At 69.9% G+C, this 56,790-nt stretch carries 49 protein-coding genes (2 of these 49 running past the window's edge); 27 read left to right on the top strand and 22 right to left on the bottom strand.

Annotated elements, in window-relative coordinates; genetic code table 11:
* Both KGD87_RS03090 and KGD87_RS03085 read left to right on the top strand, forming a co-directional pair.
* Window positions 1-257: the 3' portion of an AHH domain-containing protein gene (locus tag KGD87_RS03090; RefSeq protein WP_284666065.1), read on the top strand. 1,099 nt of this gene lie to the left of the window's left edge; only the last 257 of its 1,356 coding nucleotides appear in the window; its start codon lies beyond the left edge, outside the window; its stop codon occupies window positions 255-257.
* Window positions 258-272: 15 nt separating this feature from the next.
* Window positions 273-842: a hypothetical protein gene (locus tag KGD87_RS03085; protein WP_284666064.1), complete on the top strand. Its 570-nt coding sequence runs from the start codon at window positions 273-275 to the stop codon at window positions 840-842.
* An 82-nt stretch (window positions 843-924) separates the two neighbouring features.
* On the opposite strand, the gene KGD87_RS03080 is transcribed toward KGD87_RS03085, so the two are convergent.
* Both KGD87_RS03080 and KGD87_RS03075 read right to left on the bottom strand, forming a co-directional pair.
* Window positions 925-2,046: a hypothetical protein gene (locus KGD87_RS03080; protein ID WP_284666063.1), complete on the bottom strand. Its 1,122-nt coding sequence runs from the start codon at window positions 2,044-2,046 to the stop codon at window positions 925-927.
* A gap of 93 nt (window positions 2,047-2,139) precedes the next feature.
* Complete coding sequence (locus KGD87_RS03075; RefSeq protein WP_284668762.1) at window positions 2,140-3,318, bottom strand: DUF6068 family protein; 1,179 nt, start codon at window positions 3,316-3,318, stop codon at window positions 2,140-2,142.
* A 432-nt stretch (window positions 3,319-3,750) separates the two neighbouring features.
* On the opposite strand from KGD87_RS03075, the gene prtB reads away from it, so the two are divergent.
* Both prtB and KGD87_RS03065 read left to right on the top strand, forming a co-directional pair.
* Window positions 3,751-4,548, top strand: a complete 798-nt coding sequence (prtB, locus tag KGD87_RS03070; RefSeq protein ID WP_284666062.1) for a M57 family metalloprotease PrtB — start codon at window positions 3,751-3,753, stop codon at window positions 4,546-4,548.
* A gap of 3 nt (window positions 4,549-4,551) precedes the next feature.
* The gene (locus KGD87_RS03065) at window positions 4,552-5,379 is read left to right on the top strand and encodes a trypsin-like serine peptidase (RefSeq protein WP_284666061.1); all 828 of its coding nucleotides are present in this window, start codon (window positions 4,552-4,554) and stop codon (window positions 5,377-5,379) included.
* Between the two features lie 13 nt (window positions 5,380-5,392).
* Here KGD87_RS03065 and KGD87_RS03060 read toward each other — a convergent pair whose 3' ends face one another.
* The 4 genes from KGD87_RS03060 to hppD form a co-directional block, all read right to left on the bottom strand.
* Window positions 5,393-6,166 carry an endonuclease/exonuclease/phosphatase family protein gene (locus KGD87_RS03060; RefSeq protein WP_284666060.1) on the bottom strand — a complete coding sequence of 258 codons (774 nt, stop codon included), beginning with the start codon at window positions 6,164-6,166 and terminating at the stop codon, window positions 5,393-5,395.
* A 143-nt stretch (window positions 6,167-6,309) separates the two neighbouring features.
* Window positions 6,310-6,690 (bottom strand): Rieske (2Fe-2S) protein, encoded by a 381-nt coding sequence (locus tag KGD87_RS03055; protein ID WP_284666059.1) that lies wholly within the window; start codon window positions 6,688-6,690, stop codon window positions 6,310-6,312.
* 7 nt (window positions 6,691-6,697) lie between these two features.
* Entirely contained in the window at window positions 6,698-8,035 is a 1,338-nt protein-coding gene (gene hmgA, locus KGD87_RS03050; protein ID WP_284666058.1) for a homogentisate 1,2-dioxygenase, read from the bottom strand.
* A 30-nt stretch (window positions 8,036-8,065) separates the two neighbouring features.
* Complete coding sequence (gene hppD / locus KGD87_RS03045; protein ID WP_284666057.1) at window positions 8,066-9,130, bottom strand: 4-hydroxyphenylpyruvate dioxygenase; 1,065 nt, start codon at window positions 9,128-9,130, stop codon at window positions 8,066-8,068.
* A 498-nt stretch (window positions 9,131-9,628) separates the two neighbouring features.
* On the opposite strand from hppD, the gene KGD87_RS03040 reads away from it, so the two are divergent.
* The 3 genes from KGD87_RS03040 (at window position 9,629) to KGD87_RS03030 (ending at window position 14,202) form a co-directional block, all read left to right on the top strand.
* On the top strand, window positions 9,629-12,529 hold the full coding sequence (locus tag KGD87_RS03040) for an ATP-binding protein (RefSeq protein ID WP_284666056.1): 2,901 nt from the start codon (window positions 9,629-9,631) through the stop codon (window positions 12,527-12,529).
* Window positions 12,530-12,649: 120 nt separating this feature from the next.
* Complete coding sequence (locus tag KGD87_RS03035; protein ID WP_284666055.1) at window positions 12,650-13,330, top strand: hypothetical protein; 681 nt, start codon at window positions 12,650-12,652, stop codon at window positions 13,328-13,330.
* Between the two features lie 107 nt (window positions 13,331-13,437).
* Entirely contained in the window at window positions 13,438-14,202 is a 765-nt protein-coding gene (locus tag KGD87_RS03030) for a hypothetical protein (protein WP_284666054.1), read from the top strand.
* Between the two features lie 27 nt (window positions 14,203-14,229).
* Here the strand turns inward: KGD87_RS03030 and KGD87_RS03025 are convergent, their stop codons facing one another.
* Window positions 14,230-14,976, bottom strand: coding sequence for a pyridoxal-phosphate dependent enzyme (locus tag KGD87_RS03025; protein ID WP_284666053.1), 747 nt, complete (start codon window positions 14,974-14,976; stop codon window positions 14,230-14,232).
* 185 nt (window positions 14,977-15,161) lie between these two features.
* On the opposite strand from KGD87_RS03025, the gene KGD87_RS03020 reads away from it, so the two are divergent.
* From KGD87_RS03020 to KGD87_RS03010, 3 genes are all read left to right on the top strand, one after another.
* Complete coding sequence (locus KGD87_RS03020; RefSeq protein WP_284666052.1) at window positions 15,162-16,991, top strand: sensor histidine kinase; 1,830 nt, start codon at window positions 15,162-15,164, stop codon at window positions 16,989-16,991.
* Window positions 16,988-17,704 carry a response regulator transcription factor gene (locus KGD87_RS03015; RefSeq protein WP_284666051.1) on the top strand — a complete coding sequence of 239 codons (717 nt, stop codon included), beginning with the start codon at window positions 16,988-16,990 and terminating at the stop codon, window positions 17,702-17,704. The genes KGD87_RS03020 and KGD87_RS03015 overlap by 4 nt, the downstream gene beginning before the upstream one ends.
* A gap of 166 nt (window positions 17,705-17,870) precedes the next feature.
* A complete protein-coding gene (locus KGD87_RS03010) occupies window positions 17,871-18,623 on the top strand; it encodes an energy transducer TonB (RefSeq protein ID WP_284666050.1) in 753 nt (250 codons plus the stop codon).
* 6 nt (window positions 18,624-18,629) lie between these two features.
* On the opposite strand, the gene KGD87_RS03005 is transcribed toward KGD87_RS03010, so the two are convergent.
* Window positions 18,630-19,748, bottom strand: a complete 1,119-nt coding sequence (locus tag KGD87_RS03005; protein ID WP_284666049.1) for a tetratricopeptide repeat protein — start codon at window positions 19,746-19,748, stop codon at window positions 18,630-18,632.
* A gap of 261 nt (window positions 19,749-20,009) precedes the next feature.
* Between KGD87_RS03005 and KGD87_RS03000 the strand changes: the two genes are divergently transcribed.
* Window positions 20,010-21,497, top strand: coding sequence for a phytoene desaturase family protein (locus KGD87_RS03000; protein ID WP_284666048.1), 1,488 nt, complete (start codon window positions 20,010-20,012; stop codon window positions 21,495-21,497).
* Window positions 21,498-21,509: 12 nt separating this feature from the next.
* Here KGD87_RS03000 and KGD87_RS02995 read toward each other — a convergent pair whose 3' ends face one another.
* The 7 genes from KGD87_RS02995 to KGD87_RS02965 all read right to left on the bottom strand — a co-directional run bounded on the left by KGD87_RS02995 (window position 21,510) and on the right by KGD87_RS02965 (window position 28,975).
* Complete coding sequence (locus KGD87_RS02995) at window positions 21,510-22,664, bottom strand: hypothetical protein (RefSeq protein WP_284666047.1); 1,155 nt, start codon at window positions 22,662-22,664, stop codon at window positions 21,510-21,512.
* Window positions 22,661-24,226 carry a hybrid sensor histidine kinase/response regulator gene (locus tag KGD87_RS02990; RefSeq protein WP_284666046.1) on the bottom strand — a complete coding sequence of 522 codons (1,566 nt, stop codon included), beginning with the start codon at window positions 24,224-24,226 and terminating at the stop codon, window positions 22,661-22,663. The genes KGD87_RS02995 and KGD87_RS02990 overlap by 4 nt, the downstream gene beginning before the upstream one ends.
* A gap of 88 nt (window positions 24,227-24,314) precedes the next feature.
* On the bottom strand, window positions 24,315-25,277 hold the full coding sequence (locus KGD87_RS02985) for a TIGR02757 family protein (RefSeq protein ID WP_502887999.1): 963 nt from the start codon (window positions 25,275-25,277) through the stop codon (window positions 24,315-24,317).
* Window positions 25,278-25,359: 82 nt separating this feature from the next.
* Window positions 25,360-25,716, bottom strand: a complete 357-nt coding sequence (locus KGD87_RS02980; protein WP_284666045.1) for a GatB/YqeY domain-containing protein — start codon at window positions 25,714-25,716, stop codon at window positions 25,360-25,362.
* Window positions 25,717-25,823: 107 nt separating this feature from the next.
* A complete protein-coding gene (locus KGD87_RS02975; RefSeq protein ID WP_284666044.1) occupies window positions 25,824-27,866 on the bottom strand; it encodes a M20/M25/M40 family metallo-hydrolase in 2,043 nt (680 codons plus the stop codon).
* A gap of 165 nt (window positions 27,867-28,031) precedes the next feature.
* The gene (locus KGD87_RS02970; RefSeq protein WP_284668760.1) at window positions 28,032-28,499 is read right to left on the bottom strand and encodes a MogA/MoaB family molybdenum cofactor biosynthesis protein; all 468 of its coding nucleotides are present in this window, start codon (window positions 28,497-28,499) and stop codon (window positions 28,032-28,034) included.
* Window positions 28,500-28,657: 158 nt separating this feature from the next.
* A complete protein-coding gene (locus KGD87_RS02965; protein ID WP_163778573.1) occupies window positions 28,658-28,975 on the bottom strand; it encodes a Rieske (2Fe-2S) protein in 318 nt (105 codons plus the stop codon).
* A gap of 78 nt (window positions 28,976-29,053) precedes the next feature.
* Here KGD87_RS02965 and polX point away from each other — a divergent pair, with 78 nt between their 5' ends.
* The 4 genes from polX (at window position 29,054) to KGD87_RS02945 (ending at window position 34,556) form a co-directional block, all read left to right on the top strand.
* Window positions 29,054-30,799 carry a DNA polymerase/3'-5' exonuclease PolX gene (gene polX, locus KGD87_RS02960; protein WP_284668759.1) on the top strand — a complete coding sequence of 582 codons (1,746 nt, stop codon included), beginning with the start codon at window positions 29,054-29,056 and terminating at the stop codon, window positions 30,797-30,799.
* A gap of 19 nt (window positions 30,800-30,818) precedes the next feature.
* The gene (locus KGD87_RS02955; RefSeq protein WP_284666043.1) at window positions 30,819-31,439 is read left to right on the top strand and encodes an MXAN_2756 family trypsin-like serine endoprotease; all 621 of its coding nucleotides are present in this window, start codon (window positions 30,819-30,821) and stop codon (window positions 31,437-31,439) included.
* Complete coding sequence (gene mrtX / locus KGD87_RS02950) at window positions 31,436-32,155, top strand: myxosortase MrtX (RefSeq protein ID WP_284666042.1); 720 nt, start codon at window positions 31,436-31,438, stop codon at window positions 32,153-32,155. Before KGD87_RS02955 ends, mrtX begins: the two co-directional genes overlap by 4 nt.
* Window positions 32,156-32,381: 226 nt before the next feature.
* Window positions 32,382-34,556, top strand: coding sequence for a M4 family metallopeptidase (locus KGD87_RS02945; protein ID WP_284666041.1), 2,175 nt, complete (start codon window positions 32,382-32,384; stop codon window positions 34,554-34,556).
* A 46-nt stretch (window positions 34,557-34,602) separates the two neighbouring features.
* Here the strand turns inward: KGD87_RS02945 and KGD87_RS36850 are convergent, their stop codons facing one another.
* The 4 genes from KGD87_RS36850 to KGD87_RS02925 all read right to left on the bottom strand — a co-directional run bounded on the left by KGD87_RS36850 (window position 34,603) and on the right by KGD87_RS02925 (window position 38,617).
* Window positions 34,603-34,791 carry a DUF1330 domain-containing protein gene (locus KGD87_RS36850; RefSeq protein WP_350101303.1) on the bottom strand — a complete coding sequence of 63 codons (189 nt, stop codon included), beginning with the start codon at window positions 34,789-34,791 and terminating at the stop codon, window positions 34,603-34,605.
* 47 nt (window positions 34,792-34,838) lie between these two features.
* Window positions 34,839-36,737 (bottom strand): GYF domain-containing protein, encoded by a 1,899-nt coding sequence (locus tag KGD87_RS02935; protein ID WP_284666039.1) that lies wholly within the window; start codon window positions 36,735-36,737, stop codon window positions 34,839-34,841.
* A gap of 241 nt (window positions 36,738-36,978) precedes the next feature.
* Window positions 36,979-37,641, bottom strand: coding sequence for an ATP-binding protein (locus KGD87_RS02930; protein ID WP_284666038.1), 663 nt, complete (start codon window positions 37,639-37,641; stop codon window positions 36,979-36,981).
* A 142-nt stretch (window positions 37,642-37,783) separates the two neighbouring features.
* On the bottom strand, window positions 37,784-38,617 hold the full coding sequence (locus tag KGD87_RS02925; protein ID WP_284666037.1) for a class II glutamine amidotransferase: 834 nt from the start codon (window positions 38,615-38,617) through the stop codon (window positions 37,784-37,786).
* Between the two features lie 205 nt (window positions 38,618-38,822).
* Between KGD87_RS02925 and dnaK the strand changes: the two genes are divergently transcribed.
* From dnaK to KGD87_RS02910, 3 genes are all read left to right on the top strand, one after another.
* The gene (gene dnaK / locus KGD87_RS02920) at window positions 38,823-40,430 is read left to right on the top strand and encodes a molecular chaperone DnaK (protein ID WP_284666036.1); all 1,608 of its coding nucleotides are present in this window, start codon (window positions 38,823-38,825) and stop codon (window positions 40,428-40,430) included.
* 1,749 nt (window positions 40,431-42,179) lie between these two features.
* Window positions 42,180-42,836 carry a J domain-containing protein gene (locus KGD87_RS02915; protein ID WP_284666035.1) on the top strand — a complete coding sequence of 219 codons (657 nt, stop codon included), beginning with the start codon at window positions 42,180-42,182 and terminating at the stop codon, window positions 42,834-42,836.
* 14 nt (window positions 42,837-42,850) lie between these two features.
* Window positions 42,851-43,606: a CvpA family protein gene (locus tag KGD87_RS02910; RefSeq protein WP_284666034.1), complete on the top strand. Its 756-nt coding sequence runs from the start codon at window positions 42,851-42,853 to the stop codon at window positions 43,604-43,606.
* A 1-nt stretch (window position 43,607) separates the two neighbouring features.
* On the opposite strand, the gene clpX is transcribed toward KGD87_RS02910, so the two are convergent.
* Window positions 43,608-44,678, bottom strand: coding sequence for an ATP-dependent Clp protease ATP-binding subunit ClpX (gene clpX / locus KGD87_RS02905; RefSeq protein ID WP_284666033.1), 1,071 nt, complete (start codon window positions 44,676-44,678; stop codon window positions 43,608-43,610).
* A 240-nt stretch (window positions 44,679-44,918) separates the two neighbouring features.
* Here clpX and speA point away from each other — a divergent pair, with 240 nt between their 5' ends.
* Complete coding sequence (gene speA / locus KGD87_RS02900; protein WP_284666032.1) at window positions 44,919-46,940, top strand: biosynthetic arginine decarboxylase; 2,022 nt, start codon at window positions 44,919-44,921, stop codon at window positions 46,938-46,940.
* A 74-nt stretch (window positions 46,941-47,014) separates the two neighbouring features.
* Here speA and KGD87_RS02895 read toward each other — a convergent pair whose 3' ends face one another.
* Window positions 47,015-47,542, bottom strand: a complete 528-nt coding sequence (locus KGD87_RS02895; RefSeq protein ID WP_284666031.1) for a hypothetical protein — start codon at window positions 47,540-47,542, stop codon at window positions 47,015-47,017.
* A 587-nt stretch (window positions 47,543-48,129) separates the two neighbouring features.
* On the opposite strand from KGD87_RS02895, the gene asnB reads away from it, so the two are divergent.
* From asnB to KGD87_RS02875, 4 genes are read left to right on the top strand one after another with little or no spacing between them, the layout of a single operon-like run.
* A complete protein-coding gene (gene asnB, locus KGD87_RS02890; RefSeq protein ID WP_284666030.1) occupies window positions 48,130-50,082 on the top strand; it encodes an asparagine synthase (glutamine-hydrolyzing) in 1,953 nt (650 codons plus the stop codon).
* On the top strand, window positions 50,079-51,203 hold the full coding sequence (locus KGD87_RS02885; protein WP_284666029.1) for an FAD-dependent monooxygenase: 1,125 nt from the start codon (window positions 50,079-50,081) through the stop codon (window positions 51,201-51,203). Before asnB ends, KGD87_RS02885 begins: the two co-directional genes overlap by 4 nt.
* A gap of 10 nt (window positions 51,204-51,213) precedes the next feature.
* The gene (locus tag KGD87_RS02880) at window positions 51,214-52,290 is read left to right on the top strand and encodes an acyl-CoA dehydrogenase family protein (RefSeq protein ID WP_284666028.1); all 1,077 of its coding nucleotides are present in this window, start codon (window positions 51,214-51,216) and stop codon (window positions 52,288-52,290) included.
* 12 nt (window positions 52,291-52,302) lie between these two features.
* The gene (locus KGD87_RS02875; RefSeq protein WP_284666027.1) at window positions 52,303-52,761 is read left to right on the top strand and encodes a PaaI family thioesterase; all 459 of its coding nucleotides are present in this window, start codon (window positions 52,303-52,305) and stop codon (window positions 52,759-52,761) included.
* Window positions 52,762-52,780: 19 nt separating this feature from the next.
* On the opposite strand, the gene KGD87_RS02870 is transcribed toward KGD87_RS02875, so the two are convergent.
* A complete protein-coding gene (locus KGD87_RS02870) occupies window positions 52,781-53,704 on the bottom strand; it encodes a LysR family transcriptional regulator (RefSeq protein ID WP_284666026.1) in 924 nt (307 codons plus the stop codon).
* A 75-nt stretch (window positions 53,705-53,779) separates the two neighbouring features.
* On the opposite strand from KGD87_RS02870, the gene KGD87_RS02865 reads away from it, so the two are divergent.
* From KGD87_RS02865 to KGD87_RS02850, 4 genes are all read left to right on the top strand, one after another.
* Window positions 53,780-54,400: a luciferase domain-containing protein gene (locus KGD87_RS02865; RefSeq protein ID WP_284666025.1), complete on the top strand. Its 621-nt coding sequence runs from the start codon at window positions 53,780-53,782 to the stop codon at window positions 54,398-54,400.
* Between the two features lie 28 nt (window positions 54,401-54,428).
* Window positions 54,429-55,304 (top strand): NAD-dependent epimerase/dehydratase family protein, encoded by an 876-nt coding sequence (locus KGD87_RS02860; RefSeq protein WP_284666024.1) that lies wholly within the window; start codon window positions 54,429-54,431, stop codon window positions 55,302-55,304.
* Between the two features lie 95 nt (window positions 55,305-55,399).
* Window positions 55,400-56,590: a hydroxymethylglutaryl-CoA synthase gene (locus KGD87_RS02855; RefSeq protein ID WP_284666023.1), complete on the top strand. Its 1,191-nt coding sequence runs from the start codon at window positions 55,400-55,402 to the stop codon at window positions 56,588-56,590.
* 36 nt (window positions 56,591-56,626) lie between these two features.
* Window positions 56,627-56,790, top strand: the 5' portion of a protein-coding gene (locus KGD87_RS02850) for a YceI family protein (RefSeq protein ID WP_284666022.1). Its footprint extends 457 nt past the window's final position; 164 of the gene's 621 nt are visible here — the first part of the coding sequence; its start codon is at window positions 56,627-56,629; its stop codon lies off the right edge, out of view.

The following is a 56,790-nucleotide window of genomic DNA, read 5'->3' as shown; positions in this document are numbered from 1 at the left end:
CACGGTTTCAGAGGCTCTTCGATAAGGCGGGCATGACCCTGAACGACCCGGTCAACATCGTCAACGTCAAGGGCCACAAAGGCCCTCACCCGCAGGAGTACCACGAGAAGATTTTTGAGCGGCTGGTTGATGCAACGCGCACATGCCGCAGTATTCAGCAGTGCCGCGTAGCACTCACCGCAGAACTCAAAAGGTTGTCGCGGCGAATCTCTACACCCGGAAGCGAACTCAACAACCTGGTGACCCGGGCCCAATGACGCCCGGGCATTCAAATGCCAACGCGATACTTCAAGCTGTCCGATGACATGGCCGTAAAGGGACGTTGGCTGCTTGGCGCTCCTACTGACTCAAGAGACATCGAGGTAGAAGAGTGGTGGGTGTTTACGGATGGGGCGCCAGTTTCAAATCAGGGACCATTGAAACTCCCGGTTGATGTTCCTGGCAGGGCCCTGGATTTCTCACTTGCGGCGTTCGGGACGCCGGTCATCCACGTTCGGGTGGCCTCACTCTTGGAGCAGATGGCGCCTTCTGACGTACAGATTCTTCCTGTTGAGATTCAGGGGCAGCCGGATCAGTTCTGCATCCTGGTGGCAACAAAGCTCATTCGCTGCATTGACGATGCCGCATGCAGAGAGGTGGAGCGCTGGATGCCGGAGGACGAACGGCCGGAGAAAGTCGGCCAGTACCGGGATGTTTCCGGGTTGCGGATTGACCCCTTGCAGGTGGGTGAGGCGAAGGTGTTTCGGACTTGGGGGTGGTCCATCGCCCTGATTGTTTCTGAGGAAATCAAAGCAGCCTTGGAACACATAGGGGCCACCGGAACGAAGTTCACGGAGGTTTAGAAGCGCGCAGGTGACTGGACCACCGCCTACGCGCTCGGGAGTTCGTGGTGTGGGCCTGAAATGACGATGGAGGCGCTCAGCTTCACTCAATCGTGGAGTTCGTCACGACGATGGGCGTGTCGTCGTGGTTCGAAATCTGCGGATGCGTCGGGTACCACGACCCACCCGTGTTGTTCCGAATCACCGAGCGGTCGATGCGGATGTCCCCCGAGTGGTCATTGCTCACGAAGAAGATGGCGCTGCCGTGCGCATTGACCTCGTTGTGCTCAATCCGGGTGCCGCAGAGTGACAGCGTCATCGTGTTGCCATCATTGTAGATGGCCCCGCCACTGCCCCCGCCCGGCGTCCCCGGCCGCGAGGGATTGGCGCCATTGCCGACGGCCCGGTTATGAGAGAACAGGCTGTTGAGGACGGTCCACGACACGCCAATGCTGCTGATGCCACCGCCGTTGGAGCAGGCGCCGCCGTAACCCGCCTTGCCACCGAAGGTCGTGTTCACCACGTACACCGGCTGGTTCCGGTGCTGGCTGAACACCCGCAGCGCGGCGCCGCCCACGTCCGGCCCCACATCCGCGCAGGCGTTGTTGAAGAACCGGGAGTTGATGACCTTCACGCGCCCGCCGCGAACCCAGACGGCGCCGCCGCCGTCGAACTCGGTCTCCGCCTTGGAGCTGGCGTCCACGAACGTCAGGTTCTGCAACGTCAGCCGGGGGTGGTCCTGGTCCTGGCAGTGCGCCGTCGTCCACACCTGGTCCGCGTCGCAGGTGTTCATGTACAGGATGCGGTGCCGCCCCGCCCCGCTGAGCGTCACCAGCCCCTTGCCGTCAATGACAATCTCCGGCCCCGTGTCGTTGAAGATTTTCGCCGTCCGCTCCAGGGTGATGGTGACGGGCTCGGGACCACAGTCGAAGGTGATGACCCCACCCCGCGCCACCGCCTGGAGGAACGCGTCACTGGTGCAGCTCGCCGGGCTTCCCGTGCCGATGACGGTGGTGGGCCGGGAGACGTCCGCGAGGCCAGCCTCCGCCGGGATGGCGCACGTGGCCTCCGGATTCTGATTCCCGGCGGGTGGCCCCTCCTTGGGATTCGTCAGGGGGTTGGGCGTGTCCACGCCACCGTCATCCTCCGAGCACCCCAGCCCACCGGCGAAGGAAAGTCCAAGCAGCACGAGCGCGGGCAGCCGACGAAATCTCTCAAGGTGCATGAGGCCTCCAGTCCGCCCCCAGTGTAGCGCCCCATTCCGCCGGCCTGCCCGGCTCGCTCGGAAGAGGGCCTCTGCCTGAAGCCTACCCAGCCGTCACGGCTGCCCGCCGAGCCACGAACCCCATTGGACGAGCCGGCTGCCGCCCGCGGACTCACGCTGGCCCCCCGCCTCCACGCGCTCGGTGGCGCTGTCGAGCGACTGGAAGCGCGCTTCATACGGCACGCCCGCGAGCCCCGGCGCCCAGGGGTCCGCCGCATAGGTCTCCGTATAGACGTGCCGCGTGCCCTCGTCGTCGTCCGTGCGCTGCTCCGTCAGCGTGGGCACGCTCCGGTCTCCCACGGTGAAGGTGCCACCGGCACCCGCCTTGGCCGCGCCGGGAGGCCACTCCCCTGACACCAGCGCATCCCAGGGGAGGCCCATCACCAGCTCCTCCAGGGCCTCTGGCTCCGCCTTGGAGAAGTCGGAGCAGGGGTCGCTCCCGGTGCCCACGGGCCCCTCCGAGCGAAGGACAGAACCGCGCTCGGCGGTGAAGCACACGCGCAGCACCTCCTGCGTGGGCGCCATGTTCACCCTCCGGTCGTAATACGCGCCGGGCCCCAGCGGCCGCTCCAAGGAGGGGGCGGGAGCGCTGGCCTCGGCGGAGCCCTCCTGGAACTCCCGCAGCGACAGCTTGACGCCCCCCGGCGTCCGGAACCCGGCCGACTCGGTGCTCGCCTCCAGCAGGCCGCGCGTCAGGTAGAGCAACGTCGAATCATTGGCATACACGCGCGTGCGCAGCGGACCATCCACGGGACGCTGATCGCTGACATAGCGGGTGGCCTCCCAGTCCCGGCCGGAGAAGGAAGGACGCTCCGCCGTCACCTGCCCTGGACGCGGCACGTCAACCGGGCGCGTCACGTCCGAGCGCACCGGAACCACCAGGTCCCTCGCCAGCCGCGTCTGAGACAACGGATTGCCCGCCGCGTCCGTGAAGGCCACCCGCACGTAGACCCAGGGCTGCTGGACGGACACGACCTCCAGCGTCAACTGGCCATCGAGCGTGCGCGCGGCGTCAGCCTCACCGGGTGTGGGGCCCTGCGTCGCGGAGAAGGCATAGGTGACGCGGTCGCCCACGCGGGCGCGCTTCCAGGCCTCCGCGGCCTGCTGAGAAGTGGAGTTCTCACGCTGGGCGTCCACCGGCGAGGGATTGCTCGACATCGTGCTCCCACAGCCAGGGAGGAACGCTAGGACCGCGCCCAGCAGCGCGGCAACAGGACAGGTGACGTGGCGCATTGGCATACGCGACTGGATACACCGCCAGTGCATTCACGCGCACCTCTCGTCGGACGCGTGTGTCCCTCCCTGCCCGATTACAGGGTTGTAGTTTGTTTTCACCTGTGTCAGATCAGGCCTGGGGTGTCTTTGCCCCATGGGGCAGGTGACCGATAACCAGACATCACTGTGTGGTTTTGGAACGCTTGGCCGTTTCCGAGGAATCCACCGTCGTCTCGCGGGCTTGCGGCGGCCGACGTCAACTCTGTTTACGTACCCGTGACTTGGGCCTGGAGCGCATGGACTCCACGCTAGTCAACGATTTCTCGTTTCTCACCCTGCGGGACTCGTTGGCCCATCAATTGCTCAAGGGCCGGGGCGCGTCTCACCGCGGCTGGTGGATACCAGGCGGATGGCGCGACCCCCCGTAGTCAAATGGACGAGGAATCTCCGATGCCCATGTTCCAGAAGATGTTCAAGGGAGCTGCTGTTCTCGCGGTGACCGGTAGCATGATGCTGACGGGCTGCGGCACCGACATGCAGGCCGGTGAGCAGAACGAGCAGGATGAGATCATCGCCAACCTGGTCGAGGCCGGCTTCCCGGCGGACGACATCCTGCTGTCCGACGGCCAGGTGTACGTGGGCCGCGACGCGCACGTGACGCTCGAGGCGTCCCGCGAGATGCTCCAGTCGGACCTGACGACGCAGGAGCAGTACCGCACGACGAACCTCGTCAGCTCGTCCATCTCCGTCATCTGCATCGTCCCGAACTCCGCGTACGCGGCCAACTCCACGTTGATGTCCGGCCTTGACCGGGCGATCGCCAACTACAACGCGCTGGGCCTGTCGTTCCGGATGCAGCGCGGCGGCAGCGGCTGCAGCGCGACCATCTCCGCGCGCACCACGTCCGGCGCTGGCGGCTCGGCGGGCTTCCCCTCCGGCGGCCGTCCCTACGGCATCATCAACATCGGCACCGGCACGGCCAGCTACGGCGTGGCCGTGGTCGAGCACGTCGTGACGCACGAGCTGGGCCACGCCGTGGGCCTGCGCCACTCTGACTACTACAACCGCAGCATCAGCTGCGGTGGCTCGGCCACCAACGAGGGCACCGCGGGCGTGGGCGCCATCCACATCCCCGGCACGCCGACCACTGCCACCCGCGGCGGCTCGCTCATGAACTCCTGCTTCAGCTCGTCCGAGACGGGTAACTTCAAGAGCTCCGACGTCACGGCGCTCCAGTACCTGTACTAAGTCATGGCGCGACACCCCACAGACTTCCGCATGACGCTGTGGGGTTCGCTCCTCGCTGGGACCGTCTTCCTGGGCTTCACCGCCTGCGGAGGACGGTCCGAGCCTGTCGAGCCCGCGGTCTGTGAGCCGCCCTCCAGTCCGGAGGTTCGTGCTTTCGCGCAGTGCGGTCCGACGCTCGACTTCACCCCCATCAACAGCTACGTGGGCGAATTCGCTGACGTCATCCAGGACCGGGAAGACGCCGTCGTGCTCATCGACGGGCGCTGCACCGGAACGCTGATTCAAGCGAGCGCGGGCGCCGTGGTGCTCACCGCGGGCCACTGTGTCAGGCTCGGGGACATCCCGCTGATTGTCTTCAACTTCGAGGACGACGCGGACGGCGACCCTTTGATTACGGAAGGCACCGTCATCGAGCAGTCGATAGCGCCGGACTATGCGCTCATCCAGCTCGATGTCCTTCCGGATATCCCCCCCATCCCGCTGACGACCCAGGCCACCGAGCGGCTGGCCATCATCCAGCACCCCCGCGGACGCCCCAAGGTCATCGCCGAGGGCGATTACCTCGATTCGTGCAACGGGCTCGTCTTCTACGGCGACCTGGACACCCTGGTCAGCAGCTCCGGCGCAGGCGTCCTCAACCGGCGAGGGCACCTGGTGGGCGTCCATACCGACGGCGACTGTGAAGTCAGCGGCCGGGGCTCCAACCGGGGCTGGACCGTGGAGTCGATTGTCGAAGCCTCCGCCTATCTGCAGCCCGAGGACCTCGACGCGCCGGCCACGGCCACGCGCACCCCAGGGGCGGATGCCCCCCACGCGCGACTCGCGCCCTGAGTGCCGGGCCCCGCTACGGCGCCGGAACGGTGATGTTCATCTTCACCGGACGGTGCTTGTTGTCACCAGTCTGGGGCAGGAATTCGAGGCCCTGGGTGCCGATAGCCTGCGACACGTAGAAGCCGTCGATGCGCAGGCCGGAGTCCGGGCCGCGCGGCTTCAAGCCCGTGCGCGCGCCAATCTCGTTCGGGTCGCTGTCGACCACCTTGTTCCAATCCGCGCCCAGGACGAGCAGCCGATCACTGCGGTTCGCGAACGCCACCACGCTGTCCGCCATCCTGGCGTAGGGGCTCCCCAGGCCCGTCTGACAGCGGTCGGGTGGCATGTGCAGCGACGCGACCCGAATCCAGCGGTTGTTGTGCAGTTGCACGTCTACCCGGGCAATCCACCGCGTCATGATGCCGCCCCCCGGGCAGGCGCTGGCGTCCACCCCCTTCACCAGTTGCAGCTCGCCGATGCTCTTCACCGCGGACTTGCGGATGATGACCGCGCTCCCCTGCCGGTCCTCCGACGAGGTGTCCTGACGAACCGCCCAGCCGTCTCCGAGGATGTCGCGCATCCGCACGTACTTCGCCTCCTGCACGAACACGATGTCGGCCTCGGGACCAATGGTGTTCCAATCCCTGCGAGCCGCCTCGGCACGGTGGAAGTCCAGGTTGGCCGTCACGACACGCAGCTGCGCCACCGCCAACGACTGCGGCGCGGCCTGCTCGACGCGGGCCCAGGCCGCTCCGGACGCCACCATCACCGCGAGAACCACCCCTGTCAGGGCTGCCAGTCGCTTCATCCTTACACCCGTACCTTTCAAGAACGGCGTCACCACGACGCCGCCACAGGCTCGGGCACCAGGACCAGCAAATCAAGACTTATAGGCTTAAGCCCAAAAACGTCATGCGACGGACGTGCAGCCGAACGCTTGCCCGCGGCGGCTCAGCCGGTGACGACCATGCCGTCGCGCACCGTCACCGGCCACGGGGTGAGCCGGCCACCCGAGCACGGCCCGCCCACGCACAGCCCGTCCTCCACCTGGAACAGGGCCCCGTGCCAGGCACAGACGATGAGTTCCTTGTCTGGCGTCAGGTAGCGATCCAACTCGCGCGCGAGCGGCAGGCCCGCATGGGGACACCGGTCCACGTAGCCGTGGACCGCGTCACCCTTGCGCACCAGGAAGCCGTGGAAGAAGGCGTCCCCCATCTGGAGGACGAGGTTGCGCGCCCCGGGGTCCTCCAGGGCGCTCACCGGGAGCAGCTTCACGTTGGCAGGCGTCGTCCAGACGCGCTTGCGCCCGGCCGTCCCCTCCCCCGTGCTCACGCGGCCCTCAAGGCAGCTTCGCCTTCTGGAAGCCCGCCCAGCACGCGTCGTAGTCCTGCTGAAGCGCCGGCGACTCCATGGCGAGGCGCGTGGGCCGGAGGACCCAGCGCGACTCGAACATGAAGGCCAGCGTGTCCTTGATTTTGTGAGGCTTCAGGTCCGCCTGGACGGCCTGCTCGTAGCTGGTCCGGTCCGGGCCGTGGCCGCTCATGCAGTTGTGCAGCGAGCCGCCGCCCGGGGCGAAGCCGCCCGCCTTCGCGTCGTAGACGCCGTGCACCAGCCCCATGAACTCGCTCATCACGTTGCGGTGGAACCAGGGCGGCCGGAAGGTGTGCTCGGCCACCATCCACCGCGGCGGGAAGATGACGAAGTCGCAGTTGGCCGTGCCCGGCACCTCGCTGGGTGACGTGAGGACCGTGAAGATGGACGGGTCCGGATGGTCGAAGCTCACCGTGTTGAGGGTGTTGAAGCGAGCCAGGTCGTACTTGTACGGCGCCAGGTTGCCGTGCCACGCCACCACGTCCAGCGGCGAGTGCGCATACCGGGCCGACCACAGCCGCCCCTGAAACTTCTGCACCACCTCCGTGGGCCGGTCCACGTCCTCGAAGGCCGCCACCGGCGTCAGGAAGTCGCGCGGGTTGGCCAGACCGTTGGCGCCAATGGGCCCCAGGTCCGGCAGGCGGAAGAACGCGCCGTGGTTCTCACAGACGTAGCCCGCGGCCTGGCCTTCCGGCAGCTCCGCGCGGAAGCGCACCCCGCGCGGCACCACCGCGATTTCGCCCGGCGCCACGTCCAGCACGCCCAGCTCCGTCACCAGCCGCAGCCGCCCCGCCTGCGGGACGATGAGCAGCTCGCCGTCCGCGTCGAAGAACACCCGGTCCACCATGGAGCGGTTGGCCGCGTACAGGTGGATGCTGATGCCCGCGCCCGACGCCGCGTCCCCGTTGCCCGCGTAGGTGACGAGCCCGTCCACGAAGTCGGTGGGCTGGGCCGGCGGGGGCTGCGGACTCCACCGCAGGCGGTTGGGCGAAGCGGGCACCTCGTCGAAGGGCCCGCTGCGCAGCAGCCCCTGCGCCAGCGGTTGGAACGCCGGGTGGCTGGCGCTGGGCCGGAGGCGGTACAGCCAGGAGCGCCGGTTCTCCCGGCGCGGGGCCGTGAAGGCCGAGCCCGACAGCTGCTCGGCATAGAGGCCGAACGGCGCCCGCTGGGGCGAATTCTGTCCCTCCGGCAGTGCGCCAGGCACCGCCTCGGTGGCGAACTCGTTGCCGAAGCCAGACAGATAGGCGCCGGGAGCCGTCTTGAGGACGCTCCCCGGCGACTCCTCGGGGGAAGGCTGGGTGGTCACCGGATTCTCCTCGCGAGCGCGGCGCGCGGCCTAGTCGACCTTGATGACGCCGCGGCGAATCTGGTCCAGCTCGATGGACTCGAAGAGCGCCTGGAAGTTGCCGTTCCCGAAGCCCTCGTTGCCCTTGCGCTGGATGATTTCGAAGAAGATGGGCCCGAAGAGGTTCTCGGTGAAGATCTGGAGCAGCAGGCCCTCTTCCTCACTGCCGTCGATGAGGATGCGGTTCTTCCGCATCCGCGCCAGGTCCTCGCCGTGGTTGGGGACGCGCTTGTCGACCAGGTCGTAGTAGGTGTCCAGCGTGTCCTGCAGCGCCACGCCGCGCGCGCGCAGCCGCTCCACGGTGCCGTAGATGTCCGGCGTGGTGAGCGCCAGGTGCTGGATGCCCTCGCCCTTGTACTGGCGGATGAACTCTTCAATCTGCGACTTGTCGTCCTGGCTCTCGTTGAGCGGAATCCGGATGGCCTGGTCCGGGGCGATCATCGCCTGGCTGAACAGGCCCGTGGCCTGGCCCTTGATGTCGAAGTACTTCTGCTCGGTGAAGCCGAAGATGCGGTTGTAGAAGGATGACCAGGTGCGCATCTGCCCGCGGCGCACGTTGTGCGTCAGGTGGTCCAGCGTCTCCAGGCCCACGCTGTTCTTCGCCTCGGCCTCCTCGGCGCCGGGAATCTCCTGCCAGGTGTCATAGAGCGACCCCTTCGCCCCGTGGCGGTCCACCAGATACAGCAGGCTGCCACCGATGCCCTCGATGACATAGGAGCCCTCGCCCAGCGAGCCCCGCTCCGGGTCCGCCGCCTTGGCGCCGCGCTCCAGGGCCATCTCGTAGGCGGTGCGCGCGTTCGCCACGCGGAAGGCCATGCCGCTGGCGGACGGGCCGTGCTCCGCGCGGAACTCAGCGGCCTGCCCGGCGGGCTCGCGGTTGACGAGCAGGTTGATGCCGCCCTGCTTGTAGCGGACCAGCTCCTTGGACGGGTGCTTGGAGTACGCGGTGAACCCCAGCCGCTCGAAGAGGCGCTCCATCACCTCGGGCTGGGGGCTGGTGAACTCCACGAACTCGAAGCCGTTCAGCCCAAGAGGGTTCTCTGCCGTATCCGCCATGACGCCGCCTCCGTGCGTTGCTGGGGCGCGGGCCTCCACGGCCCGCGCGAATCGCCGAAACGCCCCGTACTCGTGAGCGCCTCCACCAGCGAAAGTAGGAATGGCCTCCTTGCATAAAAAGTACAAAGTCCAGTCAGAGACTGTCAGGGGATTGCACAACACCTTGCGTCGTGAATCCACCATCAACTTGCCCTGGGGACGGATGGCGGCCGGACGGCGGAGGGCTGTTCACGGCACGACGCTGGGCGTGGTTCAAGCGCCTGCTCCCCCGCTTCGTCGCGATTCGGCCGGACGCACCCGGCCAGGACGCGGCAGGCTGCGTAGTTAAATAACGCATCCGCCCCGCACCTCACCGACCGCGTGAAACAACTCACTTCCCAGACTGAACTCCCTGGCCCTGGTGGCGAACTGGGGGAGCTGCTGCGCTCGCATGATTGGAGCCGCACCCCACTTGGCGCCTACGCGTCGTGGCCCCGCCCGCTGAAGTCGTTCGTCGCCATGATTCTGGAGATGCCGGCCCCCGCCATCATCTTCTGGGGGGACGAGCTCATCCAGGTCTACAACGACGGCTACGCGGTCATCATGGGCCCGCGCCACCCCCGTTACCTGGGCGCCACCTACCGCGAGTGCTGGCCCGACACCTATCCCGTCATCTCGCCCTGGATGCGCAAGCTCCTGGAGACGGGCGAAGTGACGCAGGTGGCGAAGACCTACTTCATGCTCACCCGCTACGGGTTCAATGAAGAGGCCTACTTCACCTTCGACTTCAGCCCCCTGCGGGACGATGCGGGCGCCATCGCGGGCATCCTCCAGGTTGTCTTCGAGGTCACCGACGTCGTGCTCAGCGAGCGCCGGCTGGACACGCTTCGCGCGCTGGCGCCCCGGGTGACCGGGCCTTCCGAGAGCGCCACCACCGATGCCATCCGGGCCCTGGCGGACAACCCCAAGGACATCCCCTTCGCGCTCATCTACCACTGGGACGAGGACGAGCAGCGGCTGGGGCTGACGGCGTCCACGGGGCTCGACGGGCTGGCGCGGCACGAGCACGCCGTCATGGACCTGGGACGAATCACGGAGGCCACGAAGCAGGCCGTGGCGGCGAACGTCCCGGTCCTCCTGGAGTCGGTGCCGTCCATCCTGGGCGCCCGCCAGTTCGGCCCCTGGCCCGAGCCGACGGAGAAGGCGCTGGTGCTGCCCCTGCGCCGCACCCACACGGACAGCCTGCGGGGCGTGCTCGTCCTGGGCATCAGCCCCCGGCTGCGCTTCGACGACACCTATCGCCAGTTCTTAGAGGACGTGGCGCGCGAGGTGGTCACCCACCTGGCCGTGGAGCAGGAGAAGCGCGCCGAGCGCGAGGCTTTCGCGCACGCCCAGCAGGCCCGGGCCCAGGCCGAAGCGGAGGTGGTCCGGCGGGCCCAGGCGGAGACCGCGCTCCGGGCCAGTGAGGAGCGCCTGCGGATGGCGTTGGCCGCCGGCCAGTTGGGCGTCGTGGAGTTGCAGTACGAGCGCGGCGTGCTGACGTGGGACGAGCGTGCCCTTCAGCACCTGGGCCTCCCCTCCGGCAAGTCGCCGACGCTGGCGGAGGCCGCGGCCCGGATTCACCCCGACGACGTGGACCGCGCGCGGCGCACGATTGAACAGGCGCTGCAGCCGGGCGCGGGGGCGATTCGCCTGGAGTGCCGCGTGCGGGGCTGGGATGGCGTGCAGCGCTTCCTGCTGGCCATGGTGAAGACGCACTTCGACGTCCAGGGGCAGCCTGACCGCGTCGTCGGCGCCCTGCAGGACGTGACGGAGCAGCGGAGCGCCGAACAGGAGCGTGAGCGGCTGGCCACCATCGTCGAACAGTCCCCTGACTTCATCGGCGTGGGAGACCTGTCCGGCCAGGCGGTGTGGGTGAACGATGTGGGGCGGCGCCTGCTGGGCCTGAAGCCCGATGAAGACATCACCCGGTACCAGCTGCGGGACTTCTTCCTGGCCGAAGACCAGCCCTACGTCGACCAGCACATCGCGCCCGCCGTCCTCAAGGGCGGCCGGTGGGAGGGGGAGTTCCGCTTCCGGCACTTCCCGACGGGCGAGCCCATCGCGGCGCAGTACCACACCTTCGCCCTGGTGGAGCACGACACCCAGCGGCAGCTGGGCATCGCCACCGTCAGCCGCGACATCCGCGCGCAGAAGCGGCTGGAGGCGGAGCGGGAGCGGCTGCTCGCCCGGGAGCGCGTGGCGCGCGAGGAGGCGGAGGAGGCCAACCGGCTCAAGGACGAGTTCCTCGCCACCGTCTCCCACGAGCTGCGCACGCCGCTCACGGCGGTGCTCGGCTGGGTGCAGATGCTGAGGACCGGCACGCTGCCGCCGGATAAGCGAGAGCGGGCGCTGGCCACCGTGGAGCGCAATGCCCGCGCCCAGGGGCAGCTCGTCGAGGACCTGCTCGACGTGAGCCGCATCATGACGGGCAAGCTGAAGCTGGAGGTTTCGTCCGTCGACGTGAGCCAGGTCGTGGAGGCCGCGCTCGAGTCCCTGCGGCCCGCCGCCGAAGCGAAGGGCATCCGCGTCCAGGCCGCGCTCGACTCGAGCGGCACCATCATGGGCGACGTGAGCCGCCTGCAGCAGGTGGTGTGGAACCTCTTGTCCAACGCGGTGAAGTTCACCCCCAAGGGAGGCCGCGTCCAGGTGCTGGTGGAGCGGCGGAACTCCTCGGTGGAAATCTCGGTGGCCGACACGGGCCAGGGCATCTCCCCGCGGTTCCTGCCGCACGTGTTCGAGCGCTTCCGGCAGGCCGACGGCAGCACCACGCGCAAGGCCGGGGGGCTCGGGCTGGGACTGGCCATCGTCCGGCACCTGGTGGAGCTGCACGGCGGCACCGTGATGGCCACCAGCGAGGGCGAGGGCCAGGGGGCCACCTTCATCGTCAGCCTGCCGCAGGCCGTGGCGCTGAGGCGGGAGGTGCGGGTGCCGCCCACCCTCCGCGGCCCGTTGCAGGAGCAGGACATCCCCTGCCCGCCCCAGTTCGCGGGCCTGCGGGTGCTCGTGGTGGACGACGAGGAGGACACGCGCGAGCTGCTTCGCAGCATCATCGAGACGTGTGGCGGCATCGTCACCACGGCCAGCTCGTCGGAGGAGGCGCTGGCCGAGCTCCGCGAGGCGTCCTTCGACGTGCTCGTCTCCGACGTCGGCATGCCCGAGGAGGACGGGTACCGCTTCATCGCCCGCGTCCGGGCCCTGCCCGCGGCACAGGGCGGGGGCATCCCCGCGGTGGCCCTCACGGCCTACACCCGCATGAAGGACCGGACGCGCGCGCTGCTCGCGGGCTTCACCACCCATGTGCCCAAGCCCATTGAGCCGGTGGAGCTGATGGCCGTCATCGCCTCCATGGCCACCCGAGGCCCACCACGACGGGCCTGACCTGGCCTACCCCACGAGTCTTCTATTCATGGGGCGGCCAGCCCGGCTGGCCGCCCCGGAAATGTCAGACCCTTCCGGTAGTCTGCCTTCATTCCCGAAGCCGGAAAGGAAGGCCGAACCATGACCGTCACCCGTGAGAGTCCGCGCGTCTCCATCAACAAGCTGGGCCAGTACCTCACCGCGACGCCGTCACTGCGAAAGCGCATCATCCAGGGCCAGAAGCACCCGGTGGACTCGCGGTACCTGCGCTACCCCCCCGCCGCCCAGGCCATCATTGAGTTCCTGTGCGGAGGCCGGGACGAGGTCATCCTCCGCTACCACCAGCGGCGGCTCCTCAACGCCCAGCCGGAATCCGACTACGACGCGCACCGGCTGGCCCTGTGCGCGGAGGCGCTCCAGCGGTGCCTGGTGTCCGCGGGGGGGCTGAGCACCCAGGCGATTGCCAGTCCCGTGGACGCGGACCTGCCGCCGCTGGCGCTGGCGGGCGTGGACATCAGCGTGCGCCCGGACGTGCTGCTGCGCAGCGTGGATGCCCAGGGGCTGATGCGCTCCGGGCTGCTGAAGCTCTACTTCTCCAAGCACACGCCGCTGGACGAGCGCTCCGGGCAGTACATCGCCACGGTGCTCCAGCGGTACGCCGAGGAGCGGCTGGAGCAGCGCGGCCCGGTGGACCCGCGACTGGTGGGCGTGTTCGACGTCTTCGCCGGCCGGCTCTTCCAGGCGCCCAGGGCCCAGCAGCGCCGGATGAACGACGTCCGGGTGGCGTGTGAGGAAATCGCCGCCCGGTGGGACGTCCACTGACGCGGTGGGGGGCCTGTTCCTGGGGAATGGGGAGCGAGCAGGCGGGCGGACAGGGCTGGACAGCACCTGATATGGAATAAGCCGTCCCAGCCTCCGTCGGAGTAGACGTGAACAAGCTCGCCAGCATTGCCGCCCTCTTCCTTGCCGCCACGGCGCTCGTGGTGGCCCTCTGGAGTCCACGTGAGACGGTGCAGGCTCCGGCCCCGTCCCCTCCGCCGGAGCTGCCCACCAGCGTCGCCGCGGACGTCATCAGCCTGGAGCGCCGGTTGAAGGCCCTGGAGGACACGTCCATCAGCCTGTCCCGCCGGCTGATGGAGGTGGAGCGGCGCCCCACGCTGACGGCGGATGGGAAGGTGGTGGCCTCGCCGCCGCCCGCGGCGCTCGCGGCGGAGGTGGAGCAACTGCGCGCCGAGGTGCAAGGCATGGTCGCCGGCGAAGCGCTGAACTCCGAGGGCGGCCGCGACTACCTCAAGGACGCGGTGCGCAACGTCCAGGACGAGATGCGCGACGAGCAGCGCGCCCAGCGCCAGCAGCAGTGGCAGCAGGCGCAAATCCAGCAGCAGGCGCAGCAGCAGGAGCGCGTGCGCAAGTTCGTCACCGACGCGCGGCTGAACTACACCCAGGAGCAGACGCTGACGCGCCGAATGGAGGCCGAGGCCACCACGCGCCAGGCGCTCATGGAGGAGGTCCGCGCCGGCACGAAGTCCATGCGCGACATGCGCCAGGCGCTGCGCACGGAGAGCCAGCAGACCGACCAGGAGATGAACGCCCTCCTCGACGAGTCCCAGCGCGCCCAGTACCAGACGCTGCGTCGCGATGACCGCCGCGTGGGAGGCCCCCCGGGTGGTCAGCGCGGAGGCCAGGGCCGCTGAAGCGCCGCGCCGTGGCGACGGCCCCTGTCATCCGAACGGGGGCCTCGCGTTGTGGGAGATGACGAGCACCTCCTCCGGGCGCCGCTCCGAGCGCGCCCAGGCCAGCAGCGCGGCGAGCGGGTCCGCCGCCTTCGCCTCCGCCGTCTCCAGGGGCACATCCTCGCGGTAGGGATAGAAGAGGTCCTTGGAGCCCAGGCTCTGCTCGGCCCAGCGCCGCCAGCCGGGCATCGTCCTGCCGGACGCGGGTTGCAGGCCCACCACCTCATAGCCCGCGGCGGAGAAGGGCCGGTACAGCCCCGCGACGGTGGCGCCCGTGCCGAAGCCACACACCACGCAGCGCACGGCGGGATACACGTCCCGGACGATGTCGAGCAGCCGCGTGGTCCACGACTCCACGCTCTCCACCAGCGAGCCATTGGCGAGCTGCCGGGGCCAGAACCAGCCCTGGCGCTCGTAGTCCAGCGCCAGCTCCCAGGCCTGGGTGAAGCCGTGCACGGTGCGCACCTCCCCACCGAAGCCGTTGGCGCGCAGGTACGCGGTGCCCAGGGTGTCCGTGAGGGCCACCACCGGCAGCCCGCGCTCGCGGCCCAGCGCGTCCAGCGCCAGCGCCGACGACGCCCCCGACAGCTCCACCAGTCCCTTCGTCTCCGCGGGCGCGGACTCGAGGTGATGAGAGAATGTCAGGTACTTCAGACTGCCCGCCGGAAGCGCTCCACCCCAGAGCACCACCGGCCCCCCCGGCCAGGGCCGTGACAAGGGAAACACGACGCGCATGCGTGAACCTCCGTCCCCAACCTCCCCGGAGGAGACGTCCCACGCCAGCGGCGCGGCGCGGGGCTGTCCGGACGTGGACCCGAAGTCGGCCCGCTCACCTGCCCAGGACACTCGCCCCTGCCAGGAGGCTGAAGTGAAAAGCCTCTGCGGGAAGGCGGCTGTGCGATAGTCAGCGGCGGCTCCACATGCTGCGCCGGCTCCTTCCTACGCTCGTCGCCCTGGGTTGTGGCCTCCTGGCCCTTGGCTGGGGGCTGGTCAGCCTCCAGCGCATCTTCAGCCAGGAGCGTGATGACGCCCACGCGCAGCTTCGCTCGCGCCGGGACGCGCTGGCCCACGCGGCCGAAGAGGCCCTGCGCCAGAACCTGGCGAAGCGGCTCGACGAGCGCATCCCCACCCTCCACGCCGCCGTGGGAGACCCGCTCGAGCCCGGCGAGGGCTACTACATCAACTTCCGCGGCTACCAGTTCCTGCCGCGCCTCACCATCCCCATGCCGGGCACCGGGACGCCCGCGAAGGACGTGCACGCCCTGCTGGGCGCGCGGCTGAAGGACGGCGCGCCCTCCAGGGAATGGGAGCCGCGCCTCACGCGGCTGCGCGCGGTGGAGGCGGCGCTGGCGGCCCAGGACGCGCGGGGCGCGGCGACCCGCGTGGAGGAACTGCTGCGCTACCACGCGGCGAACCGGCTGACTCCCGAGCAGGAGCTGCCCTTCCTGCTGCTGGTGGTGGAGCGGCTCCAGCGCGGCGCCGCCACCACGCCGCTGGTGCGGGCCCTGCTGCGCGAGGGACTCCCGGAGGACCTGGGCGGCTTCGCCCGGGCGTCGGGGCTTCAGCGGGACGTGCTGCGCGAGCGTTCACGCTTCACGCAGGCGGACTTCGACTTCCTCCATGCGCGCATCGTCCGGGTGAGCGCCGCGCTGGGCGAGCCCACGGGCGACTTCCTGGCCCGGGCGGGCGAAGCGGGCGCGGGCATGCTGGTGATTCCCGAGGCGCTCGACGAGCCCACCCTCCTGGGCGAGTCCTGGTACGTGGCGCTGCGCGGCGAGGCGGTGTACGGCGTCGCGGTGGACCTGGAGGCGATGCTCCAGCCCATCACCCAGGACCTGCAGGCGCGCGGCCTCTTCGACGCGACGGGGCGCCTGCGGCTGCGCGCGGGCGGCGCCGTCCTCCCCCTGAGCACGCTGAAGCTGGCGGTGGACATGCCGCAGTGGGCGCGGCAGGAGGCGGACATCGACGCGCGCTACGGCCTGAAGACGCTGCTGGTGGCCGTGTGCGGGGGGCTCGCGGTGGCCATCTTCGCGCTCGCGGTGGTGGCCCAGCAGCGCAAGTACCGCTTCCTGGAGCTCAAGAGCGACTTCGTGGCCACCGTCTCCCATGAGCTGCGCACGCCCCTGGCCTCCATCCGCCTGCTGGGCGAGACGCTGGAGCGGAAGCTGGCGCAGGCGCCGGAGGTGCGTGACTACCCGGCGCGCATCGTCCAGGCCGCGGATGGGCTGCACTTCCTGGTGGAGAACATCCTGTCGTTCAACCGCATCGACAAGGGCCGCTGGACGCTGCGGACCTCGCGCGTGCGGTTGGAGGAGCTCCTCCAACCGTTGCGCGACGACCTGGCCAGCGCCACCCACGTCCCCGTCCACATCACCTCCGATTTGGAAGGCGTGGAGCTGGAAGCGGACCCGGGCCTGCTGCGGATGCTGCTCTCCAACCTGGGCCGCAACGCGTGCGCCTACAACCGCAGGAGCCCCGTCGAAATCTCCATCCGCGCGCAGAGGATTCCCGGCTACGGCTGCACGGTGCTCTTCCAGGACAACGGCGTCGGCATCCCCGAGTCCGAGTGGGAGAATGCCTTCCTGGACTTCTACCGGCTGACGGTGCCCGGGACGGAGGTCCATGGCAGCGGGCTGGGCCTTGCCCTGTGCCGCAAAATCATGAAGCTGCACCGGGGCGACATCCAGGTGGCCTCCTCGGGGCCCGACGGAACCACCTTCGCGCTGATATTCAACGAGCCGGCTCGATGAACACCGCCACCTCCTCCCCGCCCTCGCGTCCCGCCATCCTCATCGTCGAGGACGACGCCCACCTGCGCGTCGGTCTCCGGGACAACCTGCTGGACGAGGGCTACCTCGTCGCCGAGGCCCCCAGCACCCGCGACGCGGAGCGGCTGCTGCAAGAGCGTGCGTTCGACCTGCTCATCCTGGACGTCATGTTGCCCGGCGAGGACGGCTACAGCTTCTGCCGCCGGCTGCGGACGCAGGGCAACAAGAGCATGGTGCTGATGCTCACCGCGCGCTCGCTGGAGGACGACATCCTCAAGGGCTTCGAGGTGGGCGCGCAGGACTACCTCACCAAGCCCTACCGGCTGCGAGAGCTGCTGGCCCGGGTGCGCGCCCTGGTGCGCCGCTCCGGCACGGCGCCGCCGGAGCAGTTGGGCTTCAGCGGCTTCACCCTGGACCTGGGCCGGCGGCAGGTGTCTCGCGCGGACGGTTCGGTGGTGGAGCTGACGCGCACGGAGTTCGACCTGCTGGCCTTCCTGCTGCGGCACCGGGACAGGGCCCTGCCGCGAGGCGAAATCCTGGACGCCGTCTGGGGCCGCGACGTGGTGGTGGACCCACGCACGGTGGACAACTTCGTCTCCAGCCTGAAGAAGAAGCTGGGGTGGACGAGCACCTCCGGCTTCTCCATCCACACCATCCGGGGCGTGGGCTACCGCATGGAGGTCGCTTCGTCATGACACAACCATGACGAAGCGATGGCCGACCCACCGCCATTCGAAGACGCCGACTCCGTAGGTTGACTCTTGCGTGGACAGGGCGCTCCGCAACCACCCGTCCCCGTCGGTGCCGTCCGTCTCGCACGGCCGTCACCGGGAGCGCCTGACGCCGAGGGAGGCATCCGGAATGTTCAAGTCGGTCATCGAACGGCAGCGGGCTGGACGTCTTGGCACGGGCGTGTGGGTGTCCATCGCCCTGCACGCGGCCCTGTTCGGGGCGGTGCTCTTCATCTCCGCGAGGTCGCCAGGGCCAAGCGCGCCTCCGGAGCCGACGGAGCTGGTGCTCCGCGTGGCGCAGCCCCCGCGCGTGGCGAAAGGCTCCCCCGCCCCCGCGCAGCCGAAGGCCGCCGTCGCGCCGCGCCCACGCAACCGGGACCGCGTGCCCGCGCGGGTGCCGCCGCCGGTGGTGGACGCGCCGCCCAAGCCGGTGGAAGCGGTGGCGAGCACCGACACCAGCACCGCGACGGACGAGCTGGCGAACCCGGGGGAAGGCGAGCGGGGTGGACACCCGGAGGGCTACGAGGACAGCGACGTGATTGGCGTGCCGTATGTGCCCGGCTTGAGCCCCGGGCAGGAGAGCACGGGCACCGACATCCTCCCCTTCGGAGCGAGCATGACACTGCCCAGGCTGATGGGCGGCCCGGGCATCGAATACACGCACCAGGCCATCGCCGCCCGCGTGGAGGGCACCCTGATCGCCAAGTGCGTCATCACGGTGCGCGGCGACGTGAAGGACTGCCGCATCCTCAAGGGCCTGCCGCACATGAATGAGTCCGTGCTCGAGGCGCTCCACGCCCGCCGCTACACCCCGGTGCAGTACCAGGGCCGGACGGTGAGCGTGTCCTACGTGTTCACCCTGCGGCTCAAGCTGCCCCGGTAGGGCGGCTCAGCCCTCGTGGCCGCCCGCCGGCACCAGGACGTGCGTCAGGACGTACTTCTTGAGGCGCTGGCGGAGCGCATCCTCCAGGGTGAGCGCGATTTGAGGGTGGACGCGCGCGCCCACCTCGAACAACACCGCCTCCAGCAGCAGCCCCTCCTGGGCGATGGCGAAGAGGCGGTCCAGCGTGGGGTCCGAGGCGTCCGTCTTGCCCTCCGCCTTCTGGCTCTCATGGACCGCCAGCGCCGAGGCCAGGCACTCCATCTCCTCCACGGAGGTGAACTGCTCCTCGGTGGAGCCCGTCATCCGCGCCCGGTGTGACGGCTCGCCCAGCCACAGGGCCTTGCAGTTGGCGAACGCCAGCCAGGACGGGTCGTGGTTGGGGTCGAACTGGATGGAGACGCCCTCCGCGTCGCGCTCGGCGTACCCGCGCGGAACAATGGTGTCACCGCGGATGACCAGGCCCAGGTGCGCGTTGGTGCGGAAGAACTGGCGGATGACGGGGTAGCGCGGGCTCAGCGAAAGACACTGCGCCCAGGCATCCAGCGCCTCCTCGAAGCGCCCCAGCTTCGCCAGGGCATTGCCCTGGAAGAACCAGGCACGGTGGTCATAGGGGTTGAGGGTGGTGGCGCGGCCGTAGTGCGCAAGCGCGGTGGCCGCGTCCCCGGCGAAGTAGTCCGCGTCACCCCGGAAGACCCACGCCACGTAGCACTCGGGGCACAGCTCGGTGGCCTGGGCGTACAGCTTCGCGGCCTCGGCGTAGCGCTTCGCCTGGAAGTGGGGCTCGGCCTCATCGAGCAGGGCCTTCAGCCCGACGGGGGTGGGCCACTCGCGAATGGTGCGGCGGCCGTCCTCCACCACCACCTGGGGGACGTCAATCAGGGCCACGCGCTGCGGCCATAGCTGGTCCCCCCACCCGCCCGGAGGTGAGTCCTTGCCGTCGACCCGGTAGGCGACCTTGGAGTCCTCCAGCACCTTCACGATTTCGGAGGGCGAGAGGTAGCGCGGCGTCTCGTCCTCCGCCTGGGACGTCTCGGCGGCATCGGGGGGCGCTGCTGGGACGGGCTTCGGCGCGGACGCGCAACCCAGCACGAAGGAACAGCCGAGGACGATGAAGAATGGACGCACGCGCGAGGGCCCCTTCGAAGGATGCGAGGACAACGGCCACCAGTCTACGCCCGGGAGTTCCTCCATCCGGAGCCTCGAAACACATCGACACATCCCGAGCCCCCTCGCCTGGGAGATGTCCACCGCCAGGCAAGCATTCCGAAAGTGGCCTGAAAGGGCTCGCGAGGCCGGCGCGCCTTCGTTAGCGCCGTGGTTCCGGGCGGCGAGGGCACGGTCTTCCCGGCCGTCCTCCAAGCCGCCCCGGGCTTCGGGGCAGGGACGATGCCGAGCACCTGGTACGACGCGGTGGTGGTGGGCGCGGGGTTTGGCGGACTGGCCACCGCGCTGGAGCTGTCGCGGCGAGGCGCTCGCGTGGCGCTGTGCGAGTCGCTGAACTACCCCGGCGGCTGCGCCAGCACCTTCCAGCGGGGCGGCCATGCCTTCGAAGCAGGGGCCACGCTGTTCTCGGGCTTCGAGCCGCACCAGCTCTTCGGCCGGTGGATTCGGGAGCTCGCCCTGCCCGTCGCGGTGGAGTGGTTGGACCCCGTGGTGGAGCTGCGGACCTCCACCTCGCGGCTTGCCGTATACCGGGACCGCGAGCGCTTCATCGAAACCCTGTGCGCCCTGCCCCATGCCCCCGCGCCCGCGGTGCGGCGCCTCTTCGCGCTCCAGACGCAGGTGGCCGGCGCCCTGTGGCCGCTCTTCGACGACCCGACGCTGCTGCCCCCGTTGGACGTGCGCGCCCTGCTGCGCCACGCGGGCCGGGCGCACCAGTATCCCCCGCTGCTGCGGTGGCTGGGACGCCCCCTGGGCGCGGTGCTGGAGCACCTGGGGCTGACGGCGTTCGCGCCGCTGCGCACGTACCTGGACGCGCTCTGCCAGATTACCGTCCAGTGCAGCGCGGCCGAGGCGGAGGCCCCCTTCGCCCTGGCCGCCATGGACTACTACTGGCGCGGCACGGGCCACGTCCGGGGCGGCATCGGACAGCTCGCGCGGGCCCTGGCGGGCGCGGTGGAGGCCCAGGGAGGCACCGTCCTGCTGGCCAACCGGGTGAAGGCCGTGACGCCGGTCGCCGGAGGGTGGAGCGTGAGCGCGCGCCGAGGCGAGCTGCGGACACGCCACGTGGTGGCCAACGTGCTGCCGCGAAGCTTGAGCCGGCTGCTGGACGTCCCCCTGGAGACGCTGCCCCGCCTGGACAGCCTGTCCCGACGCGTCGAGTCCGGCTGGGGCGCGGCGATGCGATACCTGGTGGTGCGCGCGCCCGACGGCGCGGATGGCCAGGCCCATCATCTGGAGCTGGTGGAGGACCCGGCCGCGCCGTTCATTGAAGGCAACCACCTGTTCATGTCCATCAGCGGTGAGGCCGACACGGGCCGGGCGCCACCGGGCCACCGCACCGTGACGGTGTCCACCCATGTGCCACTGACGACGCTCTCCGGGCTCCCCGCGGACGCACAGCGCGGCTACACGGAGGGCATCCAGGCGCGGATGGACCAGGGACTGCGACGGCTCGCGCCGGAGTGGCTGGAGGGCCAGACGCACGTGATGACGGCCTCCCCCCGCACGTACCAGCGCTTCACGCAGCGAGACTCGGGCGCGGTGGGCGGCGTGCCCCGGCGCGCGGGCCTGGAGAACTACCGGCACCTGGGCCCCCTCCACGTCCAGGAGGGACTGTGGCTGGTGGGGGACTCGGTGTTCCCCGGCCAGAGCACCCTGGCCACCGCGGTGGGCGGCGTGCGCACCGCAGCGAGCATCACCTCGCGAAGCTGAGGCAAGCCCCGCTCAGGCGTCGAGCAGGTCCGCCCAGAAGCGCACCAGCCGCCACACGTCCATCAGCGCCCGCGGCCCATCCATCTCCGCATGGGTGATGAGCGGCGTGGCCAGCGCGTGGACCTCGGTGTGGGGGCTCAGGGCCGCGGCCAGCCGGCGGGACTCGATGGCGGGAATCACCGTGTCCCCCGCGCCGTGCAGCAGGAAGACGGGCGCGGTGGGCGGCGGCGAGCGCTCCGGTGACAGCGCCGGGTCCGCGGCGAAGGCCTTCACGAAGGGCAGCAAGCGGGGGCCCAGCGCCGCCACGTCGCGCGTATTCACATGGCCCATCAACGTGGCCGCGGGCTCCGGCAGCTCCGCCTGGAGCTCGCGCGCCTGAGCGAACGTCTTCGCCGCGAGGCGGCCATCCACCATGGCCTGATGCGAGGCGCGAAGGAAGGTCCGGATGCCCGCGCGCAGGGGCTCCACCTGCTCGGCCGGCACCAGCTCCTCCGCCACGTTGAGCAGGATGATGACCACGCCATAGTCATGCGGGGCCAGGTGACTTCCATCCGGCAGCTCGCCCGAGCACAGGAAGGTGAGCACGCGCGGCAAGTCCCCATGCCCGCCGAAGGAGAGCGTGGCCGCCACCCTGTCTTTCAAGGCGGGCCGCCCCGCCGCCACCACCGACAGGCCGCCGGAGAAGCTGATGCCGAACAGGTTCACCTTGCCGTCGGGCGCCAGGTCCGCTCGCGACGCGGCCCACACGGCGGCGTCTTCGATGATGTCCGTCAGGCGCGGCGTGATTTCGTAGCGCAGCAGGTCCGGCGGCTCCGGGGTGAGCACCGCCTGGCCGCCCATGGCCAGGTCCTCCGCCAGCGTCACCAGCCGAGGCTCGTCGATGCCATCCGCGTGGACGCCCGAGGTCAGCACCACGGTGCGCCCACGCTGCGTCACCGGCCGGTACAGCCGGGCACGCACCGGGCCGTGACGCGTGGGCACCCGCACGTCACTCACATCGAAGGGCACGGTGCGCCAGTCCGCGAGCGCCGTCTCCACGCGGCCCTGCATGCCCGCCGCGCGCACCACCAGCGACAGGCCCCGCAGCCACCCCGGCACCACGAGCAAGCCCGCGGCCAGCAGCGCCACCAGCGCCGCTGCCAGACTCCGCCGCACCGCCCGGCTCATTGAAAGAGGTGCTCCACGAAGGTGCACAGGCGCTCGCGCTCGAAGGGCTTCTCCAGCAGCCCGCGGGTGCGGCGGCCCACGAACTCACGTGCCTGCGCGGTGAAGGCGCCCCCCGTCATCAGCCCGGTGCGCAGCGCGAGGTCTGGCGCCAGCCGCTCCAGCTCCACCACGAAGTCCAGCCCGCTCATGCCCGGCATCATCACGTCGCACAGGATGGCATCGAACCGCTCCCCCATGGAAAGCAAGCGCAGGGCCTCGCGCGCGTCCTGGACGACGTGAATCTCATACACGTCACGCACCAGCCGGCTCACCGAGTTGCCCACGGAGGGCTCGTCATCGATGAGCAGCAGCCGCCGGCGGATGCGAGCGGCCACAGGCTCCAGAGGCGGCGCTGGCTCCGCGCCCTCCGTCTGGCCCGCGGCCTGCGTGGGCAGGACGATGCGGAAGGTGCTGCCCCAGCTGGGCGCGCTGGAGACCTCGATGCGTCCGCCCATGGCCTGCACCAGCGTGAGGCTGATGGACAGCCCCAGCCCCGTGCCCTCTCCGACGGGACGGGTGGAGAAGAACGGGTCGAAGATGCGGCGTTGCACGTCCGGCGCCATGCCGTGCCCGTTGTCGGAGACCTCCAGTTCCACGTGCCGGCTGCTGCTGGCGCGCAGGGACACCCGCACCCGGTTCTCCTCGGGCGCACGGTCCGGCAGCGCCTGGAGCGCGTTCAACAGCAGGTTCACGACAATCTGGGTGAGGCGCGCTTCGTTGCCATGAACGGGCAGCACCGGCTCCAACGTGCATGTCAGCCGGGCGACCAACCCCATCTGGTTGCGGAGCAGCCGCAGCGCGCCGTCCACCACGTGCACCATGTCCACCGGGCCGTGCAGCTCTTCATCCGCGCGTGAGAAGGTGCGCAGGTCGCGGACAATCGCGCTGACGCGGCCAGCGCCTTCCTGGGCCTCCGCCACCACCTCACGCAGCTCCATGAGCTGATCGTGAGACAGCTCAGGCTGGGAGAGCAGCTCGCGCAGGTACGAGAGGTTGGAGCTGACGTAGGACAGGGGGTTGTTGATTTCGTGCGCGACGCCCGCGGCGAGCGTGCCAATCGACGCCATCCGGTCCGCCAGCACCCACTGCGACTCCAGCCGCGCGCGGTCCGTGACCTCGTGGAGGCTCGGCGTGGGCGTGGCGTCCCCCTCCGACAGCGCCAACAGGCGCCGGCGCAGACTCGCGAGCCGCACGCCCCAGTGTGTCCCGGGCGCGGGCAGACACTCATCCGCGCCGGCTTCGGCCAGCGCGTCGGCTTCCACGGGCGCGCGGTTCGTGAGCACGACCAGGTGCGTGCGGGGCACCCCGCGCAGGGCATTCAACCGCTGACAGCTCGTGCACAGCTCCGACAAGAGGCCGCCGTCGTCCCACAGGACGATGAGTCCTTCGGAGATGGCCACGGGCAGGGTCCCCACCAGGGGCACACGCAAAATCTGGCAGTTCCGTCCCGCGTCGGACTCGAGAATCCCTCGCTCGACCTCCTCCGACACCTCGGGAGGTAATGCCACCAGCGTCACAAACACGGCGTCAATCCTCCGGCCCCATGAGCCCCGGGTTCCGCGCGCGGGAGCCGGAGCCACGCGCCCATTGCAGCGCCCGCGCGCTCCACGGTCAACGTCGTCGCGTCGCCGACAGTCCTCTGCCCTTCCGAGCGGTGGTTCCCGGGACCCGGCGGGTCGCCGTCGCCACCACCTGTGGCCCCACGGCGCACGCCTGCAGCAGCGGGCAGCGGCCGCAATTCTCCGCCACGGGTTGGGCGGGGCAGGCCCCACTCATGCCGTAGTGACACAGGGCGAAGTCGTAGCGGACGGGGTCGGCCGGGTCCAACACGCGCAACGCGGCTGTCACCTCCTCCGCCGTGCGCCACGTCAAATCACTGCGGCGGGTCAATCCCAGGTGCCGCGAGATGCGACCCAGGTGGGTGTCCAAGGGAATCAGGAGCGCGGAAGGTGGCACGCGCTTCCAGATGCCGAAGTCCACGGTGTCCGGCCCCCGCACCATCCACCGGAGGTAGAGGTTGAGCCGCTTGGCCGCCCCCCCGCCCAGCGGCGAGGGCAGCAGGTGATTCAACCCGCGCTCCGGCCCCAGGGCCTTTCGCAAGGCGTCCATGGGAATGGCGCGCAGGCCCGTCGTGAAGTGGTCCAACGCGCCGTGCAGGGTGTCACGCGTCTGGAGTCCCTGGAGGAACAGCGCCTCCAGGCTGCCCAGCTCTCGCAGCACGCGGCCCATGCCCAGCAGGAGCACCGCCACGTCCGTGCCCACGTTGAAGCGGTACACGAAGCCTTCAAGCAGCGCCCGCGCCCCCGCCACGTCGAGCGCCGCGGCGAAGGCGGCGGGGGACGGCCCCATGCGGCGCAGCAGCGCGTCCACCTTGGGACGGAACAGGTCCGCGCGGCCGTATGCCAACCCGGCCGCCAGCAGCGCGCTGACCTCGATGTCTCGCGCGTCCTGGTAGCGATGAGGGAACTCCACCGGATCGAACGCGATGCGGGCCCGCGCGTCGGTGGACGTCAGCACGGCTTCCAGCCGGGGCCGGAGGTGCTCGGCGGCTCGCGGGGAGAGCCCGGTGGCCAAGGCGGTGCGGCTCCTCGAGCGCGGTGTCACGACAGGGACTCCCTCATGGTGCAGGAACGGCGGGCCGCCGCCCTGTCTTCCCTCAAAGCGCCAGCAGCACGTCCAGCTGCGCCTTCACGGCGCTCGCCTCGTCATGCTTCCCGAGTTTCTCGTAGAGGGCCACCGCGTCCCGCCGCTCTTGAAGCTCGCGGTCGACGACGGCCTGCACGGCCTCCGGCGTCAGCGCCAGCCGGGGCACTTCCCCACTCCCCAGCCCACCCGCGCTTCCGGCGAACCCGCCACCCACGGCGGTGGGCGCCACGCGCAGGTCCGGTGCTTCCGCGTTGTCGATGGCCGCGAGCGTCTCGCGCAGCACCGCCGCCGCCTGGGTGCTCCGCGCGCGCATGGCATCCTTCAATGCGGCGCGCAGAGCCGCCTTCCACTCATCCACGGTTCGCATGCGCGCACCCTATCGACGCGCGTGGGGCGACTCAAGGCGCGCGCTCCGTCAGAGGTCTCCAGGCCCAGGCAAGCGGCGCGGCCTGGAGACCCGACGCACCGGGAGCGTTACCGCAGCAACGCCGACGGCTGCACGGCGAAGATGAGGTCGTCGTGGTCGTTGTAGTTGCCCTCCATGCAAGGCGTCGTGCTTCCGCGATTGCGGAAGACCGCTCGCACGGCCTGGGCGGCGCTGCCCTCCGGCAGCGTGTAGGTGGCGGACAGCGTGTGGAGGCCCTTGGACGGAACGGGCAGCGTGGTGACGTGCTGCCAGGCGGGGTTGTTGGCGTCGGCCGCGAAGAACAGGTCCAGCTTGTCGTTGAGCTTGTTGTAGGCAAAGACGGTTGCATCGACGCGGACCAACTTGCCCGGCGCGAACTCCGTCCCGTCCAGCGTGGACACCACGATGCGCTCGTTCGACTGGTCCACCAGGTGCGTGCCCGACAAGCCGTCCCTGCAGGAGTTCTTGATGGTGTTCGGCGCGTTCACCTCGGGCCCGACGAAGCCGCCGCGCCCGTTGAGCAGCGTGCCGGAATCACACGCGTTGGAGGCCGAGGCGCACCGCGGCGCCCTCAGGATTGGGTCGAACCCAGCCGCGCTGGTCGCGTTGCTCACCGTCACGGTCACCGCGCTGCTGGTCGCCGCGACGCCCACGAGGTCAACCGCCCGCGCCGTCACGGCGTGGCTGCCGTTGGGCACCGCGGCCGTGTCCCAGTCGAACGCGTACGGCGCCGTGGTGTCCGTCGCCTTCAGTTCGCCATCCACGAAGAACTCCACGCGGTTCACGCCGGAAGCATCCGTGGCCGAAGCCGTGACAGTCGTAACTCCAGACACCGTGCTGCCGGCGGCAGGAGCGGTGATGGCGACCTCCGGCGGCGTCTCGTCGATGACCACCCCACCCTTGGCCAGCTCCGCCACGTATGCGGCGGCCAGCTTCGCGAACTTGAGCGCGTGACGGGCATCGCCACCGCTGTTGTGGAGCGTGTCATTGACGGTGTGGATATACGGGTTGGACGCGCTCAGCGGCGCCTCGAAGGGCATCGAGGCCGCGAAGCCCGCGCTCGTCCATGACGCATGGTCCGAGCACGCGTAGCCACACATCGTCGTGGTCCATTCGAGTTCGGGCTGATACGTGTCGATGAGGTTGGTGACGAACGTGTTCTGCGCCGCGTTCGTCCGGTCGCTCACCAAGGCCACGTCGATGTTCGACCGCAGGTTGTAGTTCGTCATGTCGAGCTGGAGCACGCCCACCACGTCGATGTCGTCCGCTGCGTACCGGGTGGCGATCGCCGAGGAGCCGCGCAGGCCCACTTCCTCGGCCGCGTAGGCCATGAACTTCACGGTGCGCTCCGGGCGGTAGTTCTGGAGCATGGCCACGCGAATCACCTCGGTGAGCGTGGCGATGCCCGAGGCATCGTCGTCCGCGCCGGGCGCCGTGCTGCCGTTGCTGGTGGAGTCCAGGTGGCCACCGAGCACGACGACCTCTTCCGACAGGGTGGTGCCGGTAATCGTCAAGATGACGGAGGGCTGCGCCCAAGAGGCGTGGTTGAAGAACTCGACGGTGACGTCGGAGCGCGTCGCCGGAACCAGCGACTCCCAGTACCCCTTCAGCCAGTTGGCTGACGTCACGCCCGTCGTCGACGTGTAGTAGCGCGTCGCGTAGCTGGACAGGTGGTCGATGACCCCTCGGATGGCCAGCTCCTGAACCCCCGCTTGCAACGCGTTGACCGTCGACGCGTTGTCGAGGCTGTACGTGACGGCCGTGGCCTTGGCGGCCTTCGCCGCGGCTGACGGGTCCAGGGCGGCGAGCGCGGCCGCTTCGGTGTCGTGGTAGATGAAGCCACCACAGCGGTTGAGCTTCTCATGCATCATCCGCGAGATGAGGTTGAGCTGGGACTCACGCACGCGCAGCGCGGTGACGTCCTCCTTCTGACCGCTCAATGCGGGCGCCGCGTGCCCAGCGCTGGCGAAGGCGGCGTTGACGTGTTCGAGGGCATCGGAGCCGAGGGTGATCCACACCTCGGGGTCGGAAGCCTGCGACGGGGGCGCCTTCGCGAACGCCGAGACACTACAGAGCACCAGGAGGACTGAAGCGAGGCGCTTCATGTTCATACGTTTCTCCACTGCCAGGCGGGGACGTGCGGTTGAGATGGCAGGGAGAGAAATCCCCGCCTTCACCGTCAACTTACACTCCCGGCGAAAACAGGGGACATTGCTCGTGACGAAACACGCCGGCCCCGGCCATTCTCATGGCTTGAGACAAGCGCGGTGTGGACGCTAACGCGACAGCTCACGCACCGCGTGGCCCAGCTCGGGGAGGATGAGCGCCTCCAGCGCGAGCCGCACGGCCTTGGGCGAGCCCGGCAGCGCGAAGAGAATCATGCCCTGGCAGGTGCCCGCCGTGGCGCGGGACATCATCGCCGCGCTCCCCACCTGACGGTAGGACAGCATCCGGAAGAGCTCGCCGAACCCTGGCAGCTCCTTCTCGAACAGCGGACGCAGCGTCTCCACCGTGCAGTCGCGCTGGCCAATGCCGGTGCCTCCGGTGAACAGCACGGCCCGGGCCCCCGCCTGGCGCGCGGTTTCCAGCGCGCCGCGAATGGCCTCCGGGTCATCCTTCACCACGACGGTGCCCGCAATGCCGTGGCCCGCCGCCTCCAGGCCCTCGCGCAGGACCCGGCCACTTTCATCGCGCGCCGCGTCGCGGCTGTCCGAACACGTCACGATGAAGGTGCTGACATGCACCGGCGCTCGCGCCTTGTGCTCCTCCGCCGGGCCGTGGTCGTGGCCGTGCGGGGAGTGGTGATGGTGGTCGTGGTGATGATGCGCGTGGTCACCGTGGTCGTGGTCGTGGTCGTGGTCGTCGTGCGCCATGGCGGGAACTCCGGAGTGCGGGAGGGACTTCAGGGCGTGTCGGGCCAATCGATGACGAGCGCGCCGTCTTCGACCGTGACCTGGACCGTCGGCTGGTCGTCACAGACCCCCGGCGAGGTCGCGTTGTGCCCGGTGTCCATGTCGAAACCGACCTCATGGCACGGGCAGACGACCAGGTTGTCCTCGATGCGACCGCCGGACAGCAGACACCCGGCGTGGTTGCACCAATCATCCAGGCCCTTGTAGCGCCCGTGGATCTTCGCGATACACACGTTGCGCTTGCCGACCTCGTAGCCCCGCATTTCCCTCTCGGCGAAGTCCGCCGGTCCCAGCTTGATCTTCGTCATCGCGGCCCCTTTTCCCACAACACGGGATTGGCTGCACTCCCGATGCCCGGGCATTACCTTCTCCCCGTGACTCCCGACGTGACCATCCCCACTGCTGTCGACAAGGCCACCGTCGCCCAGGTCCTCCGTGACATTTCCCTCCTGCTCCAGCTCCAGGGCGAGAGCGGGTTCCGCGTCCGCGCCTATGACATGGCGGCGGACCGCGTCGCCGGGCTTCCCCAGGAGCTGGGCCCGCTGGTCGCGGAGGGCCGACTGGAGAGCCTCCCAGGCATCGGCGCCGCGCTCGCCGAGAAGATCACCGAGCTGGTGACCACCGGACGGCTCGGCTACCTGGAGGAGCTGCGGGCGCAGTTTCCTTCCGGGCTGCTGGAGCTGACGCAGTTGCCGGACGTGGGGCCGAAGAAGGTGGCCACGCTCTGGCGTGAGCTCCAGGTGAGCAGCGTCGAAGCGCTGGAGCGGGCCTGCCGTGAGGGCCGCGTGCGGCAGCTGCGCGGCTTCGGCGCGAAGAGCGAAGCGAAGATGCTGGAAGGCATCTCCGTGTACCGGCGCGCGCGAGGCGAGCGCAAGCTGCTGGGCGAGGTGCTGCCGGTGGCCACCGCGCTGCTGGAGCGGGTGAAGGCCGCGCCAGGTGTGGTGCGCGCCAGCCTGGGCGGCAGCGTGCGCCGGCAGGCGGAGACCGTGGCGGACGTGGACATCATCGCCTCCGCGCCGGAGGCCGGCCCCGTCCTGGATGCCCTGGCGAACGCGCCGGGCGTGGCCGCGGTGCTGGGCAAGGGCGAAAGCAAGTGCTCCGTGCGGCTGGAGGCCGGTGACCTCCAGGTGGACCTGCGCGTGCTGCCCGACGAGGACTTCGCCACCGCGCTGCACCACTTCACCGGCTCGAAGGCGCACCACATCCGCCTGCGCAGCCTGGGGCAGGAGCGCGGCCTCAAGATTTCCGAATGGGGCGTCCACCGCGAGGACGGCACCAAGGTGCCCGTGACGGAGGAGTCCGGGCTCTACGCCCTGCTGGACATGCAGTACGTCCCCCCCGAGCTGCGCGAGGACACCGGTGAGGTGGAGGCCGCACGCGCAGGCCAGCTCCCCAAGGACCTGCTCACGCTGGAGGACGTCCAGGGCGCGGTCCACGCGCACAGCACCTGGTCCGACGGGCGCAACAGCCTGGAGGAGATGGCGCTCGCGGCGCGGGCGCTGGGCCTGCGGTACCTGACCATCACCGAGCACAGCGAGGCGGCCATCTACGCGGGTGGCCTGAAGGTGGATGACCTCAAGCGCCAGTGGGAGGAGATCGACCGCGTCAACGCGGCCGTCTCCGGCGTGCGGCTGCTCAAGGGCATCGAGGTCGACATCATGGAGTCCGGCGCGCTCGACTATGCCGACAGCGTGCTGGAGCAGCTCGAGGTCGTCATCGGCTCCATCCACGTCCGGCACAGCATGGACGAGGACCAGATGACGCGCCGGCTGCTGGCCGCGCTGGACAACCCCTGCCTCCAGATTCTGGGGCACCCCACCGGCCGGCTCATCAACAGCCGGGAGCCCTACCCCGTCCGCATGGACGCGCTCCTGGAGCGGGCCGCCGAGCGTGGCGTGGCGGTGGAGGTCAACGGCAAGCCCGCGCGCCTGGACATCAAGGCCGAATATGTCCGGCAGGCCGTGAAGCGGGGCGTCCGCCTGGTGGTGAGCTGCGACGCGCACCAGAAGGAGGACCTGAAGAACCTGGCCTTCGCGGTGGCCACCGCGCGCCGGGGCTGGGCCCGGAAGGGGGACGTGCTCAACACGCTCTCAGCGGACCGCTTCGTCACCGCGCTGCGCGAGCGCCGGTGATAGGCTGCGGCACCCGCCGATGTCCCGCCTGCCGCCGCTGCTCCTCCTCTGTCTCCTCCCCTTCGCCGCCGCCGCCGCGGAGGCCGACAGGCCCTCGCGCGCCGACCTCCAGCGGGTGCTGGAGCGGCACGGGCGCTCGGTGGTGCACGTCAAGGGTCCTCGGAACGCGGGGCCCGGCGTCTTCGTGGGGGCGGCGGGTCAGGTCCTCACCTCCGTCACTCCCGTGGGGAGCAGCTTCACCGGCCTGAATGCCACCACGGTGGAGCACGACGGAAGGACGCTGCCCGCCCGCGTGGTGATGGCCAGCCAGGACCTCCAGGTGGCGGTGCTCGCCGCCCCGGATGGCACCTACCCGGCGGCGCCCGTGAAGCTGCTTCGGGACGGCGACAGCCTCGACGGCCGCTGGCTGGTGGGCGTCCTCCCCGCCAGGAAGGGCCAGCCCACGCGCCCCGTGCCGGCGCGAGCCCGGGCGGCCCAGGCCCCCTTCTATGACGTCCCCCTGGCCCTGCCCGCGGGCAGCCCCGTCTTCGACGCGGAGGGGCGGCTGGTGGCCGTGGTGGTGAAGAAGCACCGCCGCGGCTGCCGGGTGCTTCCGCTGAGCGCGGTGAAGGTGGAGCTGGCGTCGGTGGACATGCCATGACCCGGGCCGTGACGACTCCCTGGCGACCGAACGCCGTGCAGGAAGCGGTGGGGCTGTGGGCAGTGGGCTTCCTGTCCATCGTCGCCACCTTCCTCCTGATGGGTGGAACCAGCGTCCCCAAGCTGGTCGCGACGGTGGGCTTCCTCTACCTGCCGCTCATCCCCATGCGCTGGCGGGACGAGGACTACGCGGACTACGGCCTGTCGCTGCGCGCGTGGCGTGAGGACCTGCGCCTGTTCCTGCTGCTGTCCGCGGTGGTGGGCCCGCTCTTCTTCCTGGGCTTCGCCGCGTTCGCGGAGGTGCTGCCCCACCTGCCCACGGCGCTGGCCAGGCACCTCACGCCGCTGATGGGCGAGGGCCGCTTCCAGCCCCGACTGCCCCCGCGCTTCGGTGAGTGGTTCATCGACCAGCTCTTCGTCGTCGCGCTGCCGGAGGAGTTCTTCTACCGGGGCTACCTCCAGACGCGGCTGCGCGACGCCTGGCCTCAGGGCCGCAAGTTCCTGGGGGGCCGGCTGGGCCCCGCCTTCTGGCTGACGGCGCTGCTGTTCGCCCTGGGCCACCTGGCCATCTTCCAGGCGTGGCGGTTGTCCGTGTTCTTCCCGGCGCTGCTCTTCGGGTGGATGCGCGAGCGCACCGGCACTGTCATCGGCGCCGCCTTGTTTCACGCGGCTTGCAACCTCTACGTGCGGTTTCTCGAGGTTTCTTTTTTCGGCTGATTACCGCCGAGTATCGCCGCGCCCCCACTCTCCGTAGCAGCGTCGCGCCCACCCTCCGTGAAACATGGATGTGTTGACGCGCCCGTAACCTGATTTCAACGGAAGCTCGACAAGGTTTTACTTGTCTTTCGCGAATGACTTACTGCGTCGAAAATATCACAAGAAACTCCGTGCCACACTGCGGCGATAACTCTTCAACCCCCTTGCACTGAGTTCGAGACCCCCAATGACGATTCGCCGCACCGAAGGTCCGAAGCCCACGATTCGCCCCACTGCTGCTTCCGAGGCTCAGTCGAAGACGGCCGCGAAGCCGGCGACCATCGCCCCGAACGTCATCAAGGACGGGTTCGGCCCCGCGGCCAAGACGTCGGACCTGGCGCGCGCGGAGAAGTCGCTGAAGCCGCTGCCGCCGCCCGTGGGCCGGCTCTCCCTGGACAGCCGCGAGGCGCAGACGGCCATCCAGACGTCGCTGGCGCACGTGACGCCCGACACACAGACCTCCGTCCGCAACCCGGGCATCACCGGCGGCATCCAGTTCCCCGCGTACACGCCCAAGAGCGTGGAGCGCGACGAGTTGGGCATGACACACGTGCGCCTGGACCGCATGCATGAGGGCGTGAAGGTCTACGGCGAGCAGCTCGTGTCGCACCTGGATCCCGAAGGCAAGGTGCGCAGCGTCACCGGCGACCAGTCCTCGATTCCGGCGGGCATCGGCAGCCAGAAGCCCAAGCTGTCGCACGCGCAGGTGCTGGACATCGCGCTGAAGGAGTTCGGCTCCAAGCCGGACCGCCAGCCCAACTCCGAGCGCATCATCTACAAGGACCCGTCGGGCGAGTACCGCTCCGCCTACCGCGTGGAGGTCACCAACGTGGACGGCACCGAGGAGCCCCGCCGGATGAACTACCTGGTGGATGCGAACTCCGGGAAGGTCTACGAGCAGTTCAACACCATCGACGGCTTCAAGAACTGCCCCTGCTCCGCCTCGCACGGCGGTGAGAGTGCTGCCGCGGCCAAGGGCGCGAAGGGCGCCGCCGCGGCCTCGTCCGACATCCAGGCCACCGCGACGCCGAAGGCGGAGATCGCCGACAAGGCCACCGTCACGTCGAAGCTCAACGTGACCCAGGACGTCACCGTGGACCAGCTGAAGCTGGACCTGGACATCGACCACACGTTCAAGGGCGACCTGTCGATTGCCCTCACCAGCCCCTCCGGCAAGACGGAGGTGGTGCACAACCGCCAGGGTGGCAGCGCGGACCACGTGAAGGGCAGCTTCGACCTGAGCGCGTTCAAGGGCGAGCCCGCCAAGGGCGAGTGGACGCTGAAGGTGCAGGACCACGCGACGCGCGACACCGGCACGCTGAACAGCTGGGGCCTGACCATCACCCCGAAGGCCGCGCAGGAGCCCAACGAGCCGGCCCCCGGTGGGAAGCCGGTGGACGACACGTCGATGTACAGCGGCAAGGTCGCGCTGGACACGAAGCAGCAGGCGGACGGCACGTTCACGTTGGAGGACGGCACGCGCGGCAAGGGCGTGGCCACCTACGACGCGCTGAACCGCGAGCGCGCCAGCGGCCAGACGCCCATCACGGACGACAATGACGTCTGGGGCGAGCCCACGGACCCGGAGCGCAACAAGGCCGCGGTGGACGCGCACTACGGCGCGCAGATGACGTACGACTTCCTGAAGAACGTCCTCGGTCGTGACTCCATCGACGGCGCGGGTGAGAAGCTGGTCTCCTACGTCCACGTCAGCAACAACTACGTGAACGCCTACTGGGACGGCGAGAAGATGAGCTACGGCGACGGCGACGGCCGCACCTCCGGGCCGCTCACCGCGCTGGACATCGCCGGTCACGAAATCGCGCACGGCCTCACCGAGCGCACCGCCGGCCTCATCTACCGCGGCGAGTCCGGTGGCCTGAACGAGGCGATGAGCGACATCATGGGCGCTGGCGTCGAGTGGTACGCGTCCAAGCAGAATCCGGACGTGAAGTTCAACTGGACGATTGGCGAGGCGGCCTGGACGCCGAACAACGGCGATGACACCGACGGCCTGCGCTACATGAACGATCCGACGAAGGACAACTACTCGATCGACCACTACAGCAACTACCCGAAGCAGACCGCGGTGCACGGCTCCAGCGGCATCGCGAACAACGCCTTCTACCTGCTGACCGTCGGCGGCACGAACCGCACGTCCGGCATCGAGGTGAAGGACGGCATCGGCATGGAGAAGAGCCAGAAGATCTTCCACCGCGCCCTGGCTCACTACATGACGCCGAGCACCACCTTCGCCCAGGCGCGCATCGCGACCATCCAGGCCGCCACGGACCTCCACGGCGCGGACTCGGCCGAGGTGGCGAAGGTCAAGGAAGCCTGGACCGCCGTCGGCGTGAACTAAGCCTCCCGCTTCACTGAAGACACCTGAGCCCGGCCCGGCCCGCGACCTACCGCGGGCTGGCGCCGGGCTTCGGCTTTTCAGCGGCCGCGCAGGCCGGTGACTCCCCTGTTTCGGTGACAGGCGTCGTGGCCGGCACGCCCTCCACCAGCCACAGGATGGAGTGCGCGCTCTCGTGGCGGAGCGCCTTGGCGGCGGCGTACTCCGGGGACGCCCACCAGGCCCTGGCGTGCTCCACGCTGGGGAACTCCAGCAGGACGAAGCGTGGGCGCTCCGCGCGGCGGCTCAGAACTCGTATCGGAAGACGACGGGCGCTCCCTGCGTTCGGTGCCTGGGGAACGTCCAGGCGCCAATCTTCTGCTGCATGCAACGCACGAGCGACGTGCCGCGAAGCCACGGCGTCTCGGTGGTGATGGACTCCACCTTCCCGCTGGGCAGGACGCTCAAGCGCAGCACGGCGCGGTCCCCCTCCCGCGGCGGCGCGGACTGCTCGCGGGCACACGCCGCGAGCTCCGAGCGCCGGGCATGGACCACCGCGAAGACGGTGGCCAGGTCGAGCGACTCGCGGGGCGCCGTCGGGTCGGGCGGAACGTAGACGGTCGGCTTGTGGTGCTTGGTGGCGTTGGGTCCCGGGCCGGAGAGCACGCGGTCGAAGTCCGCGTCGGGCCCCAGGTCGTCCTCCGAGCTGCCAGCCGTCGCGGCCTCCGCGACCGTCGTGGCGGGCCGCCTGGCGGGCTCCGGCTCCGGAGCAGGCGCCACGGAGTGCTTCCCGATGACGAAGGCCACGGCGACGTCGCGCGAGGAGAGGCTGCCCGTGGGCCGCTCGAAGACGCGCTCCTCCGGCGACGGCCGTCCGCCGCCCGTCGCGGCGCGCGCCGTGCTCTCCGTGCCGGTCAGCTCTGGCACGCGACCTCCGCGGTCGACCGAGACGGCCGAGAGCGCGGGCGGCGATGCGCGGGCGGGCTCCTGTGTCTGGCTCGGGTCGCGCGCGCTCTCCGCGGCCGACGTCGCGACGCCCGCGCCGCTGAGGCTCGAACTCGCGCGGCCTGTGCCACCCGCTGACGTCGCGGTGCCCGACGCCGCGCCGCCCTGACTCCCAGCCGCGGCGGCTTCCGGCGATGGCGCGGCGGCCACCGGCTGTTCCGCGGGCGGGGGCGTACCGGGGACGCGCGTCGTGTCCACGGCATCACCGGGGCTCGCGGCGCCACGGCCGCTCCCTCCGCCAAAGACGCCCAGCGCCAGGGCCACCGACATGCCGCCGATGGCCCCCCCCGCCAGGATGAGCCCCAGCCGGCGCTTGCGACGTGTGCGCTCCTCGGGCGACGGCGCCGCCAGCACCGCGTGGGTTCCCACGGGCTCCGCCACGGGCATCGGGTCCGACGCCGGGGCGCCCTCCACGGCGAAGTCACTCGCGGCCGGCGCGGTGACAGGTTCCGGCGCGAGCGCCGCGGCAACGGCTTCCGGAGCCCCTGGGGCCTCCACGGGAGGTGGTGCGCTGGACGCCTGCGCCCGCGGCATGGCGGCGGCGCCCACCGCGGGAGCCGCCACGACGGCGGCGGGAGCAATGGCCGCGAAGGGGGGCACCACCGTGCCCGGTGCATCCAGAATCACCCGCTCCGTGGTGGCCTCGGAGACCTCCACCACGCGCGCGGCCTGAGGCCTGAAGGCCCCGGCCGCTTCCGGCGGAACGGGCGGAGGTCCCGCGGGCACGGACGGCGGAAGCAGCGCGGAAGCGAGTTCCGGGATGTGCCCCAGGGGCAGCCACTCACTGAAACCCTCGCGCCAGCACAGGGAATCAAAGCCCAGAAACCCCCGCTCGACGTGGGCCTTCAGGTCCGCGAGGTCGTGAGGACCGTAGGCCGCGCCGCCCGTGACGAAGTACCAGGCTTGCTTCACGACAGGCGCGGCTTCCTTCGGCGGCGCCGCCTCCTCGCCCAAGGTGGACGCCCTTGAACGGCCCGCGCCCCGGTGCAGCCGCTCCGACTGCGTGGCCTCGCGGTAGCGCGGCTGCGCGCTGGGCCGGACTCGAAGGCTCTTGTCCGTGCGCAGCTGGCCCACGATGGCGTCCAGCTCCGCATCCGACACGCCATCCAGCACGGGCGAATCGCCCTCATCAGGGCGCTCTGGGGCGACCTCCCGGGCGTGCCCCGGGTTGGCGTTGTCTTCCCCTGAGTTGCCGGCCATCGACCCGCTCCTTGATTCCATCCGGTCCCGATTAAGCCGCACCATCAGACCTCACCCAATGGAATGCCACCATGGCGATTCGTCAAACGGCGAGCGTCTGCGCGGAGGTGGACACAGCCCCCCGCGTGGGACGGAGCCCTAGCGTAGTTCCCAGGCCCCACCTTCGTACAATGCCCCGACTGTGCGGCATGCACACACAGCCAACTGGCACGGTGCGCTCACACCTCGCGCGCGCCGCGCCTCACAGCCACACCTCGAAGTCCACCTGCGTACCTTTCGGGCCGGTGCGCACGTCGAAGCGGTCCGCCAACCGCTTCACGCCCAGCAAGCCCAGGCCCGTCTTGCGCTTGTACGTCCCCGACAGCACGCGCTCCAGGTCCGGAATGCCCTGTCCGGAGTCCTCGGCGCTGACGCGCAGCAGCCGCTTGGGCGCCAGTTGCGGCACGAGCTGGATGGTGCCGCCCCCGGCATGCGAAATCTGGTTGCGCGCCAGCTCGCTCACCGCCGTGGCCACCTTCTGGCATTCGTAGCCGCGCCCGCCCAGGGACTCACACAGCATCCGGGCCGCCAGCCGCGCGTGACTGGCGTCCGCTTCCTTGCGCACCAGGTACGTGGTGCCCCGAAGCTCCACCGAGGAGGACGTGGCCGCGCGCTCCGGCCCCGCCGCGGTCGCGAGCTGCGCGCGCAACTGCGTCATCATCCGCGGCCGGACAGAAGGGTCCACGAACTGGCGGGTGGCTGGCTCCAGCGCCTCGAGGATGCGTGGCAGGTCCGCCGCGGTCGCCGTGTCCAGGGACAACCGGAGGGACTCCACGGCACCTCGCAGCACCCACCGCGCCGCCGTCTCCGACATGAATCGCTGCAAGACGCGCAACAACGCCGAGCACACCCAACCACCGCTCACCCGTGTCTCCTCCAGCGGACCTCGACGCTGAACATCGGCCCGACTTCTGAGAACATGGGAGACACGAGCACCACAAATCCAGTCAAGATTCAATATTTTGATAAGACTCCCTGAATGGAAGCACCTCCCTCGCGCACGTCGCTCACGTGCCAGACAGCTCGTGCAGTTGCAGCTCCGGCCCCACCGACAGCGTGTGGCCATGAGCCAGTTCCACCCATCCCGTGGTGCGCTTGAGCGCGCTGGCCACCACCACGGTGCGACGGCGCCGGTGCGCCCCCGCCGAGGGCCGCGTGTCCGGTGTCGCGGGCGTCACCTCGCACAGCTCGCATTCGGCCGCCCCCTCCAGCCGCGTGCAGTACAAGGGCTGTTCGCCATACCGGGTCGCAGCCAGGAGCGTGCCGTTGGTGGCCACCAGGTTGAGCGTGGGCGTGCGTGCCACGCCGGCCTGGACCGCGGCCCGAGCCACCTCGCGCGCCGTGTCCGCCAGCAGGCGGCCGGCGACCTCGGCCTCCAGTCGCGGATCCTCCGTGCGGCCCAATTCGCGAAGGCGCTTGAGGAAGACGGCGAACAGCACCTCCCCTTCGGTTCCACCGCGAACCTGGCGCCGCAGGTGGTCCGGCAGCGACTCCAGCAACGGAGCGCGAAGCATCTCGAACCCCCGCACTTCGCCCTGGTGCGCGAACAACCAACGCCGGGAGCGGAAGGGCTGGGTGTTCTCCTCCAGCGACAAGCCCACGGGCAACTGGCCGGCGTGGAACAGCAGCGCCTCCGACTCATGCGGGGGCGCGAGCGAGTCCAGGGTCAGCGCCTCGCCGCTGGAGAAGCGCCGCAACAGAACCTCCTCCTGGGCGTAGGCTCCCACCCCCAGGGCGTTCGCCTTCGGACCTGCCTGGAGCAGGACCTGGCCTTGGAGGCGGTGCAGCTCACAGCGCAGCAGGTTCGGGTCGGACGTCAGCGCGGCGAGGATGACGGACATGGATGAGTAAACCCCCTTCGCCATGAGAGATAATGGCCTCGGAGCGCCCCCTCAAGCCAGCGGGCATGCTCCCTTGCACTCTCGCTAAGCCCTTGAAATGGCTGGGCTTTATTGTCACGGGAACGTTGACACCCGCTTCTGGGGGTGCCTAACCTCCGTGCGCTTCACCGACGGACCTCTGCTGAAGGTCTTCACCGGAGACGGAATGGCGGACGACATCGCAATCGGCATCGACCTGGGCACGTCGTACTCGTGCGTGGCGGTGGTCCAGGACGGCCAGCCCGTCGTCATCCCCAACGAGTGGGGAGAGACGACTCACGCCTCCTGCGTCTCGTTCCTCGAGGATGGCTCGGTCCTGGTCGGCAACGCGGCCAAGAAGAACATCATCACGAACCCGGAGCAGACCGTCTATTCCGCCAAGCGCCTCATCGGCCGCTACTACTTCTCCGACGAGGTGAAGAAGGCGCAGGCGGTGATGCCGTACCGCATCGTCGAGGGCGACAACAACTCGGTGCGCATCGCGGTGAATGACCACTCGTATTCGCTCCCGGAGATCAGCGCGCTGGTGCTCAAGGAGATGAAGGCGGTGGCGGAGACGTACCTGGGCCAGGAGGTGACGAAGGCCGTGGTCACCGTGCCCGCGTACTTCAACGACAACCAGCGCCAGGCCACCAAGGACGCGGGCCGCATCGCTGGCATGGAGGTGCTGCGCATCCTCAACGAGCCCACCGCCGCGGCGCTCGCGTACGGCTTCGGGCGCGACGTCAACCAGCGCGTGGTGGTCTACGACCTGGGCGGCGGCACCTTCGACGTCTCCATCCTGGAGATTGGCAAGGACGTCTTCGAGGTGCTGGCCACCGCGGGCGACACGTATCTGGGCGGCGACGACTTCGACGACCGCATCATGACATGGCTGGCGGATGACTTCCTGGCCCGTACGCGCCTGGACGTGCGGCAGAACAAGTACTGCCTGCAGATGCTCAAGGAGGCCGCGGAGAAGGCGAAGATCGACGTGGGCCAGACGGGCTCCGCGGAGATTCTCTGCCAGGGCATCTGCCAGGACGCCGACGGCAACGTCATGGACCTGCGTGGGCAGCTCAACCAGGACCAGTTCAACCGCATGGTGATGGACCTGGTGCAGCGCACGTTCAAGGTGTGCGACGAGGCGCTGCAGAGCGCGCGCCTGACGGCCGCCGACATCGACGCGGTCATCCTCGTGGGCGGGCCGACGCGGCTGCCCATCATCCGCAACTCGGTGAAGCACTACTTCCAGAAGGACCCGCTGGAGGGCATCAACCCGGACCAGGTCGTGGCCATGGGCGCGGCGCTCCAGTCGCATGCGCTGCTGGACAGCAAGACGCAGACGTTCCTGGTGGACGTCACGCCGCTGTCGCTGCGCATCGGGACGGTGGGTGGGTACACCGAGAAGATCATCGACAAGAACACGCCGGTTCCCATTGACCGCTCGAAGACGTTCACCACCAGCCGCGACGGCCAGGAGAAGGTGAAGATTCGCGTGTACCAGGGCGAGTCCAACCGCGCCGACGAGTGCGAGATGCTCGGCGAGTTCGAGTTCGCGGGCTTCCGCATCGGCTACCGCGGCGAGGTGAAGATCGAGGTCACCTTCGAAATCAACACGGATGGACTGGTGCACGTGTCCGCGTGCGACACGGAGACGGGACAGAAGACGTCGACCTCCATCACCCTGTCCTCCGGCATGAGCGAGGCCGATATCCAGCAGTCCATCCAGGCCAACCGGAACACCCGGCTTGCTGGCCACAACAGCGACGACCTGCCCGCCGCGGCGCAGTAAGGCCGCGACCCGACCACGCCGATGTCCGAGCCTTCAGACCCCAGCGCCGGCAAACCGCCGGGAGCCACGCCCGGGACACCGGCCACGCCCGCCCGGCCCGCCATCCCACGCGTGACGGCCGCCGTGCCCGGTCCCGTCACGCCCGGGACGATTCCGTCGTCGCCCGCCGCCAGCGCGCCGCCTCGGCCCCAGGGAGCGCCTGTGGCACGTCCCACGGGCGTGACGCCCGCGGTGCCGCCCCGAGCCACGATGACGGGGATTCCCACGGTGCGGACGGGCGCTGGAGAGGGTGCGCCTGGACGAGCGACGGCGCCCGGTGCGAGTCCCGCGACGGCGCCGGCACGTCCGGCGTCGGGTGCGGTGCCGGGCTCGGGGCCCGCGCCGCGAGGTACGCCCACGACACTGCCCGCGATTCCTGCGGTGGGTGCCGCGACGAGCCCCAGTGCGCATCCGTCGTCGGCTGGAGCAGCGCCCATGGCTCCAGGCTCGGGACCGGCGCCGCGGGGTACGCCCACGACTCTGCCCGCGATTCCGGCGGTGGGTGCCGTGACGAGCCCTGCCGCGAGGCCGTCAGCAGGAGCTGTGCCGGGGCAACGTGCGGCTGCTGAAGGGGCGCCGTCCGCCGCGGTCGCCACGACGCCGGTGCCGCGCCCGGCGGTCGCGCCCCCTGGAGTGCAGGCGCCCACGGCTCCGCAGGGTACCAGCGGTGCTGACGCCAAAACGCCCGTGCCACGCCCGGCGACCGGTGCAGCGGGAGCCGCCACGCCCGTGCCGCGTCCGGCCACTGGAGCTGCGGGGGCCGCCACGCCCGTACCGCGACAGGTGACGGGCGCTGGTGCCAACACACCGGCCCCCCGCGTGGCCCCTGCAGGCACCACGGCGCCCGCTTCGCGACCGGCACCGGCCTCCGCGACGACGCCCGTGCCTCGCGTCGCACCGGCTGGCGCAACTCCTACTGGCGCCAATACGTCCGCCCCTCGCCAGGGCTCGAATCCCAGTGCCGCTGGCGCGACGACGCCCGTGCCTCGCGTCGCACCGGCTGGCGCCACTCCCACTGGAGCCAACACGTCCCCCCCGCGCCAGGGCTCGAACCCCAGTGCCGCGGGGGCACCGACGCCCGTGCCTCGCCCGGCAGCTGGCGGAAACACGCCTGCTCCGCGTCCGGCGGGTGCGGTTCCTCCGGCACAGCGTCCCACTCTGGGCGCCATTCCCGCCGTTGCTCCTGCCATCGCGCCCATGGGCGCACCCGCGTCGCCGTCCTCGACCGGAGTCGTTCCCTCCGTCGCTCCCGTGGGAGCCGCTGCGCCCCCAGTCGCGGGCGCCGTGCCCTCCATCGCACCGGTAGGCGCTCCAGCTTCGCCCGCATCGACAGGCGTCCCCTCGGTTGCCCCGGTAGCGCCCCGCGCTCCGGCCCAGACGAGGACGGTCCCGACAATCCCCGCAGCCGCGCCGCAGGCAGGCGCCGCACCGGCGCGCCCCCAAGGAACAGCACCGGCGTCGAGGCCGCCTCCCGTACTCGCGCTAGGCCAGGTCGTCCCTCCCGTGGCGCCCTCCACGGTCCCACAGCAGCGGCCCGGGGCCCGGCCCACCATGTCCCTGCCAGCGCTGGTGTCCGCCGGCACCACACCGCCGCGCCCTCCCCCGTCCGTCGCGCCCGCCATCCCATCCGTGGCGCCCGCCGTCCCTGGCATCGCACCGCTGACGCCGGCCCCACGCGCTCCGTCCGGCGCGGTGCCCTCGATTCCATCCGTGGCCCCCATCGTCCCGCCTGTCGCCCCTGCCGCGGCCACGGCGGTCACGCCACCGCCAGCGCCTGCGGCGTCAACGGGCCCGGGCCTGGACATCCAGCAACTCGCGGACCTGGAGTCGCGCTGCGCGAAGCTGGACCAGCTCGACTACTTCGAAGTGCTCATGCTGGAGCGGACCGCCACGCCCGCGGACATCAAGCGCGCCTTCTACCGGGAGAGCCGCACCTACCACCCGGACCGCTTCTTCCAAGTGGACTCCAAGGAGCTGAAGGAGCGCATCAACGAGCTCTACAAGCGCGTCACCGAGGCCTACTACGTCCTGCGCGACGACACGAAGCGCAAGAAGTACGTCGTCGACGTGGCGGGCCCCGAGCGCGCCCAGAAGCTGCGCTTCACCGAGGCCTCCGAAGCGGAGACCAAGGCCGCCGCCAAGAAGGAGCAGGAAGAGCAGATCGGCACCCACCCCAAGGGACGCCAGTTCTTCCAGCAGGCGCAGAAGGACGCGGACGCCGGCAACTGGTCCGCCGCCGAGCGAAACTTGAAGATGGCGCTCACCTATGAGCCCGCCAACGCCCGCTACAAGGAGCGGCTGGCGGAGGTCCAGAAGCAGTCCCAGGACGAGTCCCGCGACAAGGGCGGCTCGTTCAAGATTCGCTGACGGCGGCGGCGCCCATGGTCATCGACCTCATCATCCTCGGACTGGTGCTGTTCTTCGCCATGATTGGCGCCATCACCGGGGCGTCGCGCCAGGTCGCCAACGTGGTGGGGCTGGCGGTGGGCTACTTCGCCTCGCGCCGCCTGGGCCCCCTGACGGCCCCACACCTGGCGGAGGCCCTGGGCAGCCCGCTCTTCCTGGGCGCCATCGTGGGCACGGTGCTCGTGTTCATCTGCGCGTGGCTCGCGGCGCGCTACGCCCTGGGCGCGCTGCTGCTGCGCATCCTCTCCACCGGCCAGCACAATGAGAATCGGGGCCTGGACCGCTTCCTCGGCTTCGCGCTGGGCGGCGCGAAGATGGGCATCATCGCCTGGGTGGTGCTCAGCGCCATCGCCTTCTTCGAACAGCACGTCGTCATCGCGGGCCGCCGCGTGGGCCTGTCCCCGAAGGAGTCGCTCTCCATCGAGGTCGCCCGCCGCTACAACCTCTTCGAGATGACGCAGTTCGCCCCGGTGAAGAACCTGGTGGAGGTCGCCAAGGCCGCCAGCGATCCAAAGCGCGCGGGCCAGCTCCAGGACGACCCGGCCTACAAGGCCCTGCGCAAGGACGCCCGCTTCCAGCGCCTGCTGAAGGATCCGAAGCTGAAGCAGGCCCTGGCGCGCGGAGACACCGCCGCGCTGCTGCGCCACGACGGTGTGCTCCAGCTCATCCAGGATCCGGACGTGGCGGCCCGGCTGGGCGCCGCGGCCCGCGCGTCCGAGCGCGAGCCCTGACTCACACGTTCAACTGCGTTGAATCCAGCCCGCGCAGCCGCTCCCGCACGAAGCCCGCGTCCACCGTCACCTGGCGCCGCCGCCGCTCGGGCGCCTCGAACATCACGTCCGCCATGACGTGCTCCAGGATGGACCGCAGTCCTCGAGCACCCAGCCCGCGCTCCACGGAGTAGCGCACCACCTCGCGCAGGCCCGGGCCGGCGAAGTCCACCTCCAGGTCATCCATGGACAGCAGCTCGCGGAACTCGCGCACGATGGAGTCCGGCGGCTCGGTGAGCACGCGAATCAGGTCCTCCTCGCCCAGCCGCTCCAGTTGAACTACCACCGGCAGGCGTCCGAGGAACTCCGCCAGCATGCCGAAGTCCGTCAACTGACGGGTGCTGATGCGCTTCTGGCTGCGCTTCGCCGCGTCCTCCGCGCCAAAGCCCATGGCGCGGCTCCCTTCATCCCCATCGTCGTGCAAGTCGCTGAACGTGCCCGCGCAGATGAAGAGGATGTCGCGCGTGTCCACCTGCACGAAGTCGCTCTTGTTCCAGGCCTGGGTGACGTTGAGGGGCACGTACACCTCGCGGCCCTCCAGCAGCTTCAGCAGTGACTGCTGGACACCCTCGCCGCCGATGTCGCGGCTGCCCGCGCCGTTGCGGGCCCCCTGCGAGCGGCGGGCAATCTTGTCCACCTCGTCGATGAAGATGATGCCCCGCTGGGTGTCCTCCACGGAGTGATTCGCCTTGAAGAGGAGGTCGGAGATCATCACCTCCACGTCCTTCCCGTAGTAGCCGGCCTCCGTGTACTCGGTGGCGTCCACGGTGGTGAACGGCACATGGAGGATGTCCGCCAGGTTGCGGGCGATGTGCGTCTTGCCGCTCCCGGTGGGGCCAATCAGCAAGATGTTGGATTTCTTGATGAGCGACGTCCGGCGCAGCCTTCGCGCCAGGAGACGCTTGAGGTGATTGTGGGCCGCAATGGCCACGGCGCGCTTGGCGCCAGCCTGGCCGATGACGAAGCGATCCAGCCGCTCGTAGATTTCCCGCGGGGTCAGCACCGCTTCTTCCCTGCGTGCGGACGACTCCATGTACCCTCCCCTTGTTTCCACGCGTCCCTCAGGACTCACGGGAAAAGGGTAGGAATTGAATGGAGGGTCGGCCCGTGGGAGGAGACACACCGGGCGGCCGTCTCGCCTGCCCGCCTGCCCTCCGCACAGGCGACTGTTGTATACCGAGGGGCTTTCCGATAGTTCCCGCGCGATTCCCGTGGCCGTAGCCGTTGTTCATGGGAGTCCACCCCGTCCTACCCAGGGAGCCTTGAGACGCCGATGCCCGTAAACGCCCCTCCCCACCGCTGGACCCTCGCCGACGCGCACGAGCTGTACGGAATCCGGAACTGGGGCAACCCCTACTTCGGGATCAACGAGAAGGGCCATGTCATCGTCCACCCGGACGGTCCCCAGGCCCCGAACATGGACCTGAAGGAGCTGGTCGACGAAGTGCGCCGCCGGGGCATTGGCCTGCCGCTGCTCATCCGCTTCACGGACGTGCTGCGCCACCGCGTGGTCCACCTGAACGAGGCCTTCCGCAAGGCCATGACCGAGCACGGGTTCAAGGGCGGCTACCGCGGCGTGTACCCCATCAAGGTGAACCAGCACCGCTACGTGGTGGAGACCCTCATCGAGGCGGGCAAGGGCTACAACTACGGCCTGGAGGCCGGCAGCAAGCCGGAGCTGCTCGCGGTGATGGCGCTCTTGGAGAACGAGAACGCGCTCGTCATCTGCAACGGCTACAAGGACGAGGAGTACATCGAGACGGCGCTCTTCTACTCGCGCCTGGGCCGCAACGTCATCCTGGTGGTGGAGAAGCCCAGCGAGCTGCCGCTCATCGCGGAGGTCGCCCGGCGCACGGGCATCGCGCCTCGGCTGGGCATCCGCGTGAAGCTGTCCACGCGCGGCGCCGGCAAGTGGGAGGCCAGCGGCGGTGACCGCTCCAAGTTCGGACTGACCTCCTCAGAGCTGATGAACTGCATCAGCTTCATGAAGGACGCCGGGCTGCTCAGCTCCTTCGAGCTGCTGCACTTCCACCTGGGCAGCCAGATCTCCAACATCCGCAACGTGAAGAACGCGCTGCGCGAGGTGGGCTGCTTCTACGTGGAAGTGGCCCGTCAGGGCGCGCCGCTGAAGTACCTGGACGTGGGCGGCGGCCTGGGCGTGGACTACGACGGCTCCCAGACGAACTTCGCGTCCTCCATGAACTACACCACGGAGGAGTACGCCAACGACGTGGTGTTCGGCGTCATGGAGGCCTGTGACAGGGCCGGCGTGCCGCACCCCACGCTGGTGTCGGAGTCCGGCCGCGCCGTGGTGGCGCACCACGCGGTGCTGGTGGTGGACGTGCTGGGCACCAGCGAGTTCGACCCGGCGCCAGTCCCGGAGAAGGTGGACGAGAAGGCGCCCTCCGTGGTGCGCAACCTCTGGTCCACCTACCGCGAGGTCACCAACAAGAACCTGCTGGAGGCGTGGCACGACGCGCAGGACGCCAAGGAGGAGAGCCTCACCCTCTTCTCGCTGGGCCACCTGTCGCTGGAGCAGCGCGTGGCGGCGGAGAACATCTACTGGGCCACCTGCCACAAAATCATGCGCATCGCGCGGGAGCAGGGAGAGATTCCCGAGGAGCTGGACTCCCTGGAGAAGGCGCTCAACGACACGTACTTCTGCAACTTCTCCGTGTTCCAGTCGCTGCCGGACTCGTGGGCCATCGACCAGCTCTTCCCGATGATGCCCATCCACCGCCTGACGGAGAAGCCGACGCGCCGCGCGACGCTGGCGGACATCACCTGCGACTCGGACGGGAAGATTGAGCACTTCATCGACAAGCGCGAGGTGAAGGACGCCCTCGAGCTGCACGCGCTCAACGATGACGACTACTACCTGGGCATCTTCATGGTGGGCGCCTACCAGGAGATTCTGGGCGACCTCCACAACCTGTTCGGCGACACGCACGCCGTGCAGGTGTCGCTGGGGCCCAACGGGGGCTACCTCATCGACAACGTGGTGGCTGGCGACACGGTGACGGAGGTGCTCAACTACGTCAGCTACACCAAGGACGACCTGGTGGCGCGGCTGCGCAAGTTCACCGAGGCCGCGCTGCGCCTGGGCCGCATCACCCTGGACGAGTCGCGCAACCTGCTGCGCATGTACGAGGACGGCCTGTCCGGCTACACGTACCTGGAGCGCGAGGTGGACGCGAGCTTCGGCAGCAGCGCCAGCCAGCTGCGCCTGGTGCCCACGCCGGACGCCCGGCCCACGCCGCCGGCTCCCGGCGCGTCGGGGACGTCGGGCACCTGAGCCCCGCGCCAGAATGAAGTCCCCGCCCCCTGTCGCTCGCCGCGGCAGGGGGCTTCTTCATTCCTGGGCGTCCGTCAGGGGCCCGCGAGGAGGGGCTCTCCGGAGCCGAAGGGCTGCGGCTCCTCCGCGAAGGCCGCGTCGGCCGCCTGGGCCCGCAGGCGCTGGAGCACGGCGCGCTGCGCCTCGCCGCGCTGCACGAGCGACTCGAAGGGAAACGCCGCGAGCCGCGTGTCCTTCACCGACACACGCGCCAGCGTGCGCCAGAGGGACAAGCGGCCCTCCGTGGCCGCGCACAGCCCTTCCAGCTCCAGCAGCCGGCTCAAGGGCGAATAGCGCACCAGCGTGCCGTTCAGCTTCAGCCGGGCCACCTTCTCCACCGCCCACGCGGCGCGCGTCTTCAGCCCGTCCCGCTTCAACTCCAGGGCGTCCATCACCGACAGCAGCGTGGACTGGTCCTCCTTCAGCTCGGGGATGAACGCCGCCAGGTAGCGGCCCAGCAGGTTGCCGTGGTTCTCCGCCTCCGTGCGGATCGCCAGCTCCAGCCCGCCCACCGAGCCCGCCAGGTGGTCATTGAGGTAGATGCCCAGCCGCTTCGCATGCATGCCGTGTCCTCCCGCGTGACGCGCGTCCCCCTCAAGCTGGCCATGCGCCCGCGGCCCCGGAAGCAGCGAGCGCTCGCCTGCCTGCTCTCAACACAGCCACCCTTGGGACGGCAGGCAGTCTTTGCTGAAAAAACATACACGCAAGACATCAGGCTATTTTTGCCAATCAAAATCAGGCGAAATTTGCCATTGCCACGGACGCCATGCACCCACGAGCCGAAAGCAACATCAAATGAGTTTTTACGAGACTTCCACTATTGCTCGGCTTGATATGATGCTATGTCCTGAACAACCTGGTTGACATGCGACAGCCACCGGACATGGCGCGTCATCAGCCGATTGTTTCAGAGGGGGTGAAATGCAAACACACTGTTGTCATTCGCGGAGACTGACGACGGCCTGCTGAGCAACTGTGTCCGCGCCGCCCCTGGTGTGCTCGCGACGAGCCCGGGCTGCGGACTCCAATTCATTGTCAGATGCGGGCCTCAGACTGGACGCGGATCCAGGCGGAACCCGCTTGAGACACGCCGTGCGATGACCGCACTGGCGCTGTCGGATTCCAACTTGCCTGAAGGAAACAACTTCCCATGTGCGGATTCATTGGCGTCTACCAGCGTACGCCCTCTGTCATTGATGAAAGGGCCCTCCTCAACGCGTTGACCACCATTCACCACCGTGGCCCGGACGAGCGGAGCGTGTGGAGGGATCCGGCGGGCCGGGCGATGCTGGGCCACACCCGGCTGAGCATCATCGGGCTCGACAACGGGATGCAGCCCATCGTCGCCCCCGAGGGGGACCTGGCGCTCGTCGTCAACGGAGAGCTCTATGACCACGAGCGGATCCGCCGCGAGCTGGAGGCCCAGGGCTGCCGGTTCCAGACGGAGTCCGACAGCGAGCTCGCGCTGCACCTGTACCGCCGCTCGGGCATCGCCGGGCTGAAGCAGCTCCGTGGCGAGTTCGCCATCGTGATTTTTGATCGCCAGCGGCGGCTGATGCTGGCGGTGCGCGACCGGATGGGCGTCAAGCCCCTGTTCTACGCGCAGCACCGGGGGACCTGGTACTTCGCGTCGGAAATCAAGGCGCTGCTGGCCGCCGGAGTCCCCGCGGAGTGGGACGAGCACGCCTACGCGAGCCGCGCCTTCTATCTGCGCGACCACACCCTCTTCAAGGGCGTGCGCAGCGTGCAGCCGGGGTGCTGGGTGATGGCGGACAGCGGGGGCCTGCACCATGGCCGCTACTGGGACATGGAGTTCGCGCGCCAGGACGCGCCGGACCCGGCCGACGAGCAGGGCATGGTCGAGGCCATCCGCGCCGCGGTGGAGCAGTCCGTCGGGCTGCGCCTGCGCGCGGACGTGCCCATGGGCGTCTACCTGAGCGGTGGCATTGATTCATCCGCGATGCTGGGCGTGGCCACGCACCTGGCGGGCCGGCCCCTGGACGCGTTCAACCTGTCCTTCACGGACATGGACGACTACGACGAGAACCGCTTCGCCCGGCTCGCCGCCGAGCACAACGGGGCGCGCTTCCACACCGTGGCCGTGTCCCAGAACGACCTGGCCGACCACTTCGAGCAGGCGCTGTGGCACAACGAGACGCCGTTCTTCAACGCGCACGGCGTGGCCAAGTACATCCTCAGCCAGCAGGTCCGCCAGGCCGGGCTGAAGGTCGTCCTCACCGGGGAAGGGGCCGACGAGGTCTTCGCCGGGTACCCGCACTTCCGCCGAGACATGCTGCTGTACAACCCCGAGCGGCAGGACCCCGCGGTCATCCACACGCTGCGCCAGCGCATCCAGGAGAGCGAGAACGGCTACGTCCAGCCGGACATGCCCCAGGACATCCACTGGATGGTCCAGCAGCTCAGCCACGGCGTGTCCTGGCTGGACAACCAGGCCGGGTGGTTCAAGGCGCTGGAGGCGCTCTACCGGCGGGACTTCCGCGAGCGGTTCGAGGGCTCCGACCCCTACCGGCAGTTCTACGACAGGCTGGACCACCGCAACCTGGAGGGCCGGGATCCGGTGCACAAGTCCATGTACCTGTGGGCCAAGTCCTACCTGCCCAACTTCGTGCTGACGACGCTCGGGGACCGGATGGAGATGGCCAACAGCATCGAGGGCCGGGTGCCGCTCCTGGACCACCACGTCGTGGAGCTGGCGTGCCAGATGCCCGTCTGGATGAAGGTGCGCGGCTCCACGGAGAAGTACGTGTTCCGCGAGGCGATGCGGCCCTTCCTCCCGGACGCGCTGTACAAGCGCAAGAAGCACTACTTCCGCGCGCCGCCCGCCACCCTCCAGCAGGATGGCCGCCTGTACCAGCTGGTGCGGGACGTGCTGGGTGGCTCCGAGCTGGAGGCCCTGCCCTTCTTCGAGCCGGCCCGGGTGCGCGGGCTGCTGGAGCGCCTGCCGCAGCTCACGGCGCACGAGCAGGGCCTGCTGGACCCGATGCTGATGGAGCTGACCAGCCTGTGCCTGCTCCAGCGGCGCTACGCGCTGCGCGCCCCCGCCGTCCAGGAGTCCTGGGACACCCGCGAGGAGGCTGCATGAGGGTGGCCATCATCGGCGCGGGCCTCAACGGGCTGGCGTGCGCCGTCATGCTCAAGCGCCTGGGCGTGGACTGCGTCGTCTTCGAGCGGGGCCGGGGGCCCCGCGACTCGGGGACGGGCATCTACGTGTGGCCCCAGGCGATGCAGATCCTCCGCTTCGTGCTCGGCACCCGGGACTTCCTCTCCCGGGGGCAGCCCATCGAGTACCTCGACACGCACGACAAGCAGGGCCGGCTCATCCACAGCCAGCCGGTGCGTCCGGAGGGGCTGGGCCTGCCCGCGCCGGCGATGATGTTCCTCCGCACGGAGCTCTTCCGCCTGCTCGCCTCGTGCCTGGAGGAGGACGACATCCACTACGGCATGGGGTGCGAGCGCCTGGAGAACCTGGGCGACCAGGTGCGCATCACCTTCAGCGGCGGACATGCGTTCGACTTCGACCTCGCCGTCGGCGCGGATGGCGTGTCGTCGACGACGCGGGCCTTCGTCAACCCCGGGCTGGAGCCGCATTCCACGGGGCTCGTGGCGAGCCGGGGCGTGGTGACCTTCGACTCGCCCCTGCTCCACTTCGACCGCTGTCAAATCTTCACCGCCAACCACTCCCGGGTGGTCACCTATCCCCTGTCCCAGGCGCGCGCGCTCCGCTACTGGTTCGCCGCCTACCAGCACCGTGACAGGCCCCTGCTCGACCGCGCGGGCCTGCTCCAGCTGTTCGCGGAGCTCCCGGCGGACGTGCTCCGGATGATTGACCAGACGCCGGACGAGGCCATCCTCACCCACAAGCTCAGCGCGCTGACGGGAGGCGGCCACTGGTACCGGGGCCGGGTGGTGATGCTGGGGGACAGCATCCACGCCATGCTTCCGACGCTGGGCTACGGCCTGACGCTGGGGCTGGAGAACGGCTTCATGCTGGCCCAGGCGCTGGTGGGGCACTGCGACGCGGAGCTGGAGGCGGCGCTCAAGCGCTACGAAATCCGGGCCGCGCGGCGCTCGCGGGAGATGCTCCAGGTGATGGACGACATCACCCGGCTCTACTACTTCGAGCCGGAGGGGCAGGTGTCTCCCTCGCGGCTGCAGCCCATCGTCCAGAACTTCCAGCAGCTCGCGCGCAGCACGGTCTTCTAGGAGCCCACCGATGACGGAACACTACCGGCAGCAGGTGCGCGCCTTCGTCGAACGGCACGTGCGCCCGCACGTAGACGGGTGGGAGCGTGAAGGCGCCTACCCGCTGGAGCTCCACGCGCTGGCGGGGCGCGAGGGCCTGCTGGCCCTGGGGCACGCGCCCGACACGCTCCCCGAGGATGCCCCGGCGCTCGGCGTGCTCGTCGAGGAGCTGACGCGCAGCGGAGCCCAGGGCATCACCATGGGGCTGGCCTCGCACTTCGTCAGCCTGGGGGCCGTCCAGGGCGGCGACGCGCGGCAGGCCGCCGAGGTCATCCCCGCGGTGCTGGGCGGCGACCAGCGCATCGTCCTGGCCCTGACCGAGCCCCAGGCGGGCTCCGACCTCCGCGCGCTCCAGTGCCGGGCCGAGCCCGACGGCGGCCTGTACCGGCTGACGGGCGACAAGGCCTTCATCTGCAATGGCGGACGCGCGGAGCTGCTGGTGGTGGGGGCCGTCGTGGAGGGGGCCCTGGGCCTGTTCCTGGTGAAGGGCTCCGCCCCGGGCCTGAGCCACGAGCGGCGCGACTGCCTCGGGTGGCGCTGCCTGCCGCTGGCGTCGCTCCGCTTCGAGGCGACCCCCGCGCGGCTGCTCACCGCCGGAAAGCAGGCCAGCCGGCTGCTCCAGCAGTGCCTCCTCCAGGAGCGGCTGAACCTGGCCGTCATGGCCGTGACGTCGGCGGAGCTCGCCCAGGAGGCCGCCGTGGCGTACTGCCGCGAGCGGCGCGTGGGTGGCACGCCGCTGCTGGAGAAGTCCGTCATCCGCCAGCGCCTGGCCGAGCGGCACGCGGCGCTGAGCGTGGCGCGCCTCTACGTGGACCAGGCGGTGCGCTGGCAGGCCAGCCGGCAGCTCACGGCGGCGCAGTCCGCCATCGCGAAGAACGTGGCGGTGGACACGCTCGAGCACATCGCGCGCGACGCGGTCCAGGTCCACGGCGCGCACGGCTGCGTGGAGCCGGCGCTCGTCGAGCGCATCTACCGCGACGCGCGGCTGCTCGCCATTGGCGGCGGCGCGCGCGAGGTCATGCTGGAAATCATCGGACGGACCCTGTGACGAAAGGACACCATGACGACCCTCAGTGAACACGCCCGGGCGCACTCCCAGGCCCTGCTGGAGCACGCCTACCAGCGCTACTGCGGCCTGCGGCTCATCGAACAGCGCCCGGGCTTCTGCCAGTGCAGCCTCCGTGTCACGGAGGCCATCGACAACCTCAGCCACACCCTGCACGGCGGCGTCATCTACTCCATGCTGGACGTGGTCAGCATGCTGGCCACCCTGCCCCTGCTCGGGCCCGACGAGTACGCGCTGACCAGCAGCTTCAACAGCATGATGCTGTCCGCCACGCCCCTGGGGACGGAGGTGCTGTTCGAGGCCACGGTCCTCCGCGGCGGGCGCAACCTCATCTTCACCCAGAGCCAGGCCTGGAAGCTCACGGCCGGCGGCGAGCGGACCCAGATCGCTTCGGCGCAGCTGAGCAAGCTCCGCATGCGCCACGACTGGCAGGCCAACGCCCCGGTCAGGTAGGGGCGCCGCGCCCCGGAGCTCACTCCCGCTCCGGGGCCTGGTCCACGCTCCAGCCCGGCTCGCCCTCGAAGCGCCGGGCCAGGAAGTCCACCCAGGCGCGAATCTTGGGCGTGACGGTGCGGCCGGGCGCATGCACCGCCCAGATGGACAGCTCCGGCAGCGCATAATCGTCGAGCACCGTCACCAGGTGGCCGTCGCGCAGCTCCTCCCAGACGGCGAACATGGGGAACTGCGCGAGGCCGGCGTGGCCCAGCACCGCGAGCTTGAGGGCCAGGCTGCTGTTGGCCTGCATGGGCCCGCCCGTCTCCACCAGGACCTCGCCCTCCTTGCCGCGCAGGCGCCAGGCCGTCCCCGACGCCAGGTAGGTGTACTGCAGGCACCGGTGCTGCTTCAGGTCCTGGGGCTTGCGCGGCGTGCCGTGGCGGCCCAGGTACGTGGGCGTCGCGCAGATGACCCGCCGGCTGGAGGTGAGCTTCCGGGCGACGAGCGACGAGTCGGGGAGCTGGGCAATCCGGATGCAGACATCGAAGCCGTGCTCCACCAGGTCGACGACGCGGTCATCGAGCTGGATGTCGAGCTCTATCTCCGGATAGCGCGCCAGGAACTCCGGCACCGCCGGGAGCACCCGCAGCAGGCCGAACGTCATGGGGATGCTCACGCGCAGCCGTCCCCGGGGCTTGCGCCGCAGCAACTGGGCCTCCGCCTTCGCCGCCTCCAGTTCGGCGAGGATGCGCTGGCAGCGCACGTACAGGGACTGGCCCTCGGCCGTCAGCGACAGCTTCCGCGTCGTGCGGTGCAGCAGGCGCACGCCCAGCGCGGCCTCCAACTGCATCACCTGCTTGCTCACCGTGGCCTTCGACAGCCCGAGCGCCCGGGCCGCGGCGGTGAAGCTGCCGATGCGAACGACCTCGGCGAACGTGAAGTAGGGCACCACTTCTTCCATTGGGCTTCTCCAGGAAACAATCCTTTTCCATACAACGCGTTGTGTCCAATCCACGACAAGCCTAATAGAACGTGCATGCGTTCCAGTCGTTCCGTGCGGTGGCTGCTCGTGGCGCAATCCCTGGCCGTGGCCGCGTGCACCTCTCCCGAAAAGGAAGCACCGCGGCCTCCGGCCACCGCCGCGGCGCCCGCCCCTGGCATGGCGGCGCCGGAGCCCGGCTTCCCGCTGCCCAGACGGCAGGGCCCGCGGCCCGAGACGAGCGACGCGCCTGTCGGCACGCCGCTGGCGCACATGCAGCTCAGCCAGCAGGCCCCCACGGCGCTGCAGGAGCAGCTCTTCCTGCGGGCCTCGGCGCTGCCGGGCGTGCGCGTGGCGCCCAGCGGCATCTCCGTTCCCGGGGCGCGCGCCTTCTGGCTCCATCCCGAGCTCGCGCGCGGTCCCCGGGCGGCGTTCCAGGTGGGCACCGAGTTCGCCCACATCCACCCGGCGCACGACGGCAGCCTCCACATGAAGTTCCCGCCCGACATGGCCGCGCAGGTGTTCCAGCAAGGCTGGGGCGTGCCGCATCCCCGCTCGGGAACGCCCATGGTCTTCGGCCCCCGGACGGCCGAGGAGCTGGAGGTCGTCTGGCAGTTGCTGCTGCGCGCCTACGCCTGGGCCCAGACGGGCCAGGTGGTGGGCCTGCGCGTCGAGTGATTCACCCTTCACCCCTGAGAGAATCCCCATGAGAACCCTTGTCACAGGCGCAACCGGCTACATCGGCTCGGCCGTCGTCGACGCGCTCGCGCGGGCGGGCCACCACGTCCTTGGACTGGCGCGCTCGGACGACGCGCGCCGCAAGCTCGCCGCCCGCGGCGTGCAGGCCCTGCCTGGAGACCTGGCGGATGCCGCGGGCCTCGCCGCGCTCACCGAGCAGGCGGATGCGATTGTCTGGACCGCGACGACCAACAGCGAGGCCGTGGACGCGCCGGCCGTCGCCGCGGCGCTGCGGGCCATGGAGGGCACCGGGAAGCGCTTCCTCTACACGAGCGGCGTCTGGGTGCACGGCGACACGCGGGGCGCGGTCGTCGACGAGGACAGCCCGCTGAAGGCGGCGGAGCTCGTGTCCTGGCGGCCCGCGGTGGAGCAGCGCGTGCTCAACGCGCCCGGGGTGCACGGCGTCGTCATCCGCCCGGGCATCGTGTACGGGCGCACCGGCGGCATCCCCATGATGCTCGCCGCCTCCGCGCGCGACGACGGCGCGGCGCGCTACGTGGGCACGGGCCAGAATCACTGGCCCGTGGTGTTCATCGAGGACCTGGCCCAGCTCTACGTGCGCGCGCTCGAGCAGGCGCCCGCGGGGACCGTGCTGGTCGCCGTGCAGGGCCCCTCCGTACAGGTGAAGGACATCGCCACCGCCGCGAGCGAGGGCGCGGGGGCCCAGGGCAACACGCTCGCCTGGCCCCTGGAGGACGCCCGGAAGCAGTTCGGCGCCTTCGCGGACGCGCTGGCGCTGGACCAGCAGCTCACGTCCCGGCGCGCGGAGCAACTGCTGGGGTGGACCCCGCGCGGGCCCGGCATCCTGGAAGAGCTGCGCACCGGCTCCTACGCGCGCCGCTGAATCACATACACAACGACAGGCACGCTCGCCGCGGCCGCGGAGCACGGGAGCGGTGTGTGCCACACCCAACGACAGACATACCCAAGGGGGAAACAATGCAGGCAGGCCTGGAAGCAATGGGGATCGCCGTCCCGGCGACGTACGTGGAGCTGGCGGACCTCGCCCTGGCGCGAGGCGTGGCGCCGGGCAAGTACGTGGACGGCCTGGGCGTGACGCGCATGTGCGTGCCATTGGAGGACGAAGACACGGTGACGCTGGCGGCGCGCGCGGCGCGGGCGGCGCTGGAGTCGGCCGGGTGCGCGCCCTCTGAGGTGGGCATGCTGGTGGTGGGCACCGAGACGGCGGTGGACCACTCCAAGCCGGTGTCCTCCTACGTGCAGGGGCTGCTGGGGCTGTCCACCAGTTGCCGCGTGTTCGAGACGAAGCACGCATGCTACGGCGGCACCGCGGCCCTGCAGGTGGCGCTGGACTGGGTCCGCTCGGGGAGCGCCCGCGGCAAGAAGGCGCTCATCGTCTGCTCGGACATCGCCCGCTACGGGGTGGGGACCCCGGGTGAGCCCACGCAGGGCGCGGGCGCGGTGGCCATGCTCGTCTCCGACCAGCCGCGGCTCATCGCCTTCGAGGCCGGGAAGACCGGCGTCTACTCCAAGGACGTGATGGACTTCTGGCGGCCGCTCTACTCCAAGGACGCGCTGGTGGACGGGCACTACTCGGTGCAGTGCTACCTGGACGCGCTGGAGGGCGCCTACCGGGCCTACCAGGCCGTCGGCGGGGACGCGGGCGGCGAGCGCTTCTACAGCGACCGCTTCGCCGCGCTCGTCTACCACGTCCCCTACGGGAAGATGTCCCGCAAGGCCCACCGGCACCTGCGGATGCTCGACGGCGACCCGGCCCCGGAAGGCAGCTTCGACCGGCTGGTGGGCAACAGCCTGATGCTGCCCTCGCAGGTCGGCAACATCTACACGGGCTCCATGTACCTGGCGCTGGCCAGCCTCCTGGGGACCGCCCAGGAGGATTTGTCCGGCAGGTGCGTGGGCCTCTTCTCCTACGGCAGCGGTTCGTGCGCCGAGTTCTTCAGCGGCGTGGTGCAGCCCGGCGCCCAGGCCCGCGTCAAGGCCCTGGGCCTGGAGACGCTGCTGGAGCGGCGCCGCGCGCTCTCCATCCCGGAGTACGAGGACGTGATGCGCGCGCGCGAGCGCCTGGACGAGCGCCCCGCCGCGGACGCCCCGGGCACGGGCTTCCGCTACCAGGGCACGCGCGACCACAAGCGCATCTACGTGAGCTGAGCTTCCCCCCAGGTTCCTTCCCAGGAGCGCCACACCATGAAGTTGTCCCTGCTGTCCCTGACCGCCGCCGCCGTCCTCTCACTGCCCGCGCTCGCCGCCACCACGGAGTACGAGATTGATTCGACCAACTCGGTCGCCCTCTTCTCCGTGAAACACATGATGGTGTCCAACGTCCGCGGCACCTTCACCAAGGTGACGGG

This window comes from Myxococcus sp. SDU36 (assembly GCF_030168875.1).
GTDB classification, from domain to species: domain Bacteria; phylum Myxococcota; class Myxococcia; order Myxococcales; family Myxococcaceae; genus Myxococcus; species Myxococcus vastator.
This window is presented reverse-complemented; position numbering and strand designations above follow the sequence as displayed.

What these genes read in the sequence shown, in the direction of transcription:
- KGD87_RS03085 (WP_284666064.1), top strand. Translation starts at nt 273, where the DNA reads ATGCCAACGCGATACTTCAAGCTGTCCGATGACATGGCCGTAAAGGGA.
- KGD87_RS03080 (WP_284666063.1), bottom strand. Translation starts at nt 2,046, where the DNA reads ATGCACCTTGAGAGATTTCGTCGGCTGCCCGCGCTCGTGCTGCTTGGA.
- KGD87_RS03075 (WP_284668762.1), bottom strand. Translation starts at nt 3,318, where the DNA reads ATGCGCCACGTCACCTGTCCTGTTGCCGCGCTGCTGGGCGCGGTCCTA.
- prtB (WP_284666062.1), top strand. Translation starts at nt 3,751, where the DNA reads ATGCCCATGTTCCAGAAGATGTTCAAGGGAGCTGCTGTTCTCGCGGTG.
- KGD87_RS03065 (WP_284666061.1), top strand. Translation starts at nt 4,552, where the DNA reads ATGGCGCGACACCCCACAGACTTCCGCATGACGCTGTGGGGTTCGCTC.
- KGD87_RS03060 (WP_284666060.1), bottom strand. Translation starts at nt 6,166, where the DNA reads ATGAAGCGACTGGCAGCCCTGACAGGGGTGGTTCTCGCGGTGATGGTG.
- hppD (WP_284666057.1), bottom strand. Translation starts at nt 9,130, where the DNA reads ATGGCGGATACGGCAGAGAACCCTCTTGGGCTGAACGGCTTCGAGTTC.
- KGD87_RS03040 (WP_284666056.1), top strand. Translation starts at nt 9,629, where the DNA reads ATGATTCTGGAGATGCCGGCCCCCGCCATCATCTTCTGGGGGGACGAG.
- KGD87_RS03035 (WP_284666055.1), top strand. Translation starts at nt 12,650, where the DNA reads ATGACCGTCACCCGTGAGAGTCCGCGCGTCTCCATCAACAAGCTGGGC.
- KGD87_RS03025 (WP_284666053.1), bottom strand. Translation starts at nt 14,976, where the DNA reads ATGCGCGTCGTGTTTCCCTTGTCACGGCCCTGGCCGGGGGGGCCGGTG.
- KGD87_RS03020 (WP_284666052.1), top strand. Translation starts at nt 15,162, where the DNA reads ATGCTGCGCCGGCTCCTTCCTACGCTCGTCGCCCTGGGTTGTGGCCTC.
- KGD87_RS03015 (WP_284666051.1), top strand. Translation starts at nt 16,988, where the DNA reads ATGAACACCGCCACCTCCTCCCCGCCCTCGCGTCCCGCCATCCTCATC.
- KGD87_RS03010 (WP_284666050.1), top strand. Translation starts at nt 17,871, where the DNA reads ATGTTCAAGTCGGTCATCGAACGGCAGCGGGCTGGACGTCTTGGCACG.
- KGD87_RS03000 (WP_284666048.1), top strand. Translation starts at nt 20,010, where the DNA reads ATGCCGAGCACCTGGTACGACGCGGTGGTGGTGGGCGCGGGGTTTGGC.
- KGD87_RS02995 (WP_284666047.1), bottom strand. Translation starts at nt 22,664, where the DNA reads ATGAGCCGGGCGGTGCGGCGGAGTCTGGCAGCGGCGCTGGTGGCGCTG.
- KGD87_RS02980 (WP_284666045.1), bottom strand. Translation starts at nt 25,716, where the DNA reads ATGCGAACCGTGGATGAGTGGAAGGCGGCTCTGCGCGCCGCATTGAAG.
- KGD87_RS02975 (WP_284666044.1), bottom strand. Translation starts at nt 27,866, where the DNA reads ATGAACATGAAGCGCCTCGCTTCAGTCCTCCTGGTGCTCTGTAGTGTC.
- KGD87_RS02965 (WP_163778573.1), bottom strand. Translation starts at nt 28,975, where the DNA reads ATGACGAAGATCAAGCTGGGACCGGCGGACTTCGCCGAGAGGGAAATG.
- KGD87_RS02955 (WP_284666043.1), top strand. Translation starts at nt 30,819, where the DNA reads ATGTCCCGCCTGCCGCCGCTGCTCCTCCTCTGTCTCCTCCCCTTCGCC.
- mrtX (WP_284666042.1), top strand. Translation starts at nt 31,436, where the DNA reads ATGACCCGGGCCGTGACGACTCCCTGGCGACCGAACGCCGTGCAGGAA.
- KGD87_RS02945 (WP_284666041.1), top strand. Translation starts at nt 32,382, where the DNA reads ATGACGATTCGCCGCACCGAAGGTCCGAAGCCCACGATTCGCCCCACT.
- KGD87_RS02935 (WP_284666039.1), bottom strand. Translation starts at nt 36,737, where the DNA reads ATGGCCGGCAACTCAGGGGAAGACAACGCCAACCCGGGGCACGCCCGG.
- KGD87_RS02925 (WP_284666037.1), bottom strand. Translation starts at nt 38,617, where the DNA reads ATGTCCGTCATCCTCGCCGCGCTGACGTCCGACCCGAACCTGCTGCGC.
- dnaK (WP_284666036.1), top strand. Translation starts at nt 38,823, where the DNA reads ATGGCGGACGACATCGCAATCGGCATCGACCTGGGCACGTCGTACTCG.
- KGD87_RS02910 (WP_284666034.1), top strand. Translation starts at nt 42,851, where the DNA reads ATGGTCATCGACCTCATCATCCTCGGACTGGTGCTGTTCTTCGCCATG.
- clpX (WP_284666033.1), bottom strand. Translation starts at nt 44,678, where the DNA reads ATGGAGTCGTCCGCACGCAGGGAAGAAGCGGTGCTGACCCCGCGGGAA.
- speA (WP_284666032.1), top strand. Translation starts at nt 44,919, where the DNA reads ATGCCCGTAAACGCCCCTCCCCACCGCTGGACCCTCGCCGACGCGCAC.
- KGD87_RS02895 (WP_284666031.1), bottom strand. Translation starts at nt 47,542, where the DNA reads ATGCATGCGAAGCGGCTGGGCATCTACCTCAATGACCACCTGGCGGGC.
- asnB (WP_284666030.1), top strand. Translation starts at nt 48,130, where the DNA reads ATGTGCGGATTCATTGGCGTCTACCAGCGTACGCCCTCTGTCATTGAT.
- KGD87_RS02885 (WP_284666029.1), top strand. Translation starts at nt 50,079, where the DNA reads ATGAGGGTGGCCATCATCGGCGCGGGCCTCAACGGGCTGGCGTGCGCC.
- KGD87_RS02880 (WP_284666028.1), top strand. Translation starts at nt 51,214, where the DNA reads ATGACGGAACACTACCGGCAGCAGGTGCGCGCCTTCGTCGAACGGCAC.
- KGD87_RS02875 (WP_284666027.1), top strand. Translation starts at nt 52,303, where the DNA reads ATGACGACCCTCAGTGAACACGCCCGGGCGCACTCCCAGGCCCTGCTG.
- KGD87_RS02870 (WP_284666026.1), bottom strand. Translation starts at nt 53,704, where the DNA reads ATGGAAGAAGTGGTGCCCTACTTCACGTTCGCCGAGGTCGTTCGCATC.
- KGD87_RS02865 (WP_284666025.1), top strand. Translation starts at nt 53,780, where the DNA reads ATGCGTTCCAGTCGTTCCGTGCGGTGGCTGCTCGTGGCGCAATCCCTG.
- KGD87_RS02860 (WP_284666024.1), top strand. Translation starts at nt 54,429, where the DNA reads ATGAGAACCCTTGTCACAGGCGCAACCGGCTACATCGGCTCGGCCGTC.
- KGD87_RS02855 (WP_284666023.1), top strand. Translation starts at nt 55,400, where the DNA reads ATGCAGGCAGGCCTGGAAGCAATGGGGATCGCCGTCCCGGCGACGTAC.